At 70.9% G+C, this 54,465-nt stretch carries 61 protein-coding genes and 3 tRNA genes (1 of these 64 only partly in view); 59 read left to right on the top strand and 5 right to left on the bottom strand.

Annotated elements, in window-relative coordinates:
- Positions 1 to 52 carry the end of a histone deacetylase gene (locus ACYVO2_RS29210; RefSeq protein WP_461011046.1) on the top strand. The gene continues 563 nt to the left of window position 1, outside the view, so 52 of the gene's 615 nt are visible here — the last part of the coding sequence; the start codon falls outside the window, past its left edge; the stop codon is at positions 50 to 52.
- A gap of 64 nt (positions 53 to 116) precedes the next feature.
- Here ACYVO2_RS29210 and ACYVO2_RS29205 read toward each other — a convergent pair whose 3' ends face one another.
- Complete coding sequence (locus tag ACYVO2_RS29205; protein WP_461011028.1) at positions 117 to 797, bottom strand: SDR family oxidoreductase; 681 nt, start codon at positions 795 to 797, stop codon at positions 117 to 119.
- Positions 798 to 927: 130 nt separating this feature from the next.
- On the opposite strand from ACYVO2_RS29205, the gene ACYVO2_RS29200 reads away from it, so the two are divergent.
- On the top strand, positions 928 to 2,028 hold the full coding sequence (locus ACYVO2_RS29200; RefSeq protein ID WP_461011027.1) for a hypothetical protein: 1,101 nt from the start codon (positions 928 to 930) through the stop codon (positions 2,026 to 2,028).
- A gap of 46 nt (positions 2,029 to 2,074) precedes the next feature.
- On the opposite strand, the gene ACYVO2_RS29195 is transcribed toward ACYVO2_RS29200, so the two are convergent.
- Entirely contained in the window at positions 2,075 to 3,397 is a 1,323-nt protein-coding gene (locus tag ACYVO2_RS29195) for an amidohydrolase family protein (RefSeq protein WP_461011026.1), read from the bottom strand.
- 459 nt (positions 3,398 to 3,856) lie between these two features.
- Between ACYVO2_RS29195 and ACYVO2_RS29190 the strand changes: the two genes are divergently transcribed.
- The 8 genes from ACYVO2_RS29190 (at position 3,857) to ACYVO2_RS29155 (ending at position 8,812) form a co-directional block, all read left to right on the top strand.
- Positions 3,857 to 3,929, top strand: a tRNA-Thr gene (locus tag ACYVO2_RS29190).
- Positions 3,930 to 3,976: 47 nt separating this feature from the next.
- Positions 3,977 to 4,049 (top strand) — tRNA-Met (locus tag ACYVO2_RS29185).
- An 87-nt stretch (positions 4,050 to 4,136) separates the two neighbouring features.
- Complete coding sequence (rpmG, locus tag ACYVO2_RS29180; protein WP_405586193.1) at positions 4,137 to 4,301, top strand: 50S ribosomal protein L33; 165 nt, start codon at positions 4,137 to 4,139, stop codon at positions 4,299 to 4,301.
- Between the two features lie 219 nt (positions 4,302 to 4,520).
- Positions 4,521 to 4,973: an FAS1-like dehydratase domain-containing protein gene (locus tag ACYVO2_RS29175; RefSeq protein ID WP_461011025.1), complete on the top strand. Its 453-nt coding sequence runs from the start codon at positions 4,521 to 4,523 to the stop codon at positions 4,971 to 4,973.
- Between the two features lie 2 nt (positions 4,974 to 4,975).
- On the top strand, positions 4,976 to 5,404 hold the full coding sequence (locus tag ACYVO2_RS29170) for a MaoC family dehydratase (RefSeq protein ID WP_461011024.1): 429 nt from the start codon (positions 4,976 to 4,978) through the stop codon (positions 5,402 to 5,404).
- Between the two features lie 85 nt (positions 5,405 to 5,489).
- A complete protein-coding gene (locus tag ACYVO2_RS29165; protein WP_461011023.1) occupies positions 5,490 to 6,071 on the top strand; it encodes a TetR/AcrR family transcriptional regulator in 582 nt (193 codons plus the stop codon).
- 139 nt (positions 6,072 to 6,210) lie between these two features.
- Positions 6,211 to 7,674 carry a DHA2 family efflux MFS transporter permease subunit gene (locus ACYVO2_RS29160; RefSeq protein WP_461011022.1) on the top strand — a complete coding sequence of 488 codons (1,464 nt, stop codon included), beginning with the start codon at positions 6,211 to 6,213 and terminating at the stop codon, positions 7,672 to 7,674.
- Positions 7,675 to 7,756: 82 nt separating this feature from the next.
- Positions 7,757 to 8,812, top strand: a complete 1,056-nt coding sequence (locus ACYVO2_RS29155; RefSeq protein ID WP_461011021.1) for a UDP-N-acetylmuramate dehydrogenase — start codon at positions 7,757 to 7,759, stop codon at positions 8,810 to 8,812.
- 27 nt (positions 8,813 to 8,839) lie between these two features.
- Here ACYVO2_RS29155 and ACYVO2_RS29150 read toward each other — a convergent pair whose 3' ends face one another.
- Both ACYVO2_RS29150 and ACYVO2_RS29145 read right to left on the bottom strand, forming a co-directional pair.
- Positions 8,840 to 9,883, bottom strand: coding sequence for an adenosine deaminase (locus ACYVO2_RS29150; protein WP_461011020.1), 1,044 nt, complete (start codon positions 9,881 to 9,883; stop codon positions 8,840 to 8,842).
- Positions 9,884 to 10,013: 130 nt separating this feature from the next.
- Positions 10,014 to 11,252, bottom strand: a complete 1,239-nt coding sequence (locus ACYVO2_RS29145; RefSeq protein WP_461011019.1) for a pyridoxal phosphate-dependent aminotransferase — start codon at positions 11,250 to 11,252, stop codon at positions 10,014 to 10,016.
- 245 nt (positions 11,253 to 11,497) lie between these two features.
- Between ACYVO2_RS29145 and ACYVO2_RS29140 the strand changes: the two genes are divergently transcribed.
- The 47 genes from ACYVO2_RS29140 to truA all read left to right on the top strand — a co-directional run bounded on the left by ACYVO2_RS29140 (position 11,498) and on the right by truA (position 50,206).
- Positions 11,498 to 11,570, top strand: a tRNA-Trp gene (locus ACYVO2_RS29140).
- A 110-nt stretch (positions 11,571 to 11,680) separates the two neighbouring features.
- The gene (gene secE / locus ACYVO2_RS29135) at positions 11,681 to 11,965 is read left to right on the top strand and encodes a preprotein translocase subunit SecE (RefSeq protein ID WP_461011018.1); all 285 of its coding nucleotides are present in this window, start codon (positions 11,681 to 11,683) and stop codon (positions 11,963 to 11,965) included.
- 76 nt (positions 11,966 to 12,041) lie between these two features.
- On the top strand, positions 12,042 to 12,872 hold the full coding sequence (gene nusG, locus ACYVO2_RS29130) for a transcription termination/antitermination protein NusG (RefSeq protein ID WP_461011017.1): 831 nt from the start codon (positions 12,042 to 12,044) through the stop codon (positions 12,870 to 12,872).
- 158 nt (positions 12,873 to 13,030) lie between these two features.
- Complete coding sequence (gene rplK / locus ACYVO2_RS29125; protein ID WP_461011016.1) at positions 13,031 to 13,465, top strand: 50S ribosomal protein L11; 435 nt, start codon at positions 13,031 to 13,033, stop codon at positions 13,463 to 13,465.
- An 81-nt stretch (positions 13,466 to 13,546) separates the two neighbouring features.
- Positions 13,547 to 14,263 carry a 50S ribosomal protein L1 gene (gene rplA / locus ACYVO2_RS29120; RefSeq protein WP_461011015.1) on the top strand — a complete coding sequence of 239 codons (717 nt, stop codon included), beginning with the start codon at positions 13,547 to 13,549 and terminating at the stop codon, positions 14,261 to 14,263.
- 137 nt (positions 14,264 to 14,400) lie between these two features.
- The gene (locus ACYVO2_RS29115) at positions 14,401 to 15,234 is read left to right on the top strand and encodes a hypothetical protein (RefSeq protein ID WP_461011014.1); all 834 of its coding nucleotides are present in this window, start codon (positions 14,401 to 14,403) and stop codon (positions 15,232 to 15,234) included.
- 116 nt (positions 15,235 to 15,350) lie between these two features.
- Positions 15,351 to 16,292 carry a LolA-like protein gene (locus ACYVO2_RS29110; RefSeq protein WP_461011013.1) on the top strand — a complete coding sequence of 314 codons (942 nt, stop codon included), beginning with the start codon at positions 15,351 to 15,353 and terminating at the stop codon, positions 16,290 to 16,292.
- A gap of 494 nt (positions 16,293 to 16,786) precedes the next feature.
- Positions 16,787 to 17,350: a 50S ribosomal protein L10 gene (rplJ, locus tag ACYVO2_RS29105; RefSeq protein WP_461011012.1), complete on the top strand. Its 564-nt coding sequence runs from the start codon at positions 16,787 to 16,789 to the stop codon at positions 17,348 to 17,350.
- A 108-nt stretch (positions 17,351 to 17,458) separates the two neighbouring features.
- Positions 17,459 to 17,848 carry a 50S ribosomal protein L7/L12 gene (gene rplL / locus ACYVO2_RS29100; RefSeq protein ID WP_461011011.1) on the top strand — a complete coding sequence of 130 codons (390 nt, stop codon included), beginning with the start codon at positions 17,459 to 17,461 and terminating at the stop codon, positions 17,846 to 17,848.
- A 699-nt stretch (positions 17,849 to 18,547) separates the two neighbouring features.
- Entirely contained in the window at positions 18,548 to 22,045 is a 3,498-nt protein-coding gene (rpoB, locus tag ACYVO2_RS29095; RefSeq protein ID WP_461011010.1) for a DNA-directed RNA polymerase subunit beta, read from the top strand.
- Positions 22,046 to 22,185: 140 nt separating this feature from the next.
- Positions 22,186 to 26,085 carry a DNA-directed RNA polymerase subunit beta' gene (locus tag ACYVO2_RS29090; RefSeq protein WP_461011009.1) on the top strand — a complete coding sequence of 1,300 codons (3,900 nt, stop codon included), beginning with the start codon at positions 22,186 to 22,188 and terminating at the stop codon, positions 26,083 to 26,085.
- A gap of 300 nt (positions 26,086 to 26,385) precedes the next feature.
- Positions 26,386 to 26,865, top strand: coding sequence for a DUF1707 and DUF4190 domain-containing protein (locus ACYVO2_RS29085; RefSeq protein ID WP_461011045.1), 480 nt, complete (start codon positions 26,386 to 26,388; stop codon positions 26,863 to 26,865).
- A 357-nt stretch (positions 26,866 to 27,222) separates the two neighbouring features.
- Positions 27,223 to 27,594, top strand: coding sequence for a 30S ribosomal protein S12 (gene rpsL, locus ACYVO2_RS29080; protein ID WP_014144289.1), 372 nt, complete (start codon positions 27,223 to 27,225; stop codon positions 27,592 to 27,594).
- A 2-nt stretch (positions 27,595 to 27,596) separates the two neighbouring features.
- Positions 27,597 to 28,067 carry a 30S ribosomal protein S7 gene (gene rpsG, locus ACYVO2_RS29075; RefSeq protein ID WP_461011008.1) on the top strand — a complete coding sequence of 157 codons (471 nt, stop codon included), beginning with the start codon at positions 27,597 to 27,599 and terminating at the stop codon, positions 28,065 to 28,067.
- 43 nt (positions 28,068 to 28,110) lie between these two features.
- Positions 28,111 to 30,219, top strand: coding sequence for an elongation factor G (gene fusA / locus ACYVO2_RS29070; RefSeq protein WP_461011007.1), 2,109 nt, complete (start codon positions 28,111 to 28,113; stop codon positions 30,217 to 30,219).
- A gap of 208 nt (positions 30,220 to 30,427) precedes the next feature.
- Positions 30,428 to 31,621, top strand: coding sequence for an elongation factor Tu (gene tuf / locus ACYVO2_RS29065; RefSeq protein WP_461011006.1), 1,194 nt, complete (start codon positions 30,428 to 30,430; stop codon positions 31,619 to 31,621).
- A 773-nt stretch (positions 31,622 to 32,394) separates the two neighbouring features.
- The gene (rpsJ, locus tag ACYVO2_RS29060) at positions 32,395 to 32,703 is read left to right on the top strand and encodes a 30S ribosomal protein S10 (protein ID WP_014144312.1); all 309 of its coding nucleotides are present in this window, start codon (positions 32,395 to 32,397) and stop codon (positions 32,701 to 32,703) included.
- Between the two features lie 14 nt (positions 32,704 to 32,717).
- Entirely contained in the window at positions 32,718 to 33,362 is a 645-nt protein-coding gene (gene rplC / locus ACYVO2_RS29055) for a 50S ribosomal protein L3 (protein WP_461011005.1), read from the top strand.
- A 4-nt stretch (positions 33,363 to 33,366) separates the two neighbouring features.
- Positions 33,367 to 34,053 carry a 50S ribosomal protein L4 gene (gene rplD / locus ACYVO2_RS29050; protein ID WP_461011004.1) on the top strand — a complete coding sequence of 229 codons (687 nt, stop codon included), beginning with the start codon at positions 33,367 to 33,369 and terminating at the stop codon, positions 34,051 to 34,053.
- The gene (gene rplW / locus ACYVO2_RS29045) at positions 34,053 to 34,475 is read left to right on the top strand and encodes a 50S ribosomal protein L23 (protein WP_461011003.1); all 423 of its coding nucleotides are present in this window, start codon (positions 34,053 to 34,055) and stop codon (positions 34,473 to 34,475) included. Before rplD ends, rplW begins: the two co-directional genes overlap by 1 nt.
- Positions 34,476 to 34,513: 38 nt before the next feature.
- A complete protein-coding gene (rplB, locus tag ACYVO2_RS29040) occupies positions 34,514 to 35,350 on the top strand; it encodes a 50S ribosomal protein L2 (RefSeq protein WP_461011002.1) in 837 nt (278 codons plus the stop codon).
- An 11-nt stretch (positions 35,351 to 35,361) separates the two neighbouring features.
- Positions 35,362 to 35,643, top strand: a complete 282-nt coding sequence (gene rpsS, locus ACYVO2_RS29035; RefSeq protein WP_197988959.1) for a 30S ribosomal protein S19 — start codon at positions 35,362 to 35,364, stop codon at positions 35,641 to 35,643.
- Between the two features lie 48 nt (positions 35,644 to 35,691).
- Positions 35,692 to 36,039, top strand: a complete 348-nt coding sequence (gene rplV / locus ACYVO2_RS29030) for a 50S ribosomal protein L22 (RefSeq protein ID WP_461011044.1) — start codon at positions 35,692 to 35,694, stop codon at positions 36,037 to 36,039.
- A complete protein-coding gene (gene rpsC, locus ACYVO2_RS29025) occupies positions 36,039 to 36,872 on the top strand; it encodes a 30S ribosomal protein S3 (protein WP_461011001.1) in 834 nt (277 codons plus the stop codon). Before rplV ends, rpsC begins: the two co-directional genes overlap by 1 nt.
- 5 nt (positions 36,873 to 36,877) lie before the next feature.
- Positions 36,878 to 37,297 (top strand): 50S ribosomal protein L16, encoded by a 420-nt coding sequence (gene rplP, locus ACYVO2_RS29020; RefSeq protein WP_461011000.1) that lies wholly within the window; start codon positions 36,878 to 36,880, stop codon positions 37,295 to 37,297.
- Positions 37,297 to 37,536, top strand: coding sequence for a 50S ribosomal protein L29 (gene rpmC / locus ACYVO2_RS29015; protein WP_461010999.1), 240 nt, complete (start codon positions 37,297 to 37,299; stop codon positions 37,534 to 37,536). The genes rplP and rpmC overlap by 1 nt, the downstream gene beginning before the upstream one ends.
- Entirely contained in the window at positions 37,536 to 37,820 is a 285-nt protein-coding gene (gene rpsQ, locus ACYVO2_RS29010) for a 30S ribosomal protein S17 (RefSeq protein ID WP_461010998.1), read from the top strand. The genes rpmC and rpsQ overlap by 1 nt, the downstream gene beginning before the upstream one ends.
- Before the next feature lie 99 nt (positions 37,821 to 37,919).
- The gene (gene rplN / locus ACYVO2_RS29005; protein ID WP_018382557.1) at positions 37,920 to 38,288 is read left to right on the top strand and encodes a 50S ribosomal protein L14; all 369 of its coding nucleotides are present in this window, start codon (positions 37,920 to 37,922) and stop codon (positions 38,286 to 38,288) included.
- Positions 38,289 to 38,291: 3 nt separating this feature from the next.
- Positions 38,292 to 38,615, top strand: coding sequence for a 50S ribosomal protein L24 (gene rplX / locus ACYVO2_RS29000; RefSeq protein ID WP_461010997.1), 324 nt, complete (start codon positions 38,292 to 38,294; stop codon positions 38,613 to 38,615).
- Entirely contained in the window at positions 38,615 to 39,178 is a 564-nt protein-coding gene (gene rplE, locus ACYVO2_RS28995) for a 50S ribosomal protein L5 (RefSeq protein WP_461010996.1), read from the top strand. The genes rplX and rplE overlap by 1 nt, the downstream gene beginning before the upstream one ends.
- A gap of 11 nt (positions 39,179 to 39,189) precedes the next feature.
- A complete protein-coding gene (locus ACYVO2_RS28990; RefSeq protein WP_049567381.1) occupies positions 39,190 to 39,375 on the top strand; it encodes a type Z 30S ribosomal protein S14 in 186 nt (61 codons plus the stop codon).
- Positions 39,376 to 39,656: 281 nt separating this feature from the next.
- Positions 39,657 to 40,055, top strand: a complete 399-nt coding sequence (gene rpsH / locus ACYVO2_RS28985) for a 30S ribosomal protein S8 (protein ID WP_461010995.1) — start codon at positions 39,657 to 39,659, stop codon at positions 40,053 to 40,055.
- A gap of 22 nt (positions 40,056 to 40,077) precedes the next feature.
- Entirely contained in the window at positions 40,078 to 40,617 is a 540-nt protein-coding gene (gene rplF / locus ACYVO2_RS28980) for a 50S ribosomal protein L6 (RefSeq protein WP_461010994.1), read from the top strand.
- Positions 40,618 to 40,620: 3 nt separating this feature from the next.
- Positions 40,621 to 41,004 (top strand): 50S ribosomal protein L18, encoded by a 384-nt coding sequence (rplR, locus tag ACYVO2_RS28975; protein WP_461010993.1) that lies wholly within the window; start codon positions 40,621 to 40,623, stop codon positions 41,002 to 41,004.
- A 43-nt stretch (positions 41,005 to 41,047) separates the two neighbouring features.
- Positions 41,048 to 41,653: a 30S ribosomal protein S5 gene (gene rpsE / locus ACYVO2_RS28970; RefSeq protein WP_182313942.1), complete on the top strand. Its 606-nt coding sequence runs from the start codon at positions 41,048 to 41,050 to the stop codon at positions 41,651 to 41,653.
- 2 nt (positions 41,654 to 41,655) lie between these two features.
- Complete coding sequence (gene rpmD, locus ACYVO2_RS28965; protein ID WP_461010992.1) at positions 41,656 to 41,838, top strand: 50S ribosomal protein L30; 183 nt, start codon at positions 41,656 to 41,658, stop codon at positions 41,836 to 41,838.
- A gap of 1 nt (position 41,839) precedes the next feature.
- Complete coding sequence (gene rplO / locus ACYVO2_RS28960; RefSeq protein ID WP_461010991.1) at positions 41,840 to 42,319, top strand: 50S ribosomal protein L15; 480 nt, start codon at positions 41,840 to 41,842, stop codon at positions 42,317 to 42,319.
- 225 nt (positions 42,320 to 42,544) lie between these two features.
- Complete coding sequence (secY, locus tag ACYVO2_RS28955; RefSeq protein ID WP_461010990.1) at positions 42,545 to 43,861, top strand: preprotein translocase subunit SecY; 1,317 nt, start codon at positions 42,545 to 42,547, stop codon at positions 43,859 to 43,861.
- Positions 43,861 to 44,532, top strand: a complete 672-nt coding sequence (locus ACYVO2_RS28950; protein WP_461010989.1) for an adenylate kinase — start codon at positions 43,861 to 43,863, stop codon at positions 44,530 to 44,532. Before secY ends, ACYVO2_RS28950 begins: the two co-directional genes overlap by 1 nt.
- Before the next feature lie 124 nt (positions 44,533 to 44,656).
- Complete coding sequence (gene map, locus ACYVO2_RS28945) at positions 44,657 to 45,487, top strand: type I methionyl aminopeptidase (RefSeq protein WP_461010988.1); 831 nt, start codon at positions 44,657 to 44,659, stop codon at positions 45,485 to 45,487.
- Between the two features lie 348 nt (positions 45,488 to 45,835).
- Positions 45,836 to 46,057 carry a translation initiation factor IF-1 gene (infA, locus tag ACYVO2_RS28940; RefSeq protein ID WP_018382544.1) on the top strand — a complete coding sequence of 74 codons (222 nt, stop codon included), beginning with the start codon at positions 45,836 to 45,838 and terminating at the stop codon, positions 46,055 to 46,057.
- Between the two features lie 70 nt (positions 46,058 to 46,127).
- Positions 46,128 to 46,241: a 50S ribosomal protein L36 gene (gene rpmJ / locus ACYVO2_RS28935; RefSeq protein WP_003956441.1), complete on the top strand. Its 114-nt coding sequence runs from the start codon at positions 46,128 to 46,130 to the stop codon at positions 46,239 to 46,241.
- Between the two features lie 205 nt (positions 46,242 to 46,446).
- On the top strand, positions 46,447 to 46,827 hold the full coding sequence (rpsM, locus tag ACYVO2_RS28930) for a 30S ribosomal protein S13 (protein WP_461010987.1): 381 nt from the start codon (positions 46,447 to 46,449) through the stop codon (positions 46,825 to 46,827).
- An 82-nt stretch (positions 46,828 to 46,909) separates the two neighbouring features.
- Positions 46,910 to 47,314, top strand: a complete 405-nt coding sequence (gene rpsK / locus ACYVO2_RS28925) for a 30S ribosomal protein S11 (protein WP_018382542.1) — start codon at positions 46,910 to 46,912, stop codon at positions 47,312 to 47,314.
- 163 nt (positions 47,315 to 47,477) lie between these two features.
- Positions 47,478 to 48,500, top strand: coding sequence for a DNA-directed RNA polymerase subunit alpha (locus ACYVO2_RS28920; RefSeq protein ID WP_461010986.1), 1,023 nt, complete (start codon positions 47,478 to 47,480; stop codon positions 48,498 to 48,500).
- A 182-nt stretch (positions 48,501 to 48,682) separates the two neighbouring features.
- Positions 48,683 to 49,249, top strand: coding sequence for a 50S ribosomal protein L17 (rplQ, locus tag ACYVO2_RS28915; protein ID WP_461010985.1), 567 nt, complete (start codon positions 48,683 to 48,685; stop codon positions 49,247 to 49,249).
- A gap of 114 nt (positions 49,250 to 49,363) precedes the next feature.
- Positions 49,364 to 50,206, top strand: coding sequence for a tRNA pseudouridine(38-40) synthase TruA (gene truA, locus ACYVO2_RS28910; RefSeq protein WP_461011043.1), 843 nt, complete (start codon positions 49,364 to 49,366; stop codon positions 50,204 to 50,206).
- A gap of 21 nt (positions 50,207 to 50,227) precedes the next feature.
- On the opposite strand, the gene ACYVO2_RS28905 is transcribed toward truA, so the two are convergent.
- Positions 50,228 to 51,280, bottom strand: a complete 1,053-nt coding sequence (locus tag ACYVO2_RS28905; protein WP_461010984.1) for a hypothetical protein — start codon at positions 51,278 to 51,280, stop codon at positions 50,228 to 50,230.
- Between the two features lie 120 nt (positions 51,281 to 51,400).
- Between ACYVO2_RS28905 and ACYVO2_RS28900 the strand changes: the two genes are divergently transcribed.
- Positions 51,401 to 53,029, top strand: coding sequence for an ABC-F family ATP-binding cassette domain-containing protein (locus tag ACYVO2_RS28900; RefSeq protein ID WP_461010983.1), 1,629 nt, complete (start codon positions 51,401 to 51,403; stop codon positions 53,027 to 53,029).
- A gap of 100 nt (positions 53,030 to 53,129) precedes the next feature.
- A partial coding sequence (locus tag ACYVO2_RS28895) for a glycosyltransferase family 87 protein (protein WP_461010982.1) occupies positions 53,130 to 54,465 on the top strand: 1,336 nt, incomplete at its 3' end.

Raw genomic sequence — 54,465 nt, 5'->3', positions numbered from 1 at the left:
GCTCCTCGCCGCCCCGGCCCCCGGCGAACCCCGGCCCGCCCTCACACCCTGACCGCGCCGACCCACCGCGCCGACCCACCGCGCCGCCCGCGCCGCCCGCCCGCCCCCGCCCGCCGTCACCCCGCCGGAAGCGGCCCCCCGCCCGCCGCCGCCCGCACCGCCTCCGCGACCGGCGTCGGACCGCCGACCAGCTCCAGCACGAGACCCGCCGACGCCGGCTCGTCCAGCAGCGCCAGCAGCACCGCCGCCACGTCGTCGCGCGGCACGTCCCCGCGGCCCGTGCGGTCCCCGAGCCGCACCAGGCCGGTGCCCGGCTCGTTCGTCAGCCGCCCCGGCCGCAGGATCGTCCACTCCAGCGAGGTGCGCCGCCTCAGGTCCCGGTCGGCCGCGCCCTTCGCCCGCAGATAGGCGGCGAACACCGGGTCGGTGCCGGGCGGCGGCTCGCTGTCCGCGCCCATGGACGACACCATCAGGTAGCGGCGCACCCCGGCCCGTTCCGCCGCGTCCGCGAACAGCACCGCCGCCCCGAAGTCCACCGTCTGCTTGCGCTCCGTCCCGCTGCCCGGGCCCGCGCCCGCCGCGAACACCGCCGCGTCCGCGCCCTCCAGGACGGCGGCCACCTCCGCCACCTCCGCCGACTCCAGGTCCGCCACGACGGGCTCCGCGCCGGCCGCCACCAGGTCCCGCGCCTGCTCCTGGCTGCGGATCAGCCCGGCGACGCCGTCACCCCGGTCCGCCAGCAGCCGCTCGAGCCGCAGCGCGATCTGTCCGTGCCCTCCCGCGATAACGATTCGCATGAACATCGACTCTAGGCCGCCCGCGCGTGCAACCGTCGGCGGCGCTCGCGCGTCCCAGGAGTGATCGGGGGAACTGTGCCCCCGCACACCTGCCACTACGGGGGTTCCGATTACCGCCATACGCAAGACCGTGACCGCGCTCGGCTGCGCCGCCGCCCTGACCGCGGGAGTCGTCGCCTGTGACGCCGTCGAGAAACTGACGGCCGGCCAGAAGCTGTCCCGCGCCTTCGACCGGCTCGGGGAACAGCGGTCGCTCTCGGTCGAGCTGGGGCTCGACGCCACCCCCGAGCAGTTGATGAAGATCTCCGAGAGCCAGGGGGAGGAACTGCCGCGCGAGGCGGCCGAGCTGCTCGCGGGCGGCCGGATCAGCCTCACCGTCCAGGCCGACAAGCCGCTGAACAAGGCCGAGGAGGCCGACTTCACCGGAGCGGAGATCAGCTTCTCCAAGGACCTCAAGCGGCTGATGGAGCTGCGGATCGTCGGCGAGACCACCTACGTCCGCGCCGACATCGAGCAGATCGCCGAGGTCGGCGGCGAACCCGCCCCGTCCGTCGAGGAGCTGACCGAGGGCATGCCCGCGGAGCTCGGCTTCGTCGAGGAGTTCCTCGAAGGCGGCTGGGTGTCGGTGAACAACGCCGACCTGGAGGAGCTCGACGAGCGGATGTCCGAGTTCACCGGCGAGGAGCCGAAGCCCGGCGAGGACCTGACCAAGAGCCAGGAGAACGAGCTGCTCAAGGGCCTGAAGGGCCTGCTGGGCAGGGAGGTCGGGATCAAGGACAAGGGCAGGCGCGACGGGGCCGACCACCTGGAGGTCTCCGCGTCCGCCCGCTCGCTGCTCGGCGGCCTGGTCAAGGAGCTGGAGCCGTTGAGCGCCCAGTTCCCCGGCGAGGAGCTGCCGACCCAGGAGGACCTGAAGGCGATCCCCACCACCCGGGCCACCGCCGACGTCCTCATCAAGGACGGCAAGCTGTCCGAGGTGACGTTCGACCTCGCGCAACTGGACGAGGAGATGGTCAAGGCCGGGCAGAAGCTGCCGCTGCGGATCGACTTCGCCGAGGGCGGCCCCATCGAGAAGCCGTCCGGCGCCACCGAGGTGCCGCTGGAGGACGTCGAGGAGCTGATGGAGAGCTTCTCCACCGCCCCCTGGGCCGTCACGCCCGACGAGCTGTCCGAGGAGGACTTCTCGGGCGAGGAGTGGATGTACGAGGAGGAGACCACCCAGGCGGCCTGACGCGCACAGCGCACACGCAGGGGCCGGGCGCGCGGCCGGCGGCGGTTCACGCCGGCGGCTGCCCCCGGCCCTGCGCCACTCCCGTGCCGAGCTGCCGCGGCAGGTCGAGCGCCGCCGCGTCGGTGTACTCCCGCACCGCGCTGGTGCGGGACACCACCCGGCCCCGGTGCACCACCACGCGGCTGTAGCCGACCGAGAGCACCCCGGCCACACTGTCCCCCCGCACCGCCAGCAGCTCCGCGGGGAACCCCGGCTCCAGCCGCACCTCGGGCAGCCCCATCACCCCCCGCGCCACTCCGCTGACCGCCTCGTACGCGTCGTCGGCGTCCGCCGCGCCCCAGGACGCCAGCAGGTACGCCGACTCCAGCGGGTCGGCCCGGCCCACCGGGTTGGCCAGGTCCCGCAGCGCCCCGCTGCCCGCCGCCACCCGCACCCCGGCCGCGCGCAGCGCCCGCACCGGCGCCACCCACCCGGCGCGCTCCCGCTCCACCGTGCCGCACCCGCCCTGGGGCAGGCACACCACCGCGACGCCCGCCGCCGCGAGCTGGGCCGCCGCCCGCGCCAGGGCGTCCCGCGGCATCCGGGCCAGCCCGTCGCACGGCCCGATCGTCACCCCGGGCCGCAGGCCGCCGGCCATCGCGGCCAGCCGCCCGAGCCGGGCCGGGTCCGCCCCGTCGGAGTGCAGGTCCACGGCGCACCCGAACTCCGCGGCGACCCGCAGCACCGCCTCCACGTACCCGGCCGGGTCGGGGTCGAGGTCGGGGCAGCCGCCCACCACGGAGGCGCCCATCTTCAGCGCGTCCCGCAGCATCGCCAGGCTGTCCGCCCCGGCCACGCCGGTGAGCACCCGCGGCACGGCCACCGCCGAGACGTCCACCAGGCCGCGCAGCGAGCGCCGGGACTGGAGCACGGCCTCCATGGTCCGCAGGCCCCGCACGTCGCCGATGCGCACATGGGTGCGGATCGCGGTGGTGCCGTGGCCGAGCTGGAGCAGCGCGGCCTCGGTGACGCGCCGCCGCACGTCCTCGGGGCCGGTGGGCGGCGGGGCGCCCAGGCTCTCCGCGGTCAGCGCCGTGTCCAGGTGGGCGTGCGGCTCGGCGGGGGCGGGCAGCAGCAGGTAGCCGGACAGGTCGACGCGCTCGCCCGGGGCGTGCAGGCTCCCCGAGGTGCCGACGGCCTCGATGCGCCCGCCGCCCAGCCGCATGTCCACGGTGCGGCCGTCGGGCAGCCGCGCGCCGGAGAGCAGCAGGGCCTCGGCCTCGGTCGGCCCCGCGGGCGCCGGCTCCCGGCCGCCGGGACCGGTGGGACCCGTCGGGCCGGTGGGGCCGCCGGGGCCGGGCGGCCCGCCGGAACGCGCGCTGCCGGCCATGGGCGCTCCTCCTGTACGTCGCGGGCGGGGACGGCCCCCCGCGCGGGCCGTCGCCGGGCCGCGCCGGAGCGCCGTACATGATCACGTCCTCCGAGCGTAGGGCGGGCGGGCCCGCCCATCGGGGAGGAGGGGAATAGTCGTACCGGCGCGGTCGGGGGGCGCGGCCGTCGCCCGCGGGCGCGCGCCGGGCCCCTTCCGGCGCCCCCTCGCCGCCGCCCGGCCGCCTCCGCCGCCTGCTCCCCGGCCTCCCGCGGACCCGCCCGTGCACCGGCCGCCCCGCGGCCGGAACCCCGCCCCGCGACCGGAGCGCGCGGCGCCCGCCGCGGCCGTCCGACGCGCCCGGCCCGGCGGCCTCGGACGCCGCCCGGCCCCGTTACCCGCCCGCGGGAGTGACGTGCTCAGCGCGGCCCGAATCGGATTTCACCTTCGGCCACGAACCGTGTAATGTCTTCCTCGCTCGCCCCAATAGCTCAGTCGGCAGAGCGTCTCCATGGTAAGGAGAAGGTCTACGGTTCGATTCCGTATTGGGGCTCGGAAGGGATGGCGCCTCGTCGTGAGGCGAGGCGCACGTTCCCCCGTGGCGGTGTAGCTCAGTCGGTAGAGCAAGCGGCTCATAATCGCTGTGTCACCGGTTCAAGTCCGGTCACCGCTACCCCGCGTAGCCGATTGTGGGGTTGTCCTCCCGGTCGGCTACTCTTGTCTGCGTTCAGTCGTCTTTTCGTTCTAGGAAGGCACTCCAGTGGCTGCCACCGATGTTCGCCCCAAGATCACGCTGGCTTGCGTGGAGTGCAAGGAGCGGAACTACATCACCAAGAAGAACCGGCGCAACGACCCGGACCGCCTGGAGATGAAGAAGCACTGCCCGCGCTGCAACCGCCACACGGCGCACCGCGAGACCCGCTGACACCGGCCGCGCGCCCACCCGTCTGATGGGTGCGGCCGCCCGGCCCGGACAGGCACGCCTGTGAGGCCGCCCCCGACCGTGGGGGCGGCCTCCCGGCGTTTCACCCCGCGGCACCGGCCCCCCGTTCCACCTTCCCTGGACCGCGATGCCGCACCATGGCGGGTACCCCGGGTCCGCACAGGTGCCCGGGTGCCACCGTTTCACCGTGAGGAGCTGCCGATGCCCCTGGACCAGTCCTTCGTCGGGCGGTCCTACCCGCCCACCGCGCCGTACGAGGTGGGCCGGGAGAAGATCCGCGAGTTCGCCGAGGCGGTGGGGGACGCCCATCCGGCGTACACCGATCCGGAGGCGGCGAGGGCCCTCGGCCACCCCGACGTGATCGCCCCGCCGACGTTCGCCTTCGCCCTGACCTACCGGGCGGCGGACCAGGTGATCGCCGATCCCGAGCTGGGTCTCGACTACAGCCGGGTGGTGCACGGCGACCAGAGGTTCACCTACTCCCGCCCGGTGCGCGCGGGGGACCGGCTGACGGTCACCTCCTCCATCGAGTCCATCAAGTCGCTGGCGGGCAACGACGTGCTCGCGGTGCGCGGTGAGGTCCACGACGAGAACGGCGAGCACGTGGTCACGGGCCACACCGTGCTGGTGGCGCGGGCTCCGGAGGGGGAGTGACGGTGGCGGCGAGCATCGCCTACGACGATGTCGAGGTCGGCACGGAGCTGCCCGGGCAGGTGTTCCCGGTGACGCGGGCCACCCTGATCCGGTACGCGGGCGCGTCCGGGGACTTCAACCCGATCCACTGGAACGAGAGGTTCGCCAAGGAGGTGGGGCTGCCGGACGTGATCGCGCACGGCATGTTCACCATGGCGGAGGCGGTCCGGGTGGTCACGGACTGGGTCGGCGACCCCTCGGCGGTGGTGCAGTACGGGGTGCGGTTCACCCGGCCCGTGGTGGTGCCGGACGACGACAAGGGCGCCACGATCGAGGTCGGCGCGCGGGTGGCGCAGAAGCTCGACGGGCGGCGGGTGCGCGTGGACCTGACGGTGGTCAGCGGCGGAGTGAAGGTGCTCGGCATGGCGCGGGCGGTCGTCCAACTGGCGTGAGCGGCTCCGGGGCCCGCGGCGCGCGCCGCGGGCCCCGCCGGTCCGCGCTTGACCAGCTTAGTGAGTGGCCACTAACTTATTGGCCATGGGAAGCGGCACGGGAAGCAGGATGTCGGCCGAGGAGCGGCGGGAGAGCGTCGTCCGCGCGGCCCTGGTCGAGTTCGCCCGGACCGGGTACCACGGCACGTCCACCGAGGCGATCGCCCGCCGGGTGGGTGTCTCGCAGCCGTACCTGTTCCGGCTCTTCCCCGGGAAGCTCGCGCTGTTCACGGCGGCGGCCGAGCGCTGCCTCGACCGCGTCGCCGAGACGTTCCTGCGGGCCTGTGACGGCCTGTCGGGCGCCGAGGCGCTGGAGGCCATGAAGGAGGCCTACCCGGAGCTGATCGCCGACCGGGACCTGCTGCTGATGCAGATGCAGCTCTACGTCACCGCGCACTCCGACGAGGACCCCGAGCTCAGCGGCTTCGTCAGGCGGCGCTGGGTCGAGCTGTGGGACCTGGTCCGCAGCCGCACGGGGGCGGACGACGAGGAGATGCGCGAGTTCTTCGGCACCGGCCTGCTGATCAACGTCCTGGTGGCCCTGGACGTCCCCGCCGAGCACCGCATCTGGTCCGGCATGGGGGACGCCTGCAAGGCGGCGGCCTCCCGCGCCGGAGCGGACGGCTGAGGGAACGGGCCGGCCGGGAGGGCCGAACCGGCACACCCATGTCCGCGCCACTTAGTGACTGCTAACTAATCCAAAAACTTAGTGACCAATAACTAATCACTGTGCAGAAGCCCCCACGGGGGAGACGAAAGGGGACACGATGCCCAGCCGGGACACGCACCCGCCCGCCACCGCGAGCCCGACCCCCAGCCTGGCCACGGCCGTCTGGGCGCTCGTGGTCACCGGCGTCGCCGGGTTCATGGCCGCCCTGGACAACCTGGTCGTCACCACCGCCCTGCCCTCCATCCGCGAGGACCTCGGCGGCGGCCTGGAGGACCTGGAGTGGACGGTCAGCGCCTACACCCTCACCTTCGCCGTGCTGCTGATGCTCGGCGCCGCGCTCGGCGACCGCTTCGGCCGCCGCCGCATGTTCCTCGTCGGTGTGACGATCTTCACGGGGGCCTCGGCCGCCGCCGCGCTCGCCCCCGGCATCGAGGCCCTCATCGCCGCCCGCGCCGTGCAGGGCCTGGGCGCGGCCATCCTCATGCCGCTCACCCTCACCCTGCTCACCGCGGCCGTGCCCGCCGAGCGCCGCGGCCTGGCGTTCGGCATCTGGGGCGCCGTCAACGGCCTCGCCGTCGCCACCGGCCCCCTGGTCGGCGGCACCCTCACCGAGCACCTGTCCTGGCAGTGGATCTTCTGGCTCAACGTGCCGCTGGGCGCCGCCCTGCTCCCGCTCGCCCGGCTCCGCCTGAACGAGAGCCGCGGTCCCGACGGCCGCCTCGACCTCCCCGGCACCGCCCTGTCCGGCCTCGGCCTGTTCGGCATCGTCTACGCCCTGGTGCGCGGCAACGCCGACGGCTGGACCAGCGGCCCCGTCCTCGGCGGCCTGATCGGCGGCGCCGCGCTGATGGCCGCCTTCGTCGCCTGGGAGTTGCGCACCGAGACGCCCATGCTGCCGATGCGCCTGTTCCGCAGCCGCGCCTTCAGCGCTGTCAACGCGGCCAGCCTGCTGATGTTCCTCGGGATGTTCGGCTCGATCTTCCTGCTCAGCCAGTTCCTCCAGGACGTCTCCGGCTACTCGCCCACCGAGGCGGGCGTGCGGATGCTGCCCTGGACGGCGATGCCGATGATCGCCGCGCCGCTCGCCGGGGTGCTCTCCGACCGGGTGGGCCCCCGGCCCGTCGTCGCCGCCGGACTCGCCCTCCAGGCCGTGGGCCTGGGCCTGTACGCGGCGGTGGCCGCGCCCGACGTCTCCTACGCCGCCCAGGTCCCGGCCCTCGTCGTCAGCGGCCTCGGCATGGGGCTGTTCTTCGCGCCCGTCGCCGCCCTGGTCATGGGCAGCGTCGCACCGCACGAGCAGGGCATCGCCTCGGGCGCCAACAACGCGCTGCGGGAGATCGGCGGGGCGCTCGGCGTCGCCGTGCTCTCCTCGGTCTTCTCCGCGCGGGGCGGCCACGAGTCCGCGCGGAGCTTCACCGACGGCCTGGTCCCCGCGCTGTGGGTGGGCAGCGCCCTGGTCGCCCTGGCGGCGGTGGCGGCGCTGCTGGTGCCGCGGGTCCGCGGCGCGGCGGCGGGCGCGGGGCGGGCGCCCGAGCGGGCCGAGGAACCCGTGGCGGTCTGACGGACGGCCACCGGCCCCCGCCCGCGGGCTCTCCCGCGGGCGGGGGCCGGTCGGGTCGTACGGCACGACCTAGGCTTGTCCCGTGCAGGAACTCCACGACGCCCCCCTCGCCCCCCTGACCACCCTCCGCCTCGGCGGCCCCGCCCGCCGCCTGGTGCGGGCCTTCACCGACGCCGAGGTGATCGAGACCGTCCGGGCCGCCGACCGCTCCGGCGAGCCGCTGCTCGTGGTCGGCGGCGGCAGCAACCTGGTCGTCGGCGACGAGGGCTTCGACGGCACCGTCCTGCACATCGCCACCACCGGGTTCACCCTCGACGGCACCGACCTCGCCCTCGCCGCGGGCGAGGTCTGGTCCGACGCCGTGGCCCGCACCGTCGAGGCCGGGCTCGCCGGGATCGAGTGCCTGGCGGGCATCCCCGGCTCCGCGGGCGCCACCCCGATCCAGAACGTCGGCGCCTACGGCCAGGAGGTGTCCTCCACCATCACCGAGGTCACCGCCTACGACCGGCGCACCGGCGAGACGTGCGCCATCCCCGGCGACGCCTGCGACTTCTCCTACCGGCACAGCCGCTTCAAGGCCGACCCCGGCCGGTACGTCGTCCTGCGCGTCCGCTTCCGCCTCCAGGACGCGGGCGGCGCCTCCGCCCCCGTGGCCTACGCCGAGGTCGCGCGGGCCCTCGGCGTCGAACAGGGCGAGCGGGTGCCCGTCGCCGCCGCCAGGGACGCCGTGCTGCGGCTGCGCGCGGGCAAGGGCATGGTGCTCGACCCCGCCGACCACGACACCTGGTCCGCGGGCTCCTTCTTCACCAACCCGATCCTGGACGCCCCCGAACACCGGGCGTTCCTCGCCCGCGTCCGCGACCGCCTCGGCCCGGACGCCGCCCCGCCCGCCTGGCCCGCGGGTCAGGGCCGCACCAAGACCTCCGCCGCCTGGCTGATCGACAACGCCGGGTTCGCCAAGGGCTACGGCACCGGGCCCGCCCGCATCTCCACCAAGCACACCCTGGCCCTGACCAACCGCGGCGGCGCCAAGACCGAGGACCTGCTCGCCCTCGCCCGCGAGGTCAGGGACGGGGTGCGGGAGGCGTTCGGGGTGGAGCTGGTCAACGAGCCCGTCATGGTCGCCGCCCGCCTGTGACACCGGCGGGCCGCGGCGGCGCGGACCTCACGCCACCGCGTCGCCCGGCTCGCTCGCCAGCCACTCGTCGATCCCCGCGAGCAGCTTGTCCCGCCGCTCCGGCGGCGCCGTCGAACCCCGCACCGACTGCCGCGCCAGCTCCGCCAGCTCCGCGTCGCTGAAGCCCTGGGCGGTGCGCGCCAGCTCGTACTGCGCGGCCAGCCGCGACCCGAACAGCAGCGGGTCGTCCGCGCCCAGCGCCAGCGGCACCCCCGCCTCGAACAGGGTGCGCAGCGGCACGTCGTCCGGCTCGTCGTACACCCCGAGCGCCACGTTGGACGCCGGGCACACCTCGCAGGTCACGCCACGCTCGGCCAGCCGCGCCAGCAGCCGCGGGTCCTCCGCCGCCCGCACCCCGTGCCCGATCCGGACGGCGTGCAGGTCGTCCAGGCAGTCCCGGACGCTGCTCGGCCCGGCCAGCTCCCCGCCGTGCGGGGCGGCCAGCAGCCCGCCCTGGCGCGCGATCGCGAACGCCCGGTCGAAGTCGCGGGCCAGCCCCCGCCGCTCGTCGTTGGACAGGCCGAACCCCACCACGCCCTGGTCCCGGAAGCGCACCGCCAGCCGGGCCAGCGTCCGCGCCTCCAGCGGGTGCTTGGTGCGGTTCGCGGCGACCACCACGGCGATGCCCACGCCGGTGTCCCGCGACGCCGTGCGCACCGCGTCGCAGATCACCTCCATCGCCGGGATCAGCCCGCCCAGGCGCGGCGCGTAGCTGGTCGGGTCCACCTGGATCTCCAGCCAGCCGGAGCCGTCGGCGACCTCCTCCTCCGCGGACTCCAGCACCAGGCGCGCGATGTCCTCGGGGGTGCGCAGCACCGACCGGGCGATGTCGTACAGCCGCTGGAAGCGGAACCAGCCCCGCTCGTCGGTCGCCCGCAGCTTCGGCGGCTCGGCCGCGGTGAGCGCGTCCGGCAGGTGGACGCCGTGCCGGTCGGCCAGCTCGAGCAGGGTCGCCGGGCGCATCGACCCCGTGAAGTGGAGGTGCAGGTGAGCCTTGGGCAGCAGTCGTACGTCGCGGGCGTGGTGGTCCATTGCGAAATGGTGCCGCACGCCGCACCGTCCACGGAAACCGCCGAGGTCGGAGCGCCCCGCCGCCCTCACGCCGACGGCCGACCCGCTCCGCGCGGGCCGGCCGTCGGCGTGGTCGAGGGGGCGCCCGTCGTCAGGCCCGCGCCTCCCCCAGCAGCTTCTGCATCCGCGAGACCCCTTCCGCCAGGTCCTCGTCGCCGAGCGCGTAGCTCATCCGCAGGTACCCGGGCGTCCCGAAGGCCTCACCCGGCACCACCGCCACCTCGGCCTCCTCCAGGATCAGCTCGGCCAGCTCCACGGAGGTGGCCGGCCGCCTCCCGCGGATCTCCTGGCCCAGCAGCCCCTTCACCGACGGGTACGCGTAGAACGCTCCCTCCGGCTCGGGGCAGGTCACGCCCGGGATCTCGTTCAGCATCCGCACGATGGTGCGCCGGCGCCGGTCGAACGCCGTCCGCATCTCCTCCACCGCCGACAGGTCGCCGGAGACGGCGGCCAGGGCGGCGGCCTGCGCGACGTTGCTCACGTTGGAGGTGGCGTGCGACTGGAGGTTGGCCGCGGCCTTCACCACGTCCTTCGGGCCGATCATCCACCCCACCCGCCAGCCGGTCATCGCGTACGTCTTGGCGACGCCGTTGACCACCACGCACCGGTCGGCCAGCTCGGGCACCAGCACCGGCAGCGACGAGAACTGCGCGTCCCCGTACACCAAGTGCTCGTAGATCTCGTCCGTCAGCACCCACAGGCCCCGCTCCGCGGCCCAGCGGCCGATGCGGGTGGCCTCCTCGCGGGAGTACACCGCGCCCGTCGGGTTGGACGGGGAGACGAACAGCAGCACCTTCGTCCGCTCGGTGCGCGCCGCCTCGAGCTGCTCCACCGACACCCGGTAGCCGGTGGTCTCGTCGGCCACCACGTCCACCGGCACCCCGCCGGCGAGCCGGATCGACTCCGGGTAGGTGGTCCAGTACGGCGCGGGCACCAGCACCTCGTCGCCCGGGTCGAGCAGCGCGGCGAACGCCTCGTAGATGGCCTGCTTGCCGCCGTTGGTCACCAGCACCTGCGAGGCGTCCACCTCGTAGCCGGAGTCGCGCAGCGTCTTGGCGGCGATGGCCGCCTTCAGCTCGGGCAGGCCGCCCGCGGGGGTGTAGCGGTGGAACCTCGGCTCGCGGCAGGCCGCGACCGCGGCCTCCACGATGTAGCCGGGCGTCGGGAAGTCGGGCTCGCCCGCGCCGAAGCCGATGACCGGCCGTCCCGCCGCCTTCAGCGCCTTGGCCTTGGCGTCGACGGCGAGGGTCGCGGACTCGGAGATCCCGCCGACGCGGACCGAGACCCGGCGGGCGGCGGGGGACTGGGCTGGAGGGGTTGCAGCGGTCATACCCGCATCGTCGCAGACACCGCGGGGCCGGGGCACGGCAGTTCCGGAGGCCGGACGGGCGTTCCCCCGCGGCCCTTCCCGCGGGGCCGCCGACCGCGTGCGGGCCGGGGAATCCTGGCGACCTGTTCGACCCGGAGCCCTCCGACCGCGTACACTCAGGCAGTCGGTGGTCCTCACCGCCTGCGGCACGCCTGCGATCAGTACCTCCAGCAGGCCGAATGCGGTAGGTTGAGGTCGCTCCGCAAAGGGCAATAGCTCAATTGGTAGAGCACTGGTCTCCAAAACCAGCGGTTGGGGGTTCGAGTCCCTCTTGCCCTGCTACACGCATCTCCACCACGGTGTGTGTGACCCGAAACTGTTGAGAAGCATTCGCCGTGCGGCCGGGACGGGCCTCGCGACGGGACACGACCGGATTCAGGTGAGGACGAGTGACGGAAGCCCTGGGCTCCACCGCGACGCCTGAGCGTGGCCGTCCCGAGGACGAGACGACGCAGCCGCGCCGTGGTGGCAAGCGCAAGAAGAAGGGCCCTCTGGCCCGCTTCGCGACCTTCTACCGCCAGATCGTGGCGGAGCTGCGCAAGGTCGTCTGGCCCAAGCGCAACGACCTGATGACCTACACGACGGTGGTCTTCATCTTCGTCGTGGTGGTCGTCGCGTTCGTCTCCGTGCTGGACCTGGGATTCGCCAAGCTGGTCGAGCAGATCTTCGGCTGATCCCGCGGCCGGCCCGGGCACGGCTCCGCCGCCGCACTGGTACCACCCCCGTGACATTGAGGAAGAAGCAGCCACCGTGTCTGACCCGGACCCGAACCTGAACGACGCCGCCGAGCCCGTGGAGGGCGCGGAGGCAGAGGCGACGACGGCTGACGACGCTGCGCTGCTGGCTGCCTCCGCCGACGACGCCCTGCCGGAGGCGGAGGCCACCGAGGAGGCGGCCGAGGAGCCGGAGGCCGAGGAGCAGCCGGAGGCCGCCGAGGACGAGGGGGAGGAGGCCGTCGAGGTCGCCCCCGACCCGGTCGCCGAGTTCCGTGAGTCGCTGCGCGTCCTCCCGGGCGAGTGGTACGTGATCCACACCTACGCGGGCTACGAGAACCGCGTGAAGTCCAACCTGGAGACCCGCGCCGTCTCGCTGAACATGGAGGAGTACATCTTCCAGGCCGAGGTGCCGCAGGAAGAGGTCGTCCAGATCAAGAACGGCGACCGCAAGACGATCCGCCAGAACAAGCTCCCCGGCTATGTGCTGGTCCGCATGGACCTGACCAACGAGTCCTGGGGCGTGGTGCGCAACACGCCGGGCGTCACCGGCTTCGTGGGCAACGCCTACGACCCGTACCCGCTCACCCTGGACGAGGTCGTGAAGATGCTGGCCCCCGAGGTGGAGGAGCGCGCCGCCGCGGCCTCCGCCGAGGGCGGGGCCGCCGCGCCCAGCCGCAAGGTCGAGGTCCAGGTGCTGGACTTCGAGGTCGGCGACTCCGTCACGGTCACCGACGGCCCGTTCGCCACCCTCCAGGCGACCATCAACGAGATCAACCCCGACTCGAAGAAGGTCAAGGGCCTGGTGGAGATCTTCGGCCGGGAGACCCCGGTCGAGCTCTCCTTCGACCAGATCCAGAAGAACTGACCCACTCGGCTTCCGACCAGGTCAGACCGGCTTCGCAGCCGGTCTGACCTGCTCGGTTTCTGGCCGCGCGGCGGTAGCCGTTATCGTTGTGCGGTATGTCTCCGCCCACGGCGACGGGCGGGGCCATCCCGAAACCCACCATCAAGAAGGACCCGGGCATGCCTCCCAAGAAGAAGAAGGTCACGGGGCTGATCAAGCTCCAGATCCAGGCCGGCGCCGCCAACCCGGCCCCGCCGGTCGGTCCGGCGCTGGGCCAGCACGGCGTCAACATCATGGAGTTCTGCAAGGCCTACAACGCGGCGACCGAGTCGCAGCGCGGCATGGTCGTGCCGGTGGAGATCACGGTCTACGAGGACCGCTCCTTCACCTTCGTGACCAAGACGCCTCCGGCGGCCAAGCTGATCCTGAAGGCCGCGGGCGTGGACAAGGGCTCCGGCGAGCCGCACAAGACCAAGGTCGCGAAGATCACCCGCGACCAGGTCCGCGAGATCGCCACGACCAAGCTCCCCGACCTCAACGCCAACGACCTGGACGCCGCCGAGAAGATCATCGCCGGCACCGCCCGCTCCATGGGCATCACGGTCGAGGGCTGAGCACCCCCCGCGACCTCACGGTGGGAGGGCCGAGCGCTGGCCCGCACCACCAACTCCACTGACGAAACACAGGAGCCAGCAGTGAAGCGCAGCAAGTCCCTCCGCGCTGCGGACGCCAAGATCGACCGGACGCGCCAGTACGCTCCGCTCGAGGCCGTCCGCCTCGCCAAGGAGACCGCCAGCACCAAGTTCGACTCGACCGTCGAGGTCGCCTTCCGCCTGGGTGTCGACCCGCGCAAGGCCGACCAGATGGTCCGCGGCACGGTCAACCTCCCGCACGGCACCGGCAAGACCGCCCGGGTCCTGGTCTTCGCGACCGGTGAGCGTGCCGAGGCCGCCAAGGCCGCGGGTGCCGACATCGTCGGCGCCGACGAGCTGATCGACGAGGTCTCCAAGGGCCGCCTCGACTTCGACGCGGTCGTCGCCACCCCGGACCTCATGGGCAAGGTCGGCCGTCTGGGCCGCGTGCTCGGCCCCCGCGGTCTGATGCCGAACCCCAAGACCGGCACCGTGACCCCGGACGTGGCCAAGGCCGTCACCGAGATCAAGGGCGGCAAGATCGAGTTCCGGGTGGACCGGCACTCCAACCTCCACTTCATCATCGGCAAGACCTCGTTCAGCGACGAGCAGCTCGTGGAGAACTACGCGGCCGCGCTGGAGGAGATCATCCGGCTGAAGCCGTCGGCGTCCAAGGGCCGGTACATCAAGAAGGCCGCCCTGAGCACCACGATGGGCCCCGGTATCCCGGTCGACCCGAACCGCACCCGGAACCTCCTCGAGGAGGAGGCCGTCGCCTGACCTGCGACGCCGGACGATAACGATTGAGCCCCGTTCCTCCGGAACGGGGCTCAATCGCATAAATTTTCGATGGCATGCCTGCTCGCGTGCGATATGTTCCTCCTCCCATCGGGCAAGAAAGCGCAAAGGGCAGGCAAGTGAAGAAGTCGTTCGGGCGGGGAGCGGTCGCGACCGCGGCAGTGGCGGCCATGGCTCTGGGCCTGGCGGCCTGCGGCGGCGACAGCGGCGACGGGGGTGACCCGGCGGCCGATCTCAAGGCGGCGGCGGACAAGACCACCAAGCAGAACTCGTTCCACATCAAGGGCTCCGACAAGGGCGGCCCCGACGGGGACGGCACCTTCGAGGTCTCCTACTCCAAGGACCCCAAGGTCTTCGACATGACCTTCGAGGGCGAGCCGGACGAGGACAACCCCACCGGCAAGGGCAGGATGATCCTGACCGCGGACACCCTCTACATGAACGGCGGCGAGCCGGTGGAGGGCAAGTCCTGGATGAAGATCTCCAGCAACGACCCCACGGCCGACCAGATGGGTGTCGAGGAGCAGACGGACCAGGTGGACCAGGTGGCGCTCAGCGCCTCGGTCCTGTCCACCGCGGAGAAGATCGAGAAGGTCGGCGAGGAGAAGGTGGCCGGCAAGGACGCCACCCACTACAAGGGCACCATCAAGACCTCCGAGCTCGCCGCGTACAAGGGCGACGCGATGACCGCCGAGCACCGCGACGAGTACGTCAAGGAGGTCAAGAACCGCAAGCTCGACAGCTTCACCGTCGAGGTGTGGCTGACCGAGGACGGGCTGATCGCCAAGACCCGCGAGAGCGGCAAGGGCGCCAAGGGCCAGGTCGAGTCCGTGGTGGAGTTCCTGGAGTACGGCCAGAAGGTGACGGCCGAGGTGCCGCCGGCCGACCAGGTGATGGACCTCAAGGAGATGATGGACGAGCTCGGGGAGCTGGAGGAGCAGCCCACTTCCTGATCTTGTCCTGATCCGGTCACAGTCCGAACCCGCGTCCGTAACGGGCGCGGGTTCGTACATCTGTGTGTCGGCTGTGTGGGCTACATTGCAAGCCCATTGTCGCTAAGGGGGACCACATGAACGGGAACAGCCTCCGCCGGGCCTTCGTGGCCCTCGCCGCCGTCGCGGCCCTCACCGGCGGCGTCGCCGCCTGCGGGTCGGACGGGGGGTCGGACGACAAGGGCGGGTCGAGCTCCAACCCGTTCGCGCCGAAGGAGAAGGAGACGCCCCAGGGCGGCGGCGAATCCGGTGAGCCGGGCGGCTCCGGCCGCTCCTCCGCGGCGCTGTCCGTGCAGGCCCTCCAGCGGGCCCAGACCCGCACCGAGCAGGCCCACTCCTCCCGGGTGAGCGGCTCGCAGGAGCTGGGCGGCGTGGAGACGACGATGGACGGCGCGATCGACTGGTCCGACGGGCTGGTGGGCAACCTCACCATCGAGCAGCGCGGCGGCGACCTCGAGCAGCTCGGCGGGGACGGCAAGATGCTGGCCCGGTACACACCCGACGTGATGTACGTCAACATGGGCCCGGCCTTCAGCGCCCAGACCGGCGGCAAGAGCTGGATCTCCTACGACTACGACGCCCTCGCCGCGGTCGCCGGCCCCTCCGGCGCGGTGCTGAAGGACCAGATCCAGAACAACACCCCGACCAAGTCGGTGAAGCTGCTGCTGGCCTCGCCGGACGTGCAGAAGGTCGGCACCGAGCGCATCGGCGGCGAGGAGACCACGCACTACTCCGGCACCATCGACGTCGCCGAGTTCACCGAGCAGTCCTCCGAGAGCCTCACCGAGGCGGAGCTCGAGCAGTTCAAGAAGGACCTCGAGGCGAACGGGATCACCACCGAGCGCATCGACGTGTGGGTCAACGGCGACGACCTGCTGGTGAAGAAGGTGGAGACCGCCGACACCGCCCAGGGCAAGCTGACCTCCACGGTCCACTACTCCGACTACGGCACCAAGGTCGACGTCGAGACGCCGCCGTCCTCGGACGTGATGGACTTCCAGGACCTCATGAACCAGTAACGCCCGCCCGTCTCCCCGCCCGCCACCCCAGTGGCCGGCCTGCCCCGTGCAGGTCGGGCACTGGGGTGGCGGGCGCCGTGGGGGCGGGGCGGTCCTGCTCCCCGTCCCGGGCGCGCCCGGATTTGCCTGTGTGCGGCCGCTTCGCGTAACGTTTCGTTCGAAGCCAAAGACCGCTGGTCGTTGCCGTGTGTCCGCTACCGGGCCGCGGCGGCCGAAGGATCCGTTCGCACGGACGGCCCGCGCAGGTGAATGAGGTATGTCTTCCGTGGACGGCTCCGTGTGAGCCTCCGGTCGATTCACGCCCCGTGCGCCTGCGCCGGGGCGTTTTTTGCGTGCGTCCCAGCCTTCTCGCCGTGCCTCCCCGCTCCGCCGCGCTGCCGGCGGGGCGCGCGGGAGCGCGAGCGGAGTGTGCCCGACGTGGGCGGTCCGGCGAAGCGGGCCGCTCGCACCGGAGCGGCCCATGGATCGCACCACCCGGAAGGAGGCCGAGGCTCATGGCGAGGCCCGACAAGGCTGCCGCGGTTGCCGAGCTGACGGACAAGTTCCGCAGCTCGAACGCCGCCGTGCTGACCGAGTACCGCGGTCTCACCGTGGCTCAGCTCAAGCAGCTGCGCCGTTCGCTCGGTGAGAACGCCCAGTACGCCGTGGTGAAGAACACGCTGACCAAGATCGCGGCCAACGAGGCCGGGATCACCCAGTTCGACGACCTGCTCGCGGGTCCGTCGGCCGTCGCCTTCGTGACCGGTGACCCGGTCGAGGCGGCGAAGGGTCTGCGGGACTTCGCCAAGGAGAACCCCGCCCTCGTCATCAAGGGCGGTGTCCTTGACGGCAAGGCGCTGTCCGCCGAGGACATCACCAAGCTCGCGGACCTCGAGTCCCGCGAGGTGCTGCTCGCCAAGCTGGCGGGTGGCCTGAAGGCGTCCATGGCCAAGGCCGCGGCGACCTTCCAGGCCCCGCTCACGCAGTTCGCCCGCACCGTCGAGGCACTGCGCGCCAAGCAGGAGGAGCAGGGCGGTGCCGGTACGCCGGCTCCCGCCGAGACCGAGGCCGCCGAGTAACACCGGCCCCGGTCGCAGCGGGCGCTCGTACGCAGTGATGCCGCAAGGCAGCCGCCCGCCGACACCCACACCCCGGCACCTGCCGCTTAACCAGGAAGGACCGCCATCATGGCGAAGCTCAGCCAGGACGACCTGCTCGCGCAGTTCGAGGAGATGACCCTCATCGAGCTCTCCGAGTTCGTGAAGGCCTTCGAGGAGAAGTTCGACGTCAAGGCCGCCGCCCCGGCCGCCGTCGTGGCCGCCCCGGGCGCCGGTGGCGCCGGTGCCGCCCCCGAGGCCGAGGAGAAGGACGAGTTCGACGTCATCCTCCAGGCCGCCGGCGACAAGAAGATCCAGGTCATCAAGGAGGTCCGCGCGCTGACCTCCCTCGGCCTGAAGGAGGCCAAGGACCTGGTGGACGGCGCCCCGAAGCCGCTGCTGGAGAAGGTCAACAAGGAGGCCGCGGACAAGGCCAAGGCCGCCCTCGAGGCCGCCGGCGCCACCGTCGAGGTCAAGTAACACCAGCACGGCCCGCCGAGGGCCGTTGCCACCCCCCGCGGTCCCATCGCGGGGGGCGGCCCAGCCCCGCCCGCGAGGGCGGTGCGAGCACGACCCGGCCGGGGACGGCCACCCGTTCGGGTGGCCGTCCCCGGCTTTTTCCGCGGGTCTCCGAGCAGGAGTGCGGGCGGCCTCCCGCGAGGCGCCCACAGGGCCGCGCAGGCCGCGCGACGCGGCGGAAGCAGGGGCTCCGCCGCGTTGACGGTGGCCGCGGGTATGGTGATCACCGCCGGTTCGGGCGGGGCCTGTGAAGATCGTCGCCGCGAGGGGGCCTTGACGAACCGGACGCAGCGCGCAATTCTCAGGACGCGTTGTCACATCGCGTCGACATATTGGCCGGGCCCCCGAGGCATGGATCGCGGCCGAGATGGGAATGCCTTGCGACAAGCGCAGACCTGGTGCAAGCCCGGATCCGAGGCCCGGGCCTGGACAAGAGGGGGGCGAAGATTCGGTCTCCGAATCGCGGCTCTGGACAGCAGTGTGCCTTTTGGCTACACTGTCCCTTTGCGCTGCCTGTTAGCTGCTCCCTGGCCCGTCACCAGGAGCCCGCCCTAGCCTGAACACGAGCCGAAGCGCCCCTGACCAGGGCGTGACCCCGTGTCCCGGGGATGGGCCGCCGGTATGCGCGTAGTGAGTCCGAGCCCTCGGAAGGACCCCCTCTTGGCCGCCTCGCGCAACGCCTCGACTGCCAATACGAACAACGGCGCCAGCACCGCCCCGCTGCGCATCTCCTTCGCAAAGATCCGGGAGCCCCTGGAGGTACCGAACCTCCTCGCGTTGCAGACCGAGAGCTTCGACTGGCTGCTCGGGAACGCCGCGTGGAAGGCTCGGGTCGAAGCGGCCCTCGAGAGTGGCCGCGACGTGCCCACGAAGTCCGGCCTCGAGGAGATCTTCGAAGAGATCTCGCCGATCGAGGACTTCTCGGGGTCGATGTCGCTGACCTTCCGCGACCACCGTTTCGAGCCTCCGAAGAACTCGATCGACGAGTGCAAGGAGCGCGACTTCACCTACGCCGCGCCGCTGTTCGTCACGGCCGAGTTCACCAACAACGAGACCGGTGAGATCAAGTCCCAGACGGTCTTCATGGGCGACTTCCCGCTCATGACCAACAAGGGCACCTTCATCATCAACGGCACCGAGCGTGTCGTGGTCTCGCAGTTGGTGCGCTCCCCCGGCGTGTACTTCGACAAGCAGATCGACAAGACCTCCGACAAGGACGTCTTCTCCGCCAAGGTCATCCCCTCCCGGGGCGCCTGGCTGGAGCTGGAGATCGACAAGCGCGACACCGTCGGTGTCCGCATCGACCGCAAGCGCAAGCAGTCCGTCACCGTGCTGCTCAAGGCCCTGGGCTGGACCACCGACCAGATCCTGGAGGAGTTCGGCGAGTACGAGTCGATGCGCACCACCCTGGAGAAGGACCACACCCAGGGCCAGGACGACGCGCTGCTCGACATCTACCGCAAGCTGCGCCCGGGCGAGCCCCCGACCCGCGAGGCCGCGCAGACGCTGCTGGAGAACCTCTACTTCAACCCCAAGCGCTACGACCTCGCCAAGGTCGGCCGCTACAAGGTCAACAAGAAGCTCGGCGTCGCCCAGCCGCTGGACTCCGGCGTGCTGACCGTCGACGACGTCATCGCGACGATCAAGTACCTGGTCAAGCTGCACGCGGGGGAGACCGAGACCACCGTCGAGGCCGCGGACGGCGGCCAGCGGCGCATCGTCGTCGAGACCGACGACATCGACCACTTCGGCAACCGCCGCATCCGCAACGTCGGCGAGCTCATCCAGAACCAGGTCCGCACCGGTCTGGCCCGCATGGAGCGCGTCGTCCGCGAGCGCATGACGACCCAGGACGTCGAGGCGATCACGCCGCAGACCCTGATCAACATCCGGCCGGTCGTCGCCTCCATCAAGGAGTTCTTCGGCACCAGCCAGTTGTCGCAGTTCATGGACCAGACCAACCCGCTGTCCGGTCTGACCCACAAGCGCCGGCTCAACGCGCTGGGCCCCGGTGGTCTGTCCCGTGAGCGGGCGGGCTTCGAGGTCCGCGACGTGCACCCGTCGCACTACGGCCGCATGTGCCCGATCGAGACGCCCGAAGGCCCGAACATCGGTCTGATCGGCTCGCTCGCCTCGTACGGCCGGGTCAACGCGTTCGGTTTCATCGAGACCCCGTACCGCAAGGTCGTCGAGGGTGTCGTCACCGACGAGGTCGACTACCTGACGGCCGACGAGGAGGACCGCTTCGTCATCGCGCAGGCCAACGCGCCGCTGACCAGCGACCTGCACTTCGCCGAGAACCGCGTGCTGGTCCGCCGCCGCGGCGGCGAGATCGACTACGTGCCGGGCACCGAGGTCGACTACATGGACGTCTCGCCGCGCCAGATGGTGTCGGTCGCGACCGCCATGATCCCCTTCCTCGAGCACGACGACGCCAACCGCGCGCTCATGGGCGCGAACATGATGCGCCAGGCCGTGCCGCTGCTCCGCGCCGAGGCGCCGCTGGTCGGCACCGGCATGGAGTACCGCTGCGCCGTGGACGCGCAGGACGTCATCACCGCCGAGAAGGACGGTGTGGTCCAGGAGGTCTCCGCGGACTACATCACGGTGGCCAACGACGACGGCACGTACACCACCTACCGGGTGGCGAAGTTCCAGCGCTCCAACCAGGGCACCTCCTTCAACCAGAAGGTCGTCGTCGACGAGGGCGCCCGGGTCGTCGCGGGCCAGGTGCTGGCCGACGGTCCGTGCACCGAAGAAGGCGAGATGGCGCTGGGCAAGAACCTCCTGGTGGCGTTCATGCCGTGGGAGGGCCACAACTACGAGGACGCGATCATCCTCTCCCAGCGGCTCGTCCAGGACGACGTGCTGTCCTCGATCCACATCGAGGAGCACGAGGTCGACGCCCGCGACACCAAGCTGGGCCCCGAGGAGATCACCCGGGACATCCCGAACGTCTCCGAGGAGGTCCTGGCCGACCTCGACGAGCGCGGCATCATCCGCATCGGCGCCGAGGTCGTGGCGGGCGACATCCTGGTCGGCAAGGTCACCCCGAAGGGCGAGACCGAGCTGACCCCCGAGGAGCGGCTGCTCCGCGCGATCTTCGGCGAGAAGGCGCGCGAGGTCCGCGACACCTCGCTGAAGGTGCCGCACGGCGAGACCGGCAAGGTCATCGGCGTGCGCGTGTTCGACCGCGAGGAGGGCGACGAGCTTCCGCCGGGCGTCAACCAACTGGTCCGCGTCTACGTGGCCCAGAAGCGGAAGATCACCGACGGTGACAAGCTCGCCGGCCGCCACGGCAACAAGGGCGTCATCTCCAAGATCCTGCCGGTGGAGGACATGCCGTTCCTCGAGGACGGCACCCCGGTGGACATCGTGCTCAACCCGCTGGGCGTCCCCTCCCGGATGAACCCCGGCCAGGTCCTGGAGACGCACCTCGGCTGGCTGGCCAAGAGCGGCTGGAAGGTCGAGGGCGAGGACGTCGACTGGAAGAGCCGGCTGCGCTCCATCGGCGCGGACGAGGTCGCCCCGGGCACCAACGTCGCCACCCCGGTGTTCGACGGCGCCCGCGAGGACGAGATCACCGGCCTGTTCGAGTCCACGGTCCCCAACCGCGACGGACAGCGCATGGTGCTGCCGTCCGGCAAGGCGCGGCTGTTCGACGGCCGCTCCGGCGAGCCGTTCCCGGACCCGATCTCCATCGGCTACATGTACATCCTCAAGCTGCACCACCTGGTGGACGACAAGCTGCACGCCCGCTCCACCGGTCCCTACTCGATGATCACCCAGCAGCCGCTGGGTGGTAAGGCGCAGTTCGGTGGCCAGCGCTTCGGCGAGATGGAGGTGTGGGCCCTGGAGGCCTACGGCGCCGCGTACGCCCTCCAGGAGCTGCTGACGATCAAGTCCGACGACGTGCTCGGCCGCGTGAAGGTGTACGAGGCCATCGTCAAGGGCGAAAACATCCCGGAGCCCGGAATTCCGGAGTCCTTCAAGGTGCTCATCAAGGAGATGCAGTCTCTCTGCCTGAACGTCGAGGTGCTCTCCAGCGACGGCATGTCCATCGAGATGCGCGACACCGACGAGGACGTCTTCCGCGCGGCGGAGGAGCTCGGCATCGACCTGTCCCGGCGGGAGCCGAGCAGCGTCGAAGAGGTCTGACGGGAGTCGGCCGGCCGGGTCCCACCCGACCCGGCCGGCCATCCCCAGGCCCCCTCGGACCCAAGAAGCCTGAACGCAACTGCCGGACAACCGCCCCGCCCGGCAGCGGCGACAAACCCCGAAAGAGGGATTGACGACAAGTGCTCGACGTCAACTTCTTCGACGAGCTGCGGATCGGCCTCGCCACCGCCGACGACATCCGCCAGTGGTCGCACGGCGAGGTCAAGAAGCCCGAAACCATCAACTACCGCACCCTGAAGCCGGAAAAGGACGGGCTCTTCTGCGAGAAGATCTTCGGCCCCACCCGGGACTGGGAGTGCTACTGCGGCAAGTACAAGCGCGTCCGCTTCAAGGGCATCATCTGCGAGCGCTGCGGCGTCGAGGTGACCCGGGCCAAGGTGCGCCGTGAGCGCATGGGCCACATCGAGCTGGCCGCCCCGGTCACGCACATCTGGTACTTCAAGGGTGTGCCCTCCCGCCTGGGCTACCTGCTCGACCTCGCCCCGAAGGACCTCGAGAAGGTCATCTACTTCGCCGCCTACATGATCACGTGGGTGGACGACGAGCGCCGCGCCCGCGACCTGCCGTCCCTGGAGGCCCAGGTCTCCGTGGAGCGCCAGCAGGTCGAGCAGCGCCGCGACGTCGACATCGAGGCGCGGCAGAAGAAGCTCGAGTCCGACCTGGCCGAGCTCGAGGCCGAGGGCGCCAAGGCGGACGTGCGCCGCAAGGTGCGCGAGGGCGCCGAGCGCGAGATGAAGCAGCTCCGCGACCGCGCCCAGCGCGAGCTGGACCGCCTGGAGGAGGTCTGGACCCGCTTCAAGAGCCTGAAGGTCCAGGACCTGGAGGGCGACGAGCTGCTCTACCGCGAGCTGCGCGACCGCTTCGGCACCTACTTCCAGGGCGGCATGGGCGCCGCGGCGCTCCAGAAGCGCCTGGAGTCCTTCGACCTGGAGGAGGAGGCGGAGAAGCTCCGCGAGGTCATCCGCACCGGCAAGGGCCAGAAGAAGACCCGCGCCCTGAAGCGGCTGAAGGTCGTCTCCGCGTTCCTCCAGACCCGCAACAGCCCGATGGGCATGGTGCTGGACTGCGTCCCGGTGATCCCGCCGGACCTGCGCCCGATGGTGCAGCTCGACGGTGGCCGCTTCGCGACCAGCGACCTGAACGACCTGTACCGCCGCGTCATCAACCGCAACAACCGCCTCAAGCGTCTGCTGGACCTCGGCGCGCCCGAGATCATCGTGAACAACGAGAAGCGGATGCTCCAGGAGGCCGTCGACGCGCTGTTCGACAACGGCCGCCGCGGCCGCCCGGTCACCGGGCCGGGCAACCGCCCGCTGAAGTCCCTGTCCGACATGCTCAAGGGCAAGCAGGGCCGCTTCCGCCAGAACCTGCTGGGCAAGCGCGTCGACTACTCGGCGCGTTCGGTGATCGTCGTCGGCCCGCAGCTCAAGCTGCACCAGTGCGGTCTGCCCAAGGCCATGGCGCTGGAGCTGTTCAAGCCGTTCGTGATGAAGCGCCTGGTGGACCTGAACCACGCGCAGAACATCAAGTCGGCCAAGCGCATGGTCGAGCGCGCCCGCCCCGTGGTGTGGGACGTGCTGGAAGAGGTCATCGCCGAGCACCCGGTGCTGCTCAACCGCGCGCCGACGCTGCACCGCCTGGGCATCCAGGCGTTCGAGCCGCAGTTGGTCGAGGGCAAGGCCATCCAGATCCACCCGCTGGTGTGCACCGCGTTCAACGCGGACTTCGACGGCGACCAGATGGCGGTCCACCTGCCGCTGTCGGCCGAGGCGCAGGCCGAGGCCCGCATCCTGATGCTGTCCTCGAACAACATCCTCAAGCCGGCCGACGGCCGCCCGGTGACCATGCCCACCCAGGACATGGTGCTCGGCCTGTTCTTCCTCACCTCCGAGCGCGAGGAGCGCGAGCTCAAGGGCGAGGGCCGGTTCTTCGCGTCGGTCGCCGAGGCCATCATGGCCTTCGACGCCCGTGAGCTGGACCTCCAGGCCAAGATCGACCTGCGTCTGCCGGCGGGCACCGTGCCCCCGCGGAGCTGGACCCCGCCGCAGCGCGAGGACGGCACCGCGGACTGGCAGCCCGGCGACCCGTTCCGGCTGCGCACCACGCTCGGCCGGGCGCTGTTCAACGAGCTGCTGCCGGACGACTACCCGTTCGTGGACTACTCGGTCGGCAAGAAGCAGCTCTCCGAGATCGTCAACGACCTGGCGGAGCGGTACCCGAAGGTCGCGGTGGCGGCCACGCTCGACAACCTGAAGACGGCCGGCTTCCACTGGGCCACCCGCTCCGGTGTCACCATCGCCATCTCCGACGTGGTGGTGCCCGAGAGCAAGGCCCAGATCCTCGCCTCCTACGAGGCGCAGGACGAGAAGGTCCAGAAGCAGTACGAGCGCGGTCTGATCACCCGCGACGAGCGCCAGCAGGAGCTCATCGCCATCTGGACGAAGGCGACCAACGAGGTCGCCGAGGCCATGGCGGAGAACTTCCCGAAGACGAACCCGATCTTCATGATGGTCGACTCGGGCGCCCGCGGAAACATGATGCAGATGCGCCAGATCGCCGGTATGCGCGGCCTGGTGTCCAACGCCAAGAACGAGACCATCCCGCGGCCGATCAAGGCGTCGTTCCGCGAGGGCCTCACCGTGCTGGAGTACTTCATCTCCACGCACGGCGCCCGCAAGGGTCTGGCGGACACCGCGCTGCGCACCGCGGACTCCGGCTACCTGACGCGTCGCCTCGTGGACGTCTCCCAGGACGTGATCATCCGCGAGGAGGACTGCGGCACCGAGCGCGGCCTGAAGCTGGAGATCGCCGCCGTCGGCGCCGACGGCGTGCTGCGCAAGGCGGAGAACGTCGAGACCAGCGTGTACGCGCGCTGCCTCGCCGAGGACGTCGTGGTGGACGGCAAGGTGCTCGCGCCGGCCAACGTGGACCTCGGCGACGTGCTGATCGACGAGCTGATCCGGCACGGCGTCTCCCAGGTCAAGGTCCGCTCGGTCCTGACCTGCGAGTCCGCCGTCGGCACCTGCGCGATGTGCTACGGCCGCTCCCTGGCCACCGGCAAGCTGGTGGACATCGGCGAGGCCGTCGGCATCATCGCCGCCCAGTCCATCGGTGAGCCCGGCACCCAGCTCACGATGCGCACCTTCCACACCGGTGGTGTGGCCGGTGACGACATCACGCAGGGTCTGCCGCGTGTCGTCGAGCTGTTCGAGGCCCGCACCCCCAAGGGTGTGGCCCCGATCAGCGAGGCGGCGGGCCGGGTCCGCATCGAGGAGACCGAGAAGACCCGCAAGATCGTCATCACCCCGGACGACGGGTCGGACGAGATCGCCTACGGCGTGTCCAAGCGCGCCCGCCTGATGGTGGGCGAGGGCGACCGCGTCGAGGTCGGCCAGAAGCTCACCGTCGGCACCGAGAACCCGCACGACGTGCTGCGGATCCTCGGCCAGCGCGCGGTGCAGGTCCACCTGGTCGGCGAGGTGCAGAAGGTCTACAACTCGCAGGGCGTGTCGATCCACGACAAGCACATCGAGATCATCATCCGGCAGATGCTGCGCCGGGTGACGATCATCGAGTCCGGCGACGCGGAGCTGCTGCCGGGCGAGCTGGTCGAGCGGTCCCGGTTCGAGGCGGAGAACCGCCGCGTGGTGCAGGAGTCCGGCCAGCCGGCCTCCGGCCGTCCGCAGCTCATGGGTATCACCAAGGCGTCGCTGGCCACCGAGTCGTGGCTGTCGGCGGCCTCCTTCCAGGAGACCACCCGGGTGCTCACCGACGCGGCGATCCACGCCAAGTCGGACCCGCTGCTGGGCCTGAAGGAGAACGTGATCATCGGCAAGCTCATCCCGGCCGGTACGGGTCTGCCCCGTTACCGCAACATCCGGGTCGAGCCCACCGAGGAGGCGAAGGCCGCGATGTACTCGGCCGTCGGCTACGACGACATCGACTACTCGCCCTTCGGCTCCGGCTCGGGCCAGGCGGTGCCGCTGGAGGACTACGACTACGGTCCCTACAACGGCTGACGGCCTGTCCGTCTCCGCGCCCCCAGGGGCGTGCGCGGGGCGGCCGCTCCCTTCGGGGGGCGGCCGCCCCGCGGCCGTTTCCCGGCCGCTGCGGCGGCCCGCACGTCCCGCGTACGCCCGCCCCGGTGTCCGGCCGCCGCGGTCCCGTTCCCGGGGCCCGCAGGGCCCTTGGAGCGCGAGGGAACGTGCGGGACGCCCCGGGCGTCCTTCATGATGGAGGCACAGCGCCGGTAGGGGGAGGTGGACGTGGTACCACAGCCATGGCAGCCGGGGCAGTCCTGGCCGGGCGACCAGTCCGGGATGCGGGCGTCCAACGCCGACCGCGAGCGCACCGTGGACGTCATCAAGGCGGCCTTCGCCGAGGGCCGCCTGACCCAGCAGGAGTACGAGGACCGCGTGGGCCGCGCCCTGCGCGCCGCGACCTACGGCGAGCTGGGCATGCTCGTGTCCGACCTGCCGCAGGGCCCGCTGCCCACGGCCCCCGCGCTGCCGCCCCCGCGGCCGCTGATGCCCTCGCCGTACCCGCCGCCGTTCCTGCCGGTGCCGCCCCCGCCGCCGCGGCGCCCGACCAACCCGTACGCCATCGGCTCGCTGGTGTGCGGCCTCGCCGCGCCCTTCACCGGCGTGCTGTCCGTGCCCGCCGTGGTGCTCGGGCACACGGCCAAGAGCAAGCTCCGCACCACCGGCGAGGAGGGCGACGGGCTGGCCAACGCCGGAATCGTGCTCGGCTGGCTGAGCGTCGTACTGTGGATGTTCATCCTCGTGGCCGCGATCGCGTGACCGCCGGGTGGCGTCGGCCTGCCCGTCCGCGGGCGGCCGGACGCGGCCGCGGCGCCGGGCCGGGACCAGGGCGCGCCCTATTGTTTTGACCTGAGCGGATGCGCTAGCTACGCTCTGTCCTTGTGCCTGGGGTGTCCCCGGGTTCCTGTGCGTGCCATCGCAGTCGCCGTACCCGCGGCCCGCGATCCGAGCGGCACAGGACACCGAGAATTCCGCACGACCTGCTCTCTCATCTGTTGTGATGGGTGTCGCGGGACCAGTGCAGCGCGTCCGACACGCCCGACCGCGTGGGTCGGTGAACGGGCGGAGCGCTCCAGGTTAGCTACATCACACTGGCACACAGAAAACGGAGAAGCGGTGCCTACGATCCAGCAGCTGGTCCGGAAAGGCCGGCAGGACAAGGTCGAGAAGAACAAGACGCCCGCGCTGAAGGGCTCTCCGCAGCGCCGTGGTGTCTGCACGCGTGTGTACACCACGACCCCGAAGAAGCCGAACTCGGCTCTTCGGAAGGTCGCCCGTGTGCGCCTGACCAGCGGGATCGAGGTCACCGCCTACATCCCGGGCGAGGGCCACAACCTGCAGGAGCACTCCATCGTGCTCGTGCGTGGTGGCCGTGTGAAGGACCTGCCGGGTGTTCGTTACAAGATCATCCGTGGTTCGCTCGACACCCAGGGTGTCAAGAACCGCAAGCAGGCCCGCAGCCGCTACGGCGCCAAGAAGGAGAAGTAAGAATGCCTCGCAAGGGCCCTGCCCCGAAGCGCCCGGTCATCGTCGACCCGGTCTACAACTCTCCGCTGGTCACCTCGCTGGTCAACAAGATCCTGCTGAACGGCAAGCGCTCCACCGCCGAGCGGATCGTCTACGGCGCTCTCGAGGGCCTTCGTGACAAGACCGGCAACGACCCGGTGATCACGCTCAAGCGCGCCCTGGAGAACGTCAAGCCGACCCTCGAGGTCCGCTCCCGCCGCGTCGGTGGTGCCACCTACCAGGTGCCGGTCGAGGTCCGCCCCGGCCGCTCCACCACGCTGGCCCTGCGCTGGATCGTGGGCTACGCGCGCGCCCGCCGCGAGAAGACCATGACCGAGCGCCTGATGAACGAGCTCCTGGACGCCTCGAACGGTCTGGGCGCCGCGGTCAAGCGCCGCGAGGACACCCACAAGATGGCCGAGTCCAACAAGGCCTTCGCGCACTACCGCTGGTAGTCGACCCCCGCTAACAACGAGAACCGAGAGAAGACTGAGCCACATGGCCACCACTTCGCTTGACCTGGCCAGGGTCCGCAACATCGGGATCATGGCCCACATCGACGCGGGCAAGACCACCACCACCGAGCGCATCCTGTTCTACACCGGTGTGAACTACAAGATCGGTGAGGTCCACGAGGGCGCTGCCACGATGGACTGGATGGAGCAGGAGCAGGAGCGCGGCATCACCATCACGTCCGCCGCGACCACCTGCCACTGGTCCGTCGAGGACGTCGACCACACCATCAACATCATCGACACCCCCGGTCACGTCGACTTCACGGTCGAGGTCGAGCGCTCCCTGCGCGTGCTCGACGGCGCGATCACGGTGTTCGACGGTGTCGCGGGTGTGGAGCCGCAGTCCGAGACCGTGTGGCGCCAGGCCGACCGCTACGGCGTGCCGCGGATCTGCTTCGTCAACAAGCTGGACCGCACGGGCGCCGAGTTCCACCGCTGCGTGGACATGATCGTGGACCGCCTGAACGCGACCCCGCTGGTCATGCAGCTCCCGATCGGCGCCGAGGCCGACTTCAAGGGCGTCGTGGACCTCGTCGCCATGAAGGGCCTGGTCTGGTCCGCCGAGGCGGCCAAGGGCGAGATGTACGACGTGGTGGACATCCCGGCCACCCACCTGGAGGCGGCCCAGGAGTACCGCGACAAGCTCCTGGAGACCGTCGCCGAGGCCGACGAGGAGATGATGGAGCTGTACCTGGAGGGCACCGAGCCCACCGAGGAGCAGCTCATCGCGGCCATCCGCCGCGCCACCATCGCCCGCGAGCTCACCCCGGTGTTCTGCGGCACCGCGTTCAAGAACAAGGGCGTGCAGCCCCTGCTCGACGCGGTGGTGCGCTACCTGCCGTCCCCGCTCGACATCGAGGCCGTCGAGGGCCACAAGGTCGGCGACGAGGAGACGGTGCTCACGCGCAAGCCGAGCAACGAGGAGCCCTTCTCCGCCCTCGCGTTCAAGATCATGAGCGACCCGCACCTGGGCAAGCTCACCTACCTGCGCGTCTACTCCGGCGTCCTGGAGTCCGGCACCCAGGTGCTGAACTCCGTCAAGGGCCGCAAGGAGCGCATCGGCAAGATCTACCGCATGCACGCGAACAAGCGTGAGGAGATCTCGTCGGTGGGCGCGGGCGACATCGTCGCCGTGATGGGCCTGAAGGACACCACGACCGGCGAGACGCTCAGCGACGCGTCGAACCCGATCATCCTGGAGTCCATGAACTTCCCCGCTCCGGTCATCGAGGTGGCCATCGAGCCGAAGTCCAAGGGCGACCAGGAGAAGCTGGGTGTCGCCATCCAGCGCCTCGCCGAGGAGGACCCGTCCTTCCAGGTCCACACGGACGAGGAGACCGGCCAGACCATCATCAAGGGCATGGGCGAGCTGCACCTGGACGTGCTGGTCGACCGCATGCGCCGCGAGTTCAAGGTCGAGGCCAACGTCGGTAAGCCCCAGGTGGCCTACCGCGAGACGATCCGCAAGGCTGTCGAGCGGGTCGACTACACGCACAAGAAGCAGACCGGTGGCTCCGGTCAGTTCGCGAAGGTGCAGATCGCCGTCGAGCCCCTCGAGGGCGGCGACGGGAACTACGAGTTCGTGAACAAGATCACTGGTGGTCGCGTTCCGCGGGAGTACATCCCCTCGGTCGACGCCGGCTGCCAGGAGGCCATGGAGTTCGGCGTGCTCGCCGGGTACCCGCTCGTGGGTGTCCGCGTCACGCTGCTGGACGGCGCCTACCACGAGGTGGACTCCTCGGAGCTCGCGTTCAAGATCGCCGGTTCGATGGCGTTCAAGGAGGCGGCGCGCAAGGCCAGCCCGGTTCTGCTGGAGCCGATGATGGCCGTCGAGGTGACCACTCCCGAGGACTACATGGGCGACGTCATCGGCGACCTGAACTCTCGCCGTGGCCAGATCCAGGCCATGGAGGAGCGCAGTGGCGCCCGGGTCGTGAAGGCCCTCGTGCCGCTGTCGGAGATGTTCGGCTACGTCGGCGACCTCCGCAGCAAGACCTCGGGTCGGGCCAGCTACTCGATGCAGTTCGACTCCTACGCCGAGGTTCCGCGTAACGTCGCGGAGGAGATCATCGCCAAGGCCAAGGGCGAGTAACCACCGCGTTGCTCAGCCCCTGGGCTGAGGCACTAGGCTCGGGGACAAACCACCGCACACCCCCCGTGGTGTGCGGTGGGAAACCCGGTAGCCGGCCCCCAAGCGAAACGGTCAAGGGCGTCCCCTAGGGGTCCTGGCCGGTTCGGTAGACCCCCCTGGCAGCCGTACAGCGTATGGCGCACAGAATCCAGTCCACAGGAGGACCCCAGTGGCGAAGGCGAAGTTCGAGCGGACTAAGCCGCACGTCAACATCGGCACCATCGGGCACATCGACCACGGTAAGACGACCCTTACCGCGGCGATCACCAAGGTGCTGCACGACGCGTACCCGGAGCTGAACCCCTTCACGCCGTTCGACCAGATCGACAAGGCGCCGGAGGAGCGGCAGCGCGGTATCACCATCTCGATCGCGCACGTCGAGTACCAGACCGAGACGCGTCACTACGCCCACGTTGACTGCCCTGGTCACGCGGACTACATCAAGAACATGATCACCGGTGCCGCCCAGATGGACGGCGCGATCCTGGTGGTCGCCGCGACCGACGGCCCGATGCCGCAGACCAAGGAGCACGTGCTCCTGGCCCGCCAGGTCGGCGTTCCGTACATCGTTGTCGCCCTGAACAAGGCCGACATGGTGGACGACGAGGAGATCCTGGAGCTCGTCGAGCTCGAGGTCCGCGAGCTGCTGTCCGAGTACGAGTTCCCGGGCGACGACGTTCCGGTCGTCCGCGTCTCGGCGCTCAAGGCGCTCGAGGGCGACAAGGAGTGGGGCGAGAAGCTCCTCGGCCTGATGCAGGCCGTGGACGAGTCCATCCCCACCCCGGAGCGCGACGTCGACAAGCCGTTCCTCATGCCGATCGAGGACGTCTTCACGATCACCGGCCGCGGCACCGTGGTGACCGGCCGCATCGAGCGTGGCGTGCTCAAGGTCAACGAGACGGTGGACATCGTCGGTATCCGTCCGGAGAAGGCCACCACCACGGTCACCGGCATCGAGATGTTCCGCAAGCTCCTCGACGAGGGCCAGGCCGGTGAGAACGTCGGTCTGCTGCTCCGCGGCATCAAGCGCGAGGACGTCGAGCGCGGCCAGGTCGTCATCAAGCCGGGTTCGGTGACCCCGCACACCCAGTTCGAGGCGCAGGCCTACATCCTGTCGAAGGACGAGGGTGGCCGCCACACCCCGTTCTTCAACAACTACCGCCCGCAGTTCTACTTCCGGACCACGGACGTGACCGGCGTGGTGACCCTCCCCGAGGGCACCGAGATGGTCATGCCCGGCGACAACACCGCCATGACCGTCGAGCTGATCCAGCCCGTCGCCATGGAGGAGGGCCTGAAGTTCGCCATCCGCGAGGGTGGCCGCACCGTGGGCGCCGGCCAGGTCACCAAGATCCTCAAGTGACCCGGTAGCTCTTCCGAGCACCCGGACAGGGCCCGCGCGACCGAGAGGTCGTGCGGGCCCTGTCGCTTTTCGGCGGCCGGTCGGGCGCTCCGGGGAAGCGGGGCCCGCCGGCGCCGGGTTCCGGGGCGGGAAGTAAGGTGGCCCCGGGCGCGCGAAACGCCCCACGCGGCTCCTGGAGGCCCTCCCGCCGGTGGCGCGGCACCGAGAGCCCGCTCGCCGCCCGAAACGCCCCTCTGATCCCCACTCGCGCCGCGAGGACGGCCCCCCGGGTCCTCCCGCGGCCCTCCCGGCCCCGCGGACACCCCGTCGCGGCCCCCGCGCCGCGCGCGCCGCCCCGCCCCGCGGCCTCCCGCACGGCGGCGGGATTCAACATCGCCGACGCGGGGTATGCCCCCCGATTGGCAGTCGGCGTGTCCCTTGTGGCACACTCTTCTAGTTGCTCGGTTGAGCGCCGATGTTGCACGCCTCCCGCCGGGAGGACCGGAAGCGAGTCCCACAGTATTCGTCGTCCCACTCGCGGGCGGAAGTACGGGAATCTTCCGGGAAGTGTCAACGGGGTGCCGGCCAGGCACCCGGTGGTGGGGTACCCGTCGTGGTCCCTCTCCGCCACACGCGGTCGCGTGACCCACCCCCTCCGAGGGATCCCGCCCAGGGTGAACTGCGAGAAGGAGTGCGACACGCCCGACCGCGTGGGTCGGAGGAAGCGGTGATCCGAAAGGGTTCCGCCCCCGGGTTCCAGGAGCCTTTTCGAGAGACAGGACTACGAAGTAGCCATGGCGGGACAGAAGATCCGCATCCGGCTCAAGGCCTACGACCACGAGGTCATCGACTCCTCGGCGAAGAAGATCGTCGAGACGGTGACGCGTACTGGTGCGCAGGTCGCGGGCCCGGTGCCGCTGCCCACTGAGAAGAACGTGTACTGCGTCATCAAGTCGCCGCACAAGTACAAGGACTCGCGCGAGCACTTCGAGATGCGTACGCACAAGCGCCTCATCGACATCCTCGACCCCACGCCGAAGACCGTCGACTCGCTCATGCGGCTCGACCTGCCGGCGGGTGTCGACATCGAGATCAAGCTCTGAGGGACGCACCGGAAATGGCTAAGCAGATTAAGGGCGTCCTGGGCGAGAAGCTCGGCATGACCCAGGTCTGGGACGAGAACAACCGGGTCGTCCCGGTGACCGTCGTCAAGGCCGGGCCGTGTGTCGTGACCCAGGTCCGCACCGCTGACAAGGACGGCTACGAGGCCGTCCAGATCGCCTTCGGCGAGATCGACCCGCGCAAGGTCAACAAGCCCCTCAAGGGCCACTTCGAGAAGTCCGGCGTGCCCCCGCGGCGCCACCTGGTGGAGCTGCGCACCTCCGACGCCTCCGAGTACACCCTGGGCCAGGAGATCACCGCCGAGGTGTTCGAGTCCGGCACCAAGGTCGACGTGACCGGCAAGAGCAAGGGCAAGGGCTTCGCCGGCGTCATGAAGCGCCACAACTTCCGTGGCCTCGGCGCCGGGCACGGCACGCAGCGCAAGCACCGCTCGCCCGGCTCCATCGGTGGCTGCGCCACGCCGGGCCGCGTGTTCAAAGGCATGCGCATGGCCGGCCGTATGGGCAACGAGCGGGTCACCACCCAGAACCTGACCGTCCACGCCGTTGACGCGGAGAAGGGGCTGCTCCTGATCAAGGGCAGCATCCCTGGTCCGAACGGCGGCCTCGTCCTGGTCCGCACCGCGGCCAAGGGGGCCTGAGGTAATGAGCACCATTGACATCCTTTCGCCGGCCGGCGAGAAGACCGGGCAGAGCCTGGAGCTCCCCGCGGAGATCTTCGACGCGCGCGTCAGCATCCCGCTGATCCACCAGGTCGTCGTCGCCCAGCGGGCCGCCGCCCGCCAGGGCACGCACAAGACCAAGACCCGCGGCGAGGTCCGCGGCGGTGGCAAGAAGCCGTACCGCCAGAAGGGCACCGGCCGCGCCCGCCAGGGCTCGACCCGCGCGCCGCAGTTCGCCGGCGGTGGCGTCGTGCACGGCCCCGTGCCGCGTGACTACTCGCAGCGGACCCCGAAGAAGATGAAGGCCGCCGCGCTGCGCGGCGCCCTGACCGACCGGGCCCGCCACGACCGCATCCACGTCGTCACCGGCGTGGTCGAGGGCGACACCCCGTCCACGAAGGCCGTGCGGACGCTGTTCGGCAAGCTCAGCGAGCGCGAGAACGTGCTCCTGGTCGCCGAGCGCTCCGAGCAGGCCGCGTGGCTGTCCGCCCGCAACCTGCCCGAGGTCCACATCCTCGAGCCGGGCCAGCTGAACACGTACGACGTGCTCGTCTCCGACGACGTGGTCTTCACCCAGGCCGCCTACGAGCGGTTCGTGGCCGGACCCGCCCAGGGCAAGTCGGCCACGGCCGTCGCCCGGGAGAGCGAGCTCGAAGGGAGCGACGCCTGATGGCCACGTACCACCCGAGCAGGGCCCCCAAGGCAGCCAAGGCCGCGCGGGCCGCCCGGGCGGCGAAGGCCGCCAGGCTGGCCGCCGAGGGTCCCCGCACCGAGCCGGTCGTCGTCACCAGCAAGGACTTCACCGAGCCCCGGGACATCCTGGTCAAGCCGGTGATCTCCGAGAAGAGCTACGCGCTGCTGGACGAGAACAAGTACACGTTCATCGTCGACCCGCGGGCGAACAAGACCCAGATCAAGCAGGCCGTCGAGTCGGTCTTCTCGGTCAAGGTCCTGGGCGTCAACACCATCAACCGGCAGGGCAAGCGCAAGCGCACCCGCACCGGCTTCGGCAAGCGCAAGGACACCAAGCGCGCCATCGTGACGCTGGCCGAGGGCGATCGCATCGACATCTTCGGCGGCCCGGTCTCCTGACGGAGTCCGAGTCGTCCGGAATCGGACGGGACTGAGAAATGGGTATCCGCAAGTACAAGCCGACGACCCCGGGCCGTCGTGGCGCCAGCGTCGCCGACTTCGTCGAGATCACGCGGTCCACGCCGGAGAAGTCGCTGGTCCGCCCGCTGCACAGCAAGGGCGGCCGGAACAACGCCGGTCGCGTGACGGCCCGCCACCAGGGCGGCGGTCACAAGCGCGCCTACCGCGTCATCGACTTCCGCCGTCACGACAAGGACGGCGTCCCGGCGAAGGTCGCTCACATCGAGTACGACCCGAACCGCACCGCCCGCATCGCGCTGCTGCACTACGCGGACGGCGAGAAGCGCTACATCCTCGCCCCGGCGCGCCTGAGCCAGGGCGACCGGATCGAGAACGGCCCCGGCGCCGACATCAAGCCGGGCAACAACCTCCCGCTGCGGAACATCCCGGTGGGTACCGTGATCCACGCCATCGAGCTGCGGCCCGGCGGCGGGGCGAAGATCGCCCGCAGCGCGGGCTCCTCCGTCCAGTTGCTGGCGAAGGAGGGCACCTACGCCCACCTGCGCATGCCGTCCGGCGAGGTCCGGCTGGTGGACATCCGCTGCCGCGCCACCGTGGGCGAGGTCGGCAATGCCGAGCAGTCGAACATCAACTGGGGCAAGGCCGGCCGCATGCGCTGGAAGGGCGTCCGCCCGACCGTGCGCGGTGTGGCGATGAACCCCGTCGACCACCCGCACGGTGGTGGCGAGGGCAAGACCTCCGGTGGCCGCCACCCGGTGTCGCCGTGGGGTCAGAAGGAGGGCCGTACGCGGTCGCCGAAGAAGGCGTCCAACAAGTACATCGTCCGCCGCCGCAAGACGAACAAGAAGCGCTAGGAGCAGTCTCGATGCCGCGCAGCCTGAAGAAGGGGCCCTTCGTCGACGACCACCTGATGAAGAAGGTGGACGTCCAGAACGAAGCCGGCACCAAGAACGTCATCAAGACCTGGTCCCGCCGCTCCATGATCGTCCCGGCCATGCTGGGCCACACGATCGCGGTGCACGACGGCCGCAAGCACGTCCCGGTGTTCGTCACCGAGTCGATGGTCGGCCACAAGCTCGGCGAGTTCGCGCCGACCCGCACCTTCCGCGGCCACGAGAAGGACGACCGCAAGTCGCGTCGTCGCTGACCGGGCCCCAGTGAAGGAATACGACTGAAGATGAGCAAGGGGACAGCGATGGAAGCCAGGGCCCAGGCGCGGTACATCCGCGTCACGCCCATGAAGGCCCGCCGCGTGGTGGACCTCATCCGTGGTCTCCCGGCCACGGAGGCGCAGGCGGTCCTGCGATTCGCACCGCAGGCCGCGACCGTGCCCGTCGGCAAGGTGCTGGACAGCGCCATTGCCAACGCCGCGCACAACTACAACCACAGTGACGTGAACTCGCTGTACGTCAGCGAGGCGTACGTCGACGAGGGGCCGACCCTGAAGCGGTTCCGTCCGCGGGCGCAGGGCCGTGCCTACCGGATCCGCAAGCGAACCAGCCACATCACCGTGGTCGTCGCCGCCAAGGAAGGGACCCGGTAATGGGCCAGAAGGTTAACCCGCACGGGTTCCGGCTCGGCGTGACCACGGACTTCAAGTCCCGCTGGTATGCCGACAAGCTGTACAAGGACTACGTCAAGGAAGACGTCGCCATCCGCCGGATGATGACGCAGGGCATGGAGCGGGCCGGCATCTCCAAGGTGGAGATCGAGCGCACCCGCGACCGCGTCCGCGTCGACATCCACACCGCCCGGCCGGGCATCGTCATCGGCCGCCGCGGCGCGGAGGCCGACCGCATCCGCGGCGACCTGGAGAAGCTGACCGGCAAGCAGGTCCAGCTCAACATCCTCGAGGTGAAGAACCCCGAGATCGACGCCCAGCTCGTCGCGCAGGGCGTGGCCGAGCAGCTCTCCTCCCGCGTGTCCTTCCGCCGCGCCATGCGCAAGGCGATGCAGGGCACGATGAAGGCCGGCGCCAAGGGCATCAAGATCCAGTGCGGTGGCCGTCTCGGCGGCGCCGAGATGTCCCGCTCGGAGTTCTACCGCGAGGGCCGTGTGCCGCTGCACACCCTGCGCGCCAACGTGGACTACGGCTTCTTCGAGGCCCGCACCTCCTTCGGCCGCATCGGCGTGAAGGTGTGGATCTACAAGGGCGACGTGAAGAACCTCCGCGAGGTCCGCGAGGAGAACGCGGCGGCCCGCGCCGGCAACCGTCCGCCGCGTGGCGGCGGCAACGACCGTCCGCGCCGCGGTGGCGAGCGCGGCGGCCGCGGCCGCAAGCCGCAGCAGCAGAGCGAGGCCCCGAAGGTCGAGTCTCCCGCGGAGGCTCCGGCCGCCGAGGCCGCGGCTCCGAACAACGCCGGAACGGAGGCCTGAGGACCATGCTGATCCCGCGCAGGGTCAAGCACCGCAAGCAGCACCACCCGAAGCGCTCGGGCATGGCCAAGGGCGGCACCGAGGTGGCGTTCGGCGAGTACGGCATCCAGGCGCTCACCCCGGCCTACGTGACGAACCGGCAGATCGAGTCCGCTCGTATCGCCATCACCCGTCACATCCGCCGTGGCGGCAAGGTCTGGATCAACATCTACCCGGACCGCCCGCTGACCAAGAAGCCCGCCGAGACCCGCATGGGTTCCGGCAAGGGCTCGCCGGAGTGGTGGGTCGCGAACGTCAAGCCGGGCCGGGTGATGTTCGAGCTGTCGTACCCGAACGAGAAGGTCGCTCGCGAGGCGCTCACGCGCGCCGCGCACAAGCTTCCGATGAAGTGCCGGATCGTCCGGCGCGAGGCAGGTGAGTCGTGATGGCGGCCGGTACCAAGGCGTCGGAGCTGCGCGAGCTGAGCAACGAGGACCTCGTTGTGAAGCTGCGCGAGGCTAAGGAGGAGCTGTTCAACCTCCGCTTCCAGGCGGCGACCGGACAGCTCGAGAACCACGGCCGGCTCAAGGCCGTCCGCAAGGACATCGCCCGGATCTACACCCTGATGCGCGAGCGCGAGCTCGGCATCGAGTCGGTCGACGGCGAGACGGTGGAGAGCGCCTGATGAGCGAGAAGAATGTGACTGAGAACAACGAGCAGCGCGGCTTCCGCAAGGTCCGCGAGGGCCTGGTCGTCAGCGACAAGATGGACAAGACTGTCGTCGTCGCCGTCGAGGACCGCGTCAAGCACGCGCTGTACGGCAAGGTCATCCGCCGTACCAGCAAGCTCAAGGCGCACGACGAGCAGAACGCCGCGGGTGTCGGCGACCGCGTCCTCCTGATGGAGACCCGGCCGCTGTCCGCGACGAAGCGCTGGCGCGTCGTCGAGATCCTCGAGAAGGCCAAGTAATTCTCCTGGGGCGCTTCGCCTCAGGACCGTTCCGCCAGGCTCGGCCGGCTTCCGTGACGGAAGTCGGCCGGGAACCGGCGCGACAATCAGGAGATAGACGTGATCCAGCAGGAGTCGCGGCTGCGCGTCGCCGACAACACGGGTGCCAAGGAGATCCTCTGCATCCGCGTGCTCGGTGGCTCGGGTCGGCGCTACGCGGGCATCGGTGACGTCATCGTGGCCACCGTCAAGGACGCGATCCCCGGTGGCAACGTGAAGAAGGGCGACGTTGTCAAGGCTGTCGTCGTGCGGACCGTCAAGGAGCGCCGCCGCGTCGACGGCTCCTACATCCGCTTCGACGAGAACGCCGCCGTCATCCTCAAGAACGACGGCGACCCCCGCGGTACCCGCATCTTCGGCCCCGTGGGGCGCGAGCTGCGCGAGAAGAAGTTCATGAAGATCATCTCGCTCGCGCCGGAGGTGCTGTAACCGATGAAGATCAAGAAGGGTGACCTGGTCCAGGTCATCACCGGCAAGGACAGGGGCAAGCAGGGCAAGGTCATCCAGGCCTTCCCCCGCGAGGACCGCGTCCTGGTCGAGGGCGTCAACCGGGTGAAGAAGCACACCAAGGCGGGCCAGACCGCCCGGGGTTCCCGGACCGGCGGGATCATCACGACCGAGGCCCCGATCCACGTCAGCAACGTGATGCTGATCGTGGAGAAGGACGGCAAGAAGGTCCCCACCCGCGTCGGCTACCGCTTCGACGAGGACGGCAACAAGATCCGCGTTGCCAAGCGGACCGGTGAGGACATCTGATGACGACCGCAACCAAGACGCAGCCTCGTCTGAAGCTGCGCTACCGCGAAGAGATCGTCGGCAAGCTGCGTGACGAGTTCAAGTACGAGAACGTCATGCAGGTGCCCGGCCTGACCAAGATCGTGGTCAACATGGGTGTGGGCGACGCCGCCCGCGACTCCAAGCTGATCGAGGGCGCCGTGCGCGACCTCGCCACGATCACCGGCCAGAAGCCGGCCGTGACCAAGGCCCGCAAGTCCATCGCGCAGTTCAAGCTGCGCGAGGGCCAGCCGATCGGTGCCCACGTCACCCTCCGCGGTGACCGCATGTGGGAGTTCCTGGACCGCCTGCTGTCGCTCGCGCTGCCGCGCATCCGCGACTTCCGCGGTCTGTCGCCGAAGCAGTTCGACGGCCGCGGGAACTACACCTTCGGTCTCACCGAGCAGGCGATGTTCCACGAGATCGACCAGGACAAGATCGACCGGGTCCGCGGCATGGACATCACGGTGGTCACGACGGCGACGAACGACGATGAGGGCCGGGCCCTGCTGCGGCACCTCGGCTTCCCGTTCAAGGAAGCGTAGGGAGGAACGACGTGGCTAAGAAGGCCCTGATCGCCAAGGCGGCCCGCAAGCCCAAGTTCGCGGTGCGTGGCTACACCCGTTGCCAGCGGTGCGGCCGTCCGCACTCGGTGTACCGCAAGTTCGGCCTGTGCCGGGTGTGCCTGCGCGAGATGGCGCACCGCGGCGAGCTGCCGGGCGTCACCAAGAGCTCCTGGTAGTCCGCGCCCGCGCTCCTTCGCCCCCTCGGGGTGGGGAGGAGCGCGGGGCGGCCCGCCGGAAGCCAGGCTCCACCTGGCGGGCGGAGCCCCGGCTCTCCCTCACGTAGAGTGGAGGGGTTGGGCTCCGCCGCCCACAACCGTCCGCGAGCTTCCCCCACCGGGTGAAGCCCGCTGTAGAACGCTTACTACGCCGTAGGTCCCCGTGCCACACCTGCCCCGACCAATCGGGGAGAAGGACGGCGCATACAGGAAACCCCGGCGAGAGAGGCCCGAAGGCCATCATGACCATGACCGACCCCATCGCAGACATGCTCACGCGTCTGCGGAACGCCAACTCGGCGTACCACGACTCCGTCGTGATGCCGTTCAGCAAGATCAAGTCGCACATCGCCGAGATCCTCCAGCAGGAGGGCTACATCCAGGGCTGGAAGGTCGAGGACGCCGAGGTCGGCAAGCACCTCGTCATCGACCTGAAGTTCGGCCCGAACCGCGAGCGCTCGATCGCCGGCATCAAGCGGATCTCGAAGCCGGGACTGCGGGTCTACGCAAAGTCCACCAACCTGCCGAAGGTCCTCGGCGGCCTGGGCGTGGCGATCATCTCCACGTCCCAGGGCCTCCTGACGGACAAGCAGGCCGCCAAGAAGGGTGTGGGCGGGGAAGTCCTCGCCTACGTCTGGTAACACGGGAAACGGAGGTCAAGCCATGTCGCGTATCGGACGGCTCCCCATCCCGGTTCCCGCCGGCGTGGACGTCACCATCGATGGCCGGACGGTTCAGGTGAAGGGCCCCAAGGGCTCCCTCTCCCACACCGTTGCCGCGCCGATCGAGATCAGCAGGGGCGATGACGGCAACCTGGTCGTCACCCGCCCCAACGACGAGCGTCAGTCCAAGGCCCTCCACGGCCTGTCCCGGACGCTGGTGGCGAACATGATCACCGGCGTGACCGCGGGCTACCGCAAGTCGCTCGAAATCAGCGGTGTCGGTTACCGCGTGCAGGCGAAGGGCTCCAACCTGGAGTTCTCGCTGGGGTACAGCCACCCCATCGTCGTCGAGGCCCCGGAGGGCATCTCCTTCCAGGTCGAGTCGCCGACCAAGCTCCACGTGGACGGCATCGACAAGCAGAAGGTCGGCGAGGTCGCCGCGAACATCCGCAAGCTGCGCAAGCCCGACCCGTACAAGGCCAAGGGCGTGAAGTACGCGGGCGAGGTCATCCGCCGCAAGGTCGGAAAGGCTGGTAAGTAAGCCATGGCATACGGTGTGAAGATCGCTAAGGGTGACGCCCGCAAGGGTGCCGCGCGCAAGCGTCGCCACATCCGCGTCCGCAAGCGGATCTCGGGTACGCCGGAGCGTCCGCGCCTGGTCGTGACCCGCTCCAACCGGCACATGGTGGCGCAGGTCATCGACGACGTCGCGGGCCACACGCTGGCGTCCGCCTCCTCGATGGACCCGTCCATCCGCGGTGGCGAGGACGCCAAGTCCGAGCAGGCCAAGAAGGTGGGCCAGCTCGTGGCCGAGCGCGCGAAGGCCGCCGGCGTCGAGGCCGTCGTCTTCGACCGCGGCGGCAACCAGTACGCGGGGCGCATCGCCGCCCTGGCGGACGCCGCCCGCGAGGCGGGGCTCAAGTTCTGAGCCGGTTCCGTACCCAGCGTCGTAACAAAGAGAGGTAATTCCCATGGCTGGACCCCAGCGCCGCGGTGGCGGCGCCGGTGGCGGCGAGCGGCGGGACCGGAAGGACCGGCGGGACGGCGGCGCCGCCGCCGAGAAGACCGCTTACGTCGAGCGGGTCGTCGCGATCAACCGCGTCGCCAAGGTTGTGAAGGGTGGTCGCCGCTTCAGCTTCACCGCGCTGGTCGTGGTGGGCGACGGCGACGGCACGGTCGGTGTCGGCTACGGCAAGGCCAAGGAGGTGCCGGCCGCCATCGCCAAGGGCGTGGAGGAGGCCAAGAAGCACTTCTTCAAGGTCCCCCGGATCCAGGGCACCATCCCGCACCCGATCCAGGGTGAGGAGGCGGCGGGCGTCGTGCTGCTCAAGCCGGCCTCCCCGGGTACCGGTGTGATCGCCGGCGGCCCGGTGCGCGCCGTCCTGGAGTGCGCGGGCATCCACGACGTGCTGAGCAAGTCCCTCGGCTCGTCCAACCCGATCAACATCGTGCACGCGACGGTGGCCGCGCTGCGCGGGCTCCAGCGTCCCGAGGAGATCGCGGCCCGCCGCGGTCTGCCCCTCGAGGACGTGGCCCCGGCGGCCCTGCTGCGCGCGCGTGCCGGAGTGGGTGCGTAATCATGGCCCGTCTGAAGATCACGCAGAAGAAGTCCTACATCGGCAGCAAGCAGAACCACCGTGACACCCTGCGGACGCTCGGGCTGAAGCGCCTGAACGACGTGGTCGTCAAGGAGGACCGCCCGGAGATCCGGGGCATGGTCCACACCGTGCGGCACCTCGTCACGGTCGAGGAGGTCGACTGACATGGCTGAGTCTTCCAAGGCCGCGGCCACGGAGAGCAAGCCGCTGAAGGTCCACCACCTGAAGCCCGCCCCCGGCGCCAAGAAGGCCAAGACCCGCGTGGGTCGCGGTGAGGCGTCGAAGGGCAAGACGGCCGGTCGCGGCACCAAGGGCACCAAGGCCCGCTACCAGGTGCCCGAGCGCTTCGAGGGTGGGCAGATGCCGCTGCACATGCGGCTGCCCAAGCTCAAGGGCTTCCGGAACCCGTTCCGCGTCGAGTTCCAGGTGGTCAACCTGGACAAGCTGGCGTCGCTGTACCCGCAGGGCGGCGAGGTCACCGTCGAGGACCTGGTGGCCAAGGGTGCCGTCCGCAAGAACCAGCCCGTGAAGGTGCTGGGCAGCGGCGAGATCTCGGTGGCGCTCCAGGTGTCCGTGGACGCGGTTTCCGGGTCCGCCAAGGAGAAGATCACCGCCGCTGGCGGTACCGTCACCGAGCTTGACTGAGCTCGATGACCCGGCCGGGGGTGCTCCTACAACCAGGGGCATCCCCGGCTTGTCGTTCCTAGAGTGGCATCGTCGCCGGTAAGGTGGCGTGCGCTGTTATTTTCCGGGCGGCCCGTGCCGCGCGGGTTCCGCTATCCGGTAATCGCCGTCCGGTGCGACAGGCCATGTCGCACCTTCGATACCCGTCACCTCCCTGCCCCGGGGCAGGGGGACGCAGGAGGCACCGTGCTCACCGCGTTCGCCCGGGCGTTCAAGACGCCCGACCTGCGCAAGAAGCTGCTGTTCACGCTGGGCATCATGGTGCTGTTCCGGCTCGGATCGCACATCCCGGTGCCCGGGGTGGACTTCGAGGCCGTCATGTACTGCGTCGATGAGACGAAGAGCGACCAGAGCCTGTTCGCTCTGGTGAACCTCTTCAGCGGCGGCGCGCTGTTGCAGCTCACCATCTTCGCACTGGGGATCATGCCGTACATCACGGCGAGCATCATCCTCCAGTTGCTGACCGTGGTGATCCCCCGCCTGGAGGCCCTGAAGAAGGAGGGCCAGTCGGGCCAGGCGAAGATCACTCAGTACACCCGCTACCTGACCATCGCCCTCGGCGTGCTCCAGGCCACCGGCCTGGTGGCCACCGCCCGCAGCGGCTCGCTCTTCACGGGCTGCCGCCGCGCCAACGAGATCGTGCCGGACGGCTCGATCTTCCGGATCGTCATGATGGTCATCGTCATGACCGCGGGTACCGCTGTGATCATGTGGCTCGGTGAGCTCATCACCGACCGCGGCATCGGCAACGGCATGTCCATCCTGATGTTCGTCTCCATCGCCGCGGGCTTCCCGGGCGCGCTGTGGGCCATCAAGCAGCAGGGCACGATCGCCGACGGCTGGGTCGAGTTCATCACGGTCTGCGTCATCGGCCTGGCGATGGTGGCGCTGGTGGTCTTCGTCGAGCAGGCGCAGCGCCGGGTCCCCGTGCAGTACGCGAAGCGCATGATCGGCCGCCGGGCCTATGGCGGCACCTCCACCTACATCCCGCTGAAGGTCAACCAGGCGGGTGTGATCCCAGTCATCTTCGCCTCGTCGCTGCTGTACATCCCGGCCCTGCTGGTGCAGTTCACGGACGACAAGACCTCCGGCTGGGCGGTGTGGATCCAGGAGCACATGGTGCGGGGCGACCACCCGTACTACATCGTCACGTACTTCGTGCTGATCGTGTTCTTCGCCTTCTTCTACGTCGCGATCTCCTTCAACCCTGAGGAAGTCGCCGACAACATGAAGAAGTATGGTGGATTCATCCCGGGCATCCGGGCGGGTCGACCCACCGCGGAGTACCTGGCCTACGTGCTGAACCGCATCACCTGGCCGGGATCGTTGTACCTGGGTCTGATCGCCCTGGTCCCGACGGTGGCCCTGGTGCTGTTCGAGGCGAACCAGAACTTCCCGTTCGGCGGAACCAGCATCCTGATCATCGTAGGCGTGGGCCTGGAGACCGTGAAGCAGATCGAGAGCCAGCTCCAGCAGCGCAACTACGAAGGGTTCCTCCGCTGATGCGTATCGTCCTGGTCGGACCGCCCGGAGCGGGCAAGGGCACGCAGGCGCAGTTCCTCGCCAAGGAGCTGTCGATCCCCCACATCTCCACCGGTGACCTCTTCCGCGCCAACATCAGCCAGGGCACTCCGCTCGGGCAGGAGGCGCAGAAGTACATGAAGGCCGGCCGTCTGGTGCCGGACGAGGTGACCATCGGGATGGCCAAGGACCGCCTGGGCAAGCCCGACGCCGCCGAGGGCTTCCTGCTCGACGGGTTCCCCCGGAACCTGCACCAGGCGAAGGTGCTGGACGAGTTCCTCCAGGCGGAGGGCATAGCGCTGGACGCGGTGCTCGACCTGGAGGTGCCCGAGGAGGAGGTCGTCAAGCGGATCGCCGGACGGCGGATCTGCCGCAAGGACTCCAGCCACGTCTTCCACGTCGACTACAGCCCCCCGCGGACGGCCGGGGTGTGCGACGTGTGCGGGGGCGAGCTGTACCAGCGCGACGACGACAGCGAGAGCACGGTGCGCACCCGGCTCGAGGAGTACCACAACCTGACCGAGCCGATCATCGGCTACTACCGGGAGCAGGGACTGGTCACCACGATCTCGGCCCAGGGCCGGGTGAACGAGGTCACGGAGCGGGCGCTGGCGGCGCTGCGGGCCAGGACGGGCGGGTCCGAGGGGGCCTGAGCGGCGCCCCGGGCGCCGCAGGAGCGGTGAGTGACGGTCGCGGTGTCCCTCTGGGGCACCGCGGCCGTACTGTTGACGGGTGGCGGTGGCCGACGGGCCGCCCGGAGGAGCTGGAGAGGCGAGCATGGTGGAGATCAAGACCCCGGAGCAGATCGCGAAGATGCGCGAGGCGGGTCTGGTCGTGGCGGAGGCGCTCAAGGCGTGCCGTGAGGCCGTCGCTCCCGGCGTGACCACGAAGGATCTCGACGAGATCGCCGCGAAGGTGATCAGCGACCACGGGGCGACCTCGAACTTCCTCGGGTACGGCGGCTTCCCCGCCACCATCTGCGCGTCGGTGAACGATGTCGTGGTGCACGGCATCCCGGACGGGCAGGTGCTGCGCGAGGGCGACGTGATCTCCATCGACTGCGGCGCGATCGTGGACGGCTGGCACGGGGACGCGGCGATCACGGTGCCGGTGGGCGAGGTGGCGCCGGAGATCACGGAGCTGAGCCGGGTCACCGAGGAGTCGATGTGGGCCGGGATCGCCGCGGTCCGCAAGGGCAACCGGCTGGTGGACATCTCCAAGGCCATCGAGGGCTACATCCGCCGCCAGCCCCGTCCGGCGTCGGGCAAGTACGGGATCATCGAGGACTACGGCGGCCACGGCATCGGCTCGGCGATGCACATGGACCCGCACCTGCTGAACTACGTGGACCGGCGGCGCGGGCGCGGCCCCCGTCTGGTCCCCGGCTTCTGCATCGCCATCGAGCCGATGGTGGGCCTGGGCACGCCGCGCACCCATGTGCTGGCGGACGAGTGGACGGTCAAGACGGACGACGGCACCTGGGCCAGCCACTGGGAGCACTCGGTGGCGCTGACCGAGCAGGGCCCGCTGGTGCTCACCGCGTTCGACGGCGGGCGGGCGAAGCTGGCGGAGTACGGCATCGAGGCGGCCCCCGACCCCGCGGCGTGAGACCGGCCCGGCCGCCCGGGCCGGGTGGGGGAGTGAGCTGCTCGTTCGTCCGGGAAGGGCAGAGGGCCGGGGCCGGGGCCGCCGGACTCCTTCCGTGGCTCCGCCCCGCCCCGGCCCCCGGAGGGCCCCGCGGGGGCTCGGCCCCGCGTTTGGCGGGTCCCCGCGGCGGGTGAAATGATCGCCGGACGGTGTAACGATCAGCCGCGCGGGGCACGCTCACCGTCGATTCGTCTTTTCGTGCTGTCCTGGCGTAGACTGATGCGTCGGCTCACGTGTTTCCGCATGCCTGCGTGCACAGTGAGTTGATCAAGCTAGTTGATCAAGGTAGCCGATCCCGGAAGGCGAAGCGTGCCCAAGAAGCAAGGGGCCATCGAAATCGAGGGCACCGTCATCGAGTCTCTGCCGAACGCCATGTTCAGGGTGGAGCTCCAGAACGGGCACAAGGTCCTCGCGCACATCAGCGGCAAGATGCGTATGCACTACATCCGCATCCTTCCCGACGACAGGGTCGTGGTGGAGCTGTCTCCGTACGACCTCACGCGCGGCCGGATCGTCTACCGGTACAAGTAGATCTCGCCGCCGCCCCCGGCGCCTGAGCGTCGCCGCGGGGCATCGGCACGACCCGGGGAACCTCAATCACATGAAGGTCAAGCCGAGCGTCAAGAAGATCTGCGACAAGTGCAAGGTGATCCGCCGCCACGGCCGGGTCATGGTGATCTGCGACAACCTGCGCCACAAGCAGCGCCAGGGCTGACGCGTCCACCTCGCTTCTCGCAGTCTTCGGACACGCTAGTACCACGTACATACGCAGTCACCCGTCCCCGCACGCCGGCCCCGGCGCGCGAGGGGCGACACCCCCGGTCGGAGGCCGGGGACCCGGGGAGGCGACCGCCCGAGCGGCGGATCCCTTGGGAGCGGTGCTGCGGAAGACCTCCGCTTAGCACACTGGAGCCACATCCATGGCACGCCTCGCAGGCGTTGACCTTCCGCGCGAGAAGCGCGTCGAGGTCGCTCTGACCTACGTCTTCGGCATCGGGCGCACCCGCGCCCAGGAGACCCTTCAGAACACCGGGGTGAACCCCGACACCCGTGTCCGCGACCTGACCGAGGACGACCTGGTCAAGCTCCGCGAGTGGGTGGACGCCAACTACAAGCTCGAGGGTGACCTCCGCCGCGAGATCCAGGCGGACATCCGCCGCAAGGTCGAGATCGGCTGCTACCAGGGTCTGCGCCACCGCCGGGGCCTGCCGGTCCGCGGCCAGCGCACGCACACCAACGCCCGCACCCGCAAGGGCCCGCGTCGCGCGATCGCCGGCAAGAAGAAGCCGGGCAAGAAGTAGTCCGCAGCCGCAACGACCCGCAGCCTCACGACCCGCGGTCCGATCGCTGTAGGACCGACCACCTCACAGGAGTTCTCACCCCATGCCTCCGAAGAGCCGTCAGGCCGGCGCCAAGAAGGTGCGCCGCAAGGAGAAGAAGAACGTCGCTCACGGGCACGCCCACATCAAGAGCACGTTCAACAACACGATCGTCTCGATCACGGACCCCTCGGGCAACGTGATCTCCTGGGCCTCCGCCGGCCACGTCGGCTTCAAGGGCTCGCGCAAGTCCACCCCGTTCGCCGCGCAGATGGCCGCCGAGTCGGCCGCCCGCCGTGCCCAGGAGCACGGCATGCGCAAGGTGGACGTGTTCGTCAAGGGCCCCGGCTCCGGCCGGGAGACCGCGATCCGCTCCCTCCAGGCCACCGGCCTGGAGGTGGGTTCGATCCAGGACGTCACCCCCACCCCGCACAACGGGTGCCGTCCGCCCAAGCGCCGCCGCGTCTGACCCAGGAGTCGGACGCCTCGCAGCGTCGCGGGCCCGCCCCGGCCGCACACCGTGCCGGGGCCGGGGCCCGCACCACGGGCGGCCCGGGCCCTTCGCCCGGGCCGCCCGTACTCTGGAAACAGTCGGCGTCATATGGCGGGCGCCGAAGACTGGAGGAAGACCCATGCTCATCGCTCAGCGGCCCACGCTGACGGAAGAGGTCGTCGACGAGTACCGCTCCCGGTTCGTGATCGAACCGCTGGAGCCGGGCTTCGGCTACACCCTCGGAAACTCCCTGCGTCGCACCCTGCTCTCCTCGATCCCCGGTGCCGCGGTCACCAGCATCCGGATCGACGGCGTCCTGCACGAGTTCACCACCGTGCCGGGCGTCAAGGAGGACGTGACCGACCTCATCCTCAACATCAAGCAGCTCGTGGTCTCCTCGGAGCACGACGAGCCCGTCGTGATGTACCTGCGCAAGCAGGGCCCCGGCCTGGTCACCGCCGGTGACATCGCGCCGCCGGCCGGTGTCGAGGTGCACAACCCCGACCTGGTGCTGGCCACGCTCAACGGCAAGGGCAAGCTGGAGATGGAGCTGACCGTCGAGCGCGGTCGCGGCTACGTCTCGGCGGTGCAGAACAAGCAGTCGGGCCAGGAGATCGGCCGGATCCCGGTGGACTCCATCTACAGCCCGGTGCTCAAGGTCACCTACAAGGTAGAGGCCACCCGTGTCGAGCAGCGCACGGACTTCGACAAGCTGATCGTGGACGTCGAGACCAAGCAGGCCATGCGTCCGCGCGACGCCATGGCCTCGGCGGGCAAGACCCTCGTCGAGCTGTTCGGCCTCGCCCGCGAGCTCAACGTCGACGCCGAGGGCATCGACATGGGCCCGTCCCCGACGGACCAGGCCCTGGCCGCCGACCTGGCGCTGCCGATCGAGGAGCTGGAGCTCACCGTCCGCTCCTACAACTGCCTCAAGCGCGAGGGCATCCACTCCGTGGGCGAGCTCGTGGCGCGCTCCGAGGCGGACCTGCTCGACATCCGCAACTTCGGCGCGAAGTCGATCGACGAGGTCAAGGCGAAGCTGGCCGGTATGGGCCTGGCCCTGAAGGACAGCCCGCCCGGATTCGACCCGACCGCCGCCGCGGACGCGTTCGGCACGGACGACGACGCGGACTCCGGCTTCGTGGAGACCGAGCAGTACTGACCGGCACCGGCCGGTGCCGCTCGGCACCGGCCACCCGGAGGCATCCCACGGGCCCGCGGCAAGGCGGGCCCGTGGCGCGCGGGGAGGGCACGCCCTGCCCCGCGTCCCCCTGGGGCGACCGCCCCAGGGGCGACTGACACCGGTACCTGACACGGCCGGTGCAGAGAAGGAGAATCACTACCATGCCGAAGCCCACCAAGGGCCCCCGTCTGGGCGGCAGCCCGGCGCACGAGCGGCTCATGCTGGCGAACCTCGCCACCGCGCTGTTCGAGCACGGCCGCATCACCACCACCGAGGCCAAGGCCCGCCGCCTGCGCCCCGTGGCGGAGCGCCTGATCACCAAGGCCAAGCGCGGCGACCTGCACGCGCGGCGCCAGGTGCTGGCGGTCATCCGGGACAAGAGCGTCGTGCACACCCTCTTCGCGGAGATCGGCCCCCGGTTCGAGAACCGCCCCGGCGGCTACACCCGCATCACCAAGATCGGTCCGCGCCGCGGCGATAACGCGCCGATGGCCGTGATCGAGCTGGTCGAGGCGCTGACCGTGCGGCAGGAGGCGGTGGGCGAGGCCGAGGCCGCCACCAAGCGTTCGGCCAAGGAGCAGGCCGGCGAGGAGGCCGCGGCGAGCCTGAAGAAGGAGCCGGCCAAGGCCGAGGAGTCCGCCGAGGCCGAGGCGGGCGAGCAGCCGGCCGAGGACACCACCTCGGAGCAGACCGCGGAGGCGTCCGACAAGGACAAGGCCGAGGGCTAGCCGACCGCCGTTCCCCGCGTGCGCGGGGGTGGTCCGGCCGAGGCCGAGTCGCAGTAGCGTTGCGGGCCCGTCCTTTCCCTCCGGGGGAAGGACGGGCCCGTTCGTGTGGTGGGAGTGCATGTGGGTGACGTGAGGGTGCGCCTGGACCTGGCGTACGACGGGCGGGACTTCTCCGGCTGGGCCAGGCAGCGGGAGCGGCGCACCGTGCAGGGGGAGCTGGAGGACGCGCTGCGGACGGTGCTGCGGCTGGCGGAGCCCGTCGAGCTGACCGTCGCCGGGCGGACCGACGCCGGGGTGCACGCGCGCGGGCAGGTGGCGCACGTGGACCTGCCCGCCGCGGTGTGGGAGGCGCACGGCGGGAAGCTGCTGCGGCGGCTCGCCGGGCGGCTGCCGGCCGACATCCGGGTGTGGCGGGTCTCCCGGGCGCCGGAGGGGTTCGACGCGCGGTTCTCCGCCGTGTGGCGGCGCTACGCCTACCGGGTGGCCGACCACCCCGGCGGGGTGGACCCGCTGCTGCGCGGGCACGTGCTGTGGCACGACCGGCCGGTGGACGTGGACGCGATGAACGAGGCGGCGGCCGGGCTGCTCGGCGAGCACGACTTCGCGGCCTACTGCAAGCGGCGGGACGGCGCGACGACGATCAGGATGCTCCAGGAGCTGCGCTGGGAGCGGCCCGGGCCCGGCGAGGCGGACGCGGGCCTGGCGGTGGCGACGGTGCGCGCCGACGCCTTCTGCCACAACATGGTGCGGGCGCTGGTCGGCGCGATGCTCCTGGTCGGGGACGGCCGCCGCCCCGCGGACTTCCCCGCGCAGGTGCTGGCGGGGCGGGTGCGGCACTCCGCGGTGAACGTGGTCCGCCCGCACGGCCTCACCCTGGAGGAGGTCGGCTACCCGTCGGACGACCGGCTCGCGGCCCGCAGCGCCGAGGCCCGCAACATGCGCTCGCTGCCCGTCTAGAGGCGCCCCGGCCCGGGCCGGCTACTGGGCCGCCGCGGTCTTCCCCCGCTGGACCAACTGGTTGAAGACCAGGGTGCCGGCGTCGCGGCCCGCGGCGCGGGAGCCGTCCTGCTCGCTCGCCGCGGTGTTGTCGGCCGGGCCGGCGATGGTGAAGTACGCGTAGCGGCCGACGGAGTTGGCGGTGCGCCAGCAGGCGACGGGGCGGCAGAAGGTGCCGACGCCGCCGCCGGAGAGCGCGGCGACGTTGCCGCGGGCCTGCTCGCGCACCTTGTCCGCGGCGGCCTTGGTGTCGAACACGGCCACGCCCACGGTGACCGCGACGCCGTCGCGCAGGTAGGTGGCGCGCAGCAGCCGGGTGCAGCCGTGGGAGCCGAGCACGCTGCCGAGGCCGCCCTGGGTGACGGAGGCGCAGTTCCCGGTGTCGGCGGTCGTGGCCTTGGTGTACTCGCGGTCGCCGATGACCATGCGGCTGCCGGGGAAGAGGGTGTCCGCGCCGAGGGGCGCGGTGTCCTTCTCGGCGCTGGAGATGAACTCCAGCGGGTTGGGCGGCGGGGGCGCGGTGACCTCGGGGAAGTCGGGGACGGTGGGGGTGGCGCCGGTCCGCTCGCCCGTCGGGGCGGGGGTGGGGTCGGCGGTGGTCGAGGAGTCCCCGCCGCGGGTGATGGCGACGGCGACGATCGCGGCTATGGCCCCCGCCGCGAGGACGCCGCCGGCCACGGCCAGCACGCGGCGTCTGCGGGCGCGGGAGTCGTGGGCGTCGGCGAGCGCGTTCCAGTCGGGCTCGCCGGTGCCGCCTGCCCCGGCGAGCGGGTCCTGCGGGGCGGACCAGCCCGGCTGGGGCTGCTGGGGCTGGGGTGGTGGTGCCTGGGGCTGCGATTGCGGTTGGGGCTGCGGCTGGGGCTGGGGCTGGGGCTGTGCGCCCGGCTGGGACGGGATGACGTTGCCGTACAGGACCTGCCGGTCCTGAGGCGGCCCGAACCCGCCCGGGGGTGGCGGCGGGGGCTGCCAGCCCGGAGAGCCGTCCTGTCCCCCTTCGGGGCCCTGCCCCGGTCCCGTTCCCCACCCACTGCTCATGGCGCGCATCCTACGCGCGCCCGGCCGGTGCGGGACCCGCGCTCCCGGAGCGCGGACGGGTGCGCCCACCGGGCCGAAAACCGTTTGGGTCGGGTGCGCCCCGGCAGGACAATCCGCTGCATGGGACACCTGGAAGCCGCGCACCTGGAGTACTGCCTGCCCGACGGGAGGGTGCTGTTCGCCGACGCGTCGTTCCGGGTCGGGGAGGGCGCCGCGTTCGCGCTGGTGGGCGCGAACGGGGCCGGGAAGACGACGCTGCTGCGGCTGCTGTCCGGGGAGCTGGCCCCGCACGGCGGGTCCGTGCAGGTCAGCGGCGGGCTCGGGGTGATGCCGCAGTTCATCGGCGTGCAGGGCGCGGTGCCCGAGGACAGCACCGTGCGGGACCTGCTGGTGTCGGTGGCGCACCCGAGGATCAGGCAGGCCGCGCAGGCGGTCGACGAGGCGGAGCTGGCGATCATGACGCGCGACGACGAGCCCGCGCAGCTCGCCTACGCGCAGGCGCTCGCCGACTGGGCGGAGGCCGGCGGCTACCAGGCCGAGACCATGTGGGACATGTGCTCCACGGCGGCGCTCGGTGTCCCGTACGACCGCGCGCAGTGGCGGGAGCTGCGCACCCTGTCCGGCGGCGAGCAGAAGCGCCTGGTGCTGGAGGCGCTGCTGCGCGGGCCCGACGAGGTGCTGCTGCTGGACGAGCCGGACAACTACCTCGACGTCCCCGGCAAGCGGTGGCTGGAGGAGCAATTGCGGCAGACGCCCAAGACGGTGCTGTTCGTCTCGCACGACCGGGAGCTGCTGGCCCGCGCCGCGGAGAAGATCGTCAGCGTGGAGCCGGGGCCCGCGGGCAGCGACGTGTGGGTGCACGGCGGCGGCTTCGCCACCTACCACCAGGCGCGCAGGGAGCGGTTCGAGCGGTTCGAGGAGCTGCGGCGGCGCTGGGACGAGCAGCACGCCCGGCTGAAGGAGCTGGTGCGCACCCTGAAGCAGAAGGCGGCGTACAACGACGGCATGGCCTCGCGCTACCAGGCGGCGCAGACCAGGCTGCGCAAGTTCGAGGAGGCGGGGCCGCCGCAGGAGCCGCCGCGCGAGCAGAGGATCACCATGCGGCTGCGCGGCGGGCGCACCGGGGTGCGGGCGGTGACCTGCCGCGGCCTGGAGCTGACGGGGCTGATGCGGCCGTTCGACCTGGAGGTGTTCTTCGGCGAGCGGGTGGCGGTGCTGGGGTCCAACGGGTCGGGGAAGTCGCACTTCCTGCGGCTGCTGGCGGGGGAGGGCGTGGCCCACTCGGGGGAGTGGCGGCTGGGGGCCCGGGTGGTGCCGGGGCACTTCGCGCAGACGCACCGCCGCCCCGAGCTGGCCGGGCGGACGCTGGTGCAGGTGCTGTGGGAGGAGCACGCCAAGGACCGGGGCGCGGCGATGAGCGCGCTGCGGCGGTACGAGCTCGACCGTCAGGGGGACCAGGGCTTCGACCGCCTGTCGGGTGGTCAGCAGGCCCGGTTCCAGATCCTGCTGCTGGAGCTGGGCGGCGCCACGGCGCTGCTGCTGGACGAGCCGACGGACAACCTGGACCTGGAGAGCGCGGAGGCGTTGCAGAAGGGCCTGGAGGCGTACGAGGGCACGGTGCTCGCGGTGACGCACGACCGGTGGTTCGCCCGGTCGTTCGACCGGTTCCTGGTGTTCGGTCAGGACGGCGTGGTGCGGGAGAGCGCCGAGCCGGTGTGGGACGAGCGCCGGGTGGAGCGCCCCCGGTAGGGGCGGGCGCTGCCCCGGGCGGGGGCCGTTGCCGTCCGGCCGCCGCGCCCTGGCGTGTGGTGCGGAGCGGCGGCGGTGCCCGGCGCCTACCATCCCGATCATGGGGCAGAACAAATGGGACGAAAAGGGCACGCTGGAGACCTCGCGCGGGGCGGTGGCCGCGCCGGCCGCCGCGGCCGCCCCCGGACCCGGCGGCGGCCCGGGCGCGGAGGCCGCGCGCTGGCTGACCGCCCCCGCGTCCGCCACCGCCCGGGCGGCGGCCGTTTTCCTGCTCCTGCTGTCCCTGTCGGTGGGGGTCAGCGGCGGCAGTCCCGGGATGGACAACTACTTCGTGGTCAAGGCCGCGAGGACCCTCCTGGACGGCGGCTCGCCGTACTCGGACAAACGTTTCCTCTATCTGCCGAGCAGCGTCCTCGCGGCCGTCCCCGAGGCGCTGCTGCCCGACCGGGCCCTGCTGTGGGGCGCGCCGGCGGCCGCCACGGCGCTGGTGCTGTTCGGCTGGTGGTGCTCCCTGCGGATTTTCGGGGTGCGCCCGGACAGCCGGCTCGCGGTGCTCGGCGCCGGCGGCCTGGTGTACTTCGCGCCGTTCCGCGACGTGGTGGGCCTGGGCAACTGGACCGCGATCTCCGCCGCCGCCATGCCGCTGGCCCTGCTGCTCGCCCTGCGCGGGCGGTGGACGGCCGCCGGGATCGTGGTCGGCGCGGCCATCGCCATGAAGCCGATGCTGGTGCCCTTCGCCCTGCTGTTCGTCTTCGCGCGCCGCCCCCGGGCCCTCGTCCTGGCCGCGGTGATCCCCGCCGCCGCATCGCTGGTGGCCGCCCTGGCCATGCCGAACCCCACGTTCTTCCTCACCAGGACGCTGCCGTTCCTGCTGCGGGGCCAGGACGCCTACGCCCGCCCCTTCGACGCCTCGCTGTCCACGGTGCTGCCCAGGCTCGGCTTCTCCCAGACCGTCTCCGTGGGGCTCGCCGGGACGCTGGCGCTGGCCGGGCTCGGCGCCGCGTGGGCGCGCTGGCGGCGCGGCGGGGACCAGCGGCTGCGCCTGGTGGAGACCGGGGCGATGCTGATGCTCGCGGTGTTCCTCGTCTCCCGGCCGTCCTTCCTGCACTACGCGCTGCTGCCGGTGCCGCCCCTGCTGGCGTCGCTGCCGCTGCGCTGCTCGGTGGCGCGCTCGCCGTGGTTCTGGATCGCGCTGCTGCCGCAGGTGCACGCGTTCACCTGGCCCTACATGGCCACCCCCGAGCGGCGCGCGTTCCGCGACGCGGGGATGTTCTGCGTGCTGGCCGCGCTGCTCGCCCACCGCTGCCTGACCGGGGGCGGCGCGGCGGCCGGGGCGGGCGGCGGGGCGGGGCGGGAGTGGGACCAGGTGCCCGGTCGGGGCGCGGTCCCGGCCGCGGCGGGCGGGGGCGGCGGCGAGCACCCGCTGGCGCCGGCGG

It is taken from the genome of Streptomyces capparidis (assembly GCF_054782095.1).
This window is presented reverse-complemented; position numbering and strand designations above follow the sequence as displayed.

What these genes read in the sequence shown, in the direction of transcription:
- rpsK (WP_018382542.1), top strand. Translation starts at nt 46,910, where the DNA reads ATGCCTCCGAAGAGCCGTCAGGCCGGCGCCAAGAAGGTGCGCCGCAAG.
- rpsH (WP_461010995.1), top strand. Translation starts at nt 39,657, where the DNA reads ATGACCATGACCGACCCCATCGCAGACATGCTCACGCGTCTGCGGAAC.
- ACYVO2_RS28900 (WP_461010983.1), top strand. Translation starts at nt 51,401, where the DNA reads ATGGGACACCTGGAAGCCGCGCACCTGGAGTACTGCCTGCCCGACGGG.
- ACYVO2_RS29175 (WP_461011025.1), top strand. Translation starts at nt 4,521, where the DNA reads ATGCCCCTGGACCAGTCCTTCGTCGGGCGGTCCTACCCGCCCACCGCG.
- rpsJ (WP_014144312.1), top strand. Translation starts at nt 32,395, where the DNA reads ATGGCGGGACAGAAGATCCGCATCCGGCTCAAGGCCTACGACCACGAG.
- rplC (WP_461011005.1), top strand. Translation starts at nt 32,718, where the DNA reads ATGGCTAAGCAGATTAAGGGCGTCCTGGGCGAGAAGCTCGGCATGACC.
- rpmC (WP_461010999.1), top strand. Translation starts at nt 37,297, where the DNA reads ATGGCGGCCGGTACCAAGGCGTCGGAGCTGCGCGAGCTGAGCAACGAG.
- ACYVO2_RS29110 (WP_461011013.1), top strand. Translation starts at nt 15,351, where the DNA reads ATGAACGGGAACAGCCTCCGCCGGGCCTTCGTGGCCCTCGCCGCCGTC.
- ACYVO2_RS28950 (WP_461010989.1), top strand. Translation starts at nt 43,861, where the DNA reads ATGCGTATCGTCCTGGTCGGACCGCCCGGAGCGGGCAAGGGCACGCAG.
- rpsE (WP_182313942.1), top strand. Translation starts at nt 41,048, where the DNA reads ATGGCTGGACCCCAGCGCCGCGGTGGCGGCGCCGGTGGCGGCGAGCGG.
- rpsQ (WP_461010998.1), top strand. Translation starts at nt 37,536, where the DNA reads ATGAGCGAGAAGAATGTGACTGAGAACAACGAGCAGCGCGGCTTCCGC.
- ACYVO2_RS29085 (WP_461011045.1), top strand. Translation starts at nt 26,386, where the DNA reads ATGCGGGCGTCCAACGCCGACCGCGAGCGCACCGTGGACGTCATCAAG.
- rpmD (WP_461010992.1), top strand. Translation starts at nt 41,656, where the DNA reads ATGGCCCGTCTGAAGATCACGCAGAAGAAGTCCTACATCGGCAGCAAG.
- rplL (WP_461011011.1), top strand. Translation starts at nt 17,459, where the DNA reads ATGGCGAAGCTCAGCCAGGACGACCTGCTCGCGCAGTTCGAGGAGATG.
- ACYVO2_RS29145 (WP_461011019.1), bottom strand. Translation starts at nt 11,252, where the DNA reads ATGACCGCTGCAACCCCTCCAGCCCAGTCCCCCGCCGCCCGCCGGGTC.
- rpmJ (WP_003956441.1), top strand. Translation starts at nt 46,128, where the DNA reads ATGAAGGTCAAGCCGAGCGTCAAGAAGATCTGCGACAAGTGCAAGGTG.
- rpsM (WP_461010987.1), top strand. Translation starts at nt 46,447, where the DNA reads ATGGCACGCCTCGCAGGCGTTGACCTTCCGCGCGAGAAGCGCGTCGAG.
- rplE (WP_461010996.1), top strand. Translation starts at nt 38,615, where the DNA reads ATGACGACCGCAACCAAGACGCAGCCTCGTCTGAAGCTGCGCTACCGC.
- fusA (WP_461011007.1), top strand. Translation starts at nt 28,111, where the DNA reads ATGGCCACCACTTCGCTTGACCTGGCCAGGGTCCGCAACATCGGGATC.
- rpsG (WP_461011008.1), top strand. Translation starts at nt 27,597, where the DNA reads ATGCCTCGCAAGGGCCCTGCCCCGAAGCGCCCGGTCATCGTCGACCCG.
- rplV (WP_461011044.1), top strand. Translation starts at nt 35,692, where the DNA reads ATGGAAGCCAGGGCCCAGGCGCGGTACATCCGCGTCACGCCCATGAAG.
- rplJ (WP_461011012.1), top strand. Translation starts at nt 16,787, where the DNA reads ATGGCGAGGCCCGACAAGGCTGCCGCGGTTGCCGAGCTGACGGACAAG.
- rplP (WP_461011000.1), top strand. Translation starts at nt 36,878, where the DNA reads ATGCTGATCCCGCGCAGGGTCAAGCACCGCAAGCAGCACCACCCGAAG.
- rplR (WP_461010993.1), top strand. Translation starts at nt 40,621, where the DNA reads ATGGCATACGGTGTGAAGATCGCTAAGGGTGACGCCCGCAAGGGTGCC.
- rplF (WP_461010994.1), top strand. Translation starts at nt 40,078, where the DNA reads ATGTCGCGTATCGGACGGCTCCCCATCCCGGTTCCCGCCGGCGTGGAC.
- ACYVO2_RS29160 (WP_461011022.1), top strand. Translation starts at nt 6,211, where the DNA reads ATGCCCAGCCGGGACACGCACCCGCCCGCCACCGCGAGCCCGACCCCC.
- ACYVO2_RS28905 (WP_461010984.1), bottom strand. Translation starts at nt 51,280, where the DNA reads ATGAGCAGTGGGTGGGGAACGGGACCGGGGCAGGGCCCCGAAGGGGGA.
- rplW (WP_461011003.1), top strand. Translation starts at nt 34,053, where the DNA reads ATGGCCACGTACCACCCGAGCAGGGCCCCCAAGGCAGCCAAGGCCGCG.
- ACYVO2_RS28920 (WP_461010986.1), top strand. Translation starts at nt 47,478, where the DNA reads ATGCTCATCGCTCAGCGGCCCACGCTGACGGAAGAGGTCGTCGACGAG.
- ACYVO2_RS29205 (WP_461011028.1), bottom strand. Translation starts at nt 797, where the DNA reads ATGCGAATCGTTATCGCGGGAGGGCACGGACAGATCGCGCTGCGGCTC.
- rpsS (WP_197988959.1), top strand. Translation starts at nt 35,362, where the DNA reads ATGCCGCGCAGCCTGAAGAAGGGGCCCTTCGTCGACGACCACCTGATG.
- rplO (WP_461010991.1), top strand. Translation starts at nt 41,840, where the DNA reads ATGGCTGAGTCTTCCAAGGCCGCGGCCACGGAGAGCAAGCCGCTGAAG.
- rplK (WP_461011016.1), top strand. Translation starts at nt 13,031, where the DNA reads ATGCCTCCCAAGAAGAAGAAGGTCACGGGGCTGATCAAGCTCCAGATC.
- rplQ (WP_461010985.1), top strand. Translation starts at nt 48,683, where the DNA reads ATGCCGAAGCCCACCAAGGGCCCCCGTCTGGGCGGCAGCCCGGCGCAC.
- ACYVO2_RS29150 (WP_461011020.1), bottom strand. Translation starts at nt 9,883, where the DNA reads ATGGACCACCACGCCCGCGACGTACGACTGCTGCCCAAGGCTCACCTG.
- rplD (WP_461011004.1), top strand. Translation starts at nt 33,367, where the DNA reads ATGAGCACCATTGACATCCTTTCGCCGGCCGGCGAGAAGACCGGGCAG.
- rplX (WP_461010997.1), top strand. Translation starts at nt 38,292, where the DNA reads ATGAAGATCAAGAAGGGTGACCTGGTCCAGGTCATCACCGGCAAGGAC.
- ACYVO2_RS29195 (WP_461011026.1), bottom strand. Translation starts at nt 3,397, where the DNA reads ATGGCCGGCAGCGCGCGTTCCGGCGGGCCGCCCGGCCCCGGCGGCCCC.
- rpsC (WP_461011001.1), top strand. Translation starts at nt 36,039, where the DNA reads ATGGGCCAGAAGGTTAACCCGCACGGGTTCCGGCTCGGCGTGACCACG.
- rplB (WP_461011002.1), top strand. Translation starts at nt 34,514, where the DNA reads ATGGGTATCCGCAAGTACAAGCCGACGACCCCGGGCCGTCGTGGCGCC.
- map (WP_461010988.1), top strand. Translation starts at nt 44,657, where the DNA reads ATGGTGGAGATCAAGACCCCGGAGCAGATCGCGAAGATGCGCGAGGCG.
- ACYVO2_RS29165 (WP_461011023.1), top strand. Translation starts at nt 5,490, where the DNA reads ATGGGAAGCGGCACGGGAAGCAGGATGTCGGCCGAGGAGCGGCGGGAG.